Here is a 54881-nt window from a genome sequence, read left to right on the forward strand (position 1 = left end):
TTCGAGCCGACGGTGATGACCGGGGTGACGCAAGCCATGAAGGTGACGAAGGAGGAGACGTTTGCGCCGCTGGCGCCGATCATCAGCTTTGCCGACGAGGCGGAGGTGATCGCGATGGCGAACGACTCGGAGTTCGGGCTGGCGTCGTATTTCTACGCGAAGGACATGGCCCGGGTGTGGCGGGTGGCGGAGGCGCTGGAGAGCGGGATGGTCGGGGTGAACACGCCGGCGCTCGCCAACGAGATGGCGCCGTTCGGGGGGGTGAAGCAGTCGGGTCTCGGCCGCGAGGGCTCGAAATACGGCATCGAGGGCTTCCTCGAAATCAAGTACATCAACCTCGCTGGATTGTGAGACATCAAAAAAGGCCCGGTCGCATGCAGCGCCGGGCCTTTTTTATTTCGCGTTACAACGCCGGCCGCTTCTATCTTCTTAGCGTCATCGCCACCGGCTGGTGATCGGACGCGGTGGTTTCCACGTCGACCGTGACATCATCGATCCCACTGGCGAGATCGCCGGAGATAAAGATGTAGTCGCGGCAATGCGGCCCCTGGGGCCATTGCCGGCGATCCGCGACACCGGTGGTCGGCGAGTGCAGGATCGTCCCGTGCCGCGCGGTCCAGGCATCCACGAATGCCGGAACATCCGATGAGAAGGGTTGCTGCATGTCCGCATGAAGCGGATCGTGCGGCTCGAAATTGAAATCGCCGCAGACGATGGAGCCGATGGGCGCCGGAAGCGTACGGTAAGGTCCGTCCGAGGGATCACGGAACGCGAGCCGTGCGCGCTTCGCAGCATCCTCGTACAAATCCCGCAGTCGTTTGACCTGAGCCTGCCGGTGCTCGTGCGAGTGATATTCGAGATGGCAGGTGGTAACGCGGATCGGTCCCGCGTCCGTCGCGACGGTCACTTCCAGCGCCTGACGCTGCATGCTCCGCGCCTCGGTGGCGGGCCAGGGCAGCATGTGGCTCGTGACCTGCAGCACGGGCAGGCGCGACAGGATGATGTTGCCGAAGACCTGCGGCCTGCCATCGCCGCTCCTCATCTCGACGGCCGGGCGGAAGACCGCCGCATGGCCGGGCAGGAGCGACGCCAGCCGCGCCGGCTGATCCTCATGGCCGTCATGCGCGGCAAAGCCGTGGGAGATCTCCTGGAAGCAGAACACGTCCGCGTCGCAGAACGAACGCGCCACGTCGACGATGCGCGCGAGATCGACCCTTCCGTCGCAGCCGAGGCCCCACTGAATGTTCCAGGTGACGAGTTTCATCGCGACTGGCCTTATCCGCGTCGTGCGTCCAGCAGAAGGCGGGCGAGTTCGGCGAAGCCGTCGCCCGAATGGCCCCTCGTGATATAGGCGGGCTTGCTGGTCAGGCGATGCGCGAAGGCCTCGATATTGGCGACGCCGACGCTCAAGGGAAAGGCCGCGAACATCGGCTCGTCGTTGGGCGAGTCGCCCGCATAGACCACGGCCTTCTTCGTCTCGTCCCAATCCATGCCGAACACGTCTGCCAAAAGGGTCTTGGCCATGCTCAGCTTGTTGTAGTCGCCGAACCAGCCGTTCACATGAATGGAGCTGACCTTGGCCTGCGCGCCCGCGCGCTCGAAAATGGACACGATCCTGTCCACCTCCGATTCCGGCAGAGCGGGAACATCCTCGCAGAAGTCGATCGCGAGATCCGCCACGCGATAGGCCTGGTCGCTGGCGAGCGCCGAACCGGGAACGCTTGCGAGCACTTCCACCTCAATGGCATCGAGCTTTGCGCGATTGCGCTTCAGCTCCTCCGGGCTCGCCCAGAACCGCTGCTGCATCGTCTTGCGCTCGCGGTCGTAGCGGAAAAAGAAGGCGCCGTTTTCTCCCACCACCGCATCTACCGGCCACATGCGCGCGATGTGATCGCACCATCCAGCCGGCCGGCCCGTCACCGGGATGACGAGGAAGCCTGCGCGATGCAGTTCTTCCAGCGCGCCATAGGCCGAGGCCGTCAGCATGCCTTCCGACGTGATGGTGTCGTCGATATCGGTCAGCACCACACGAACGGAGCGGGCTGTTTCCAGCGGCATCTGTGAGAGGGGCGTCATGGTCATCCTTGAAGTCTTGGAAATCGTGAGGCGGCTAATGGCTGGTCTTTAAGCATGATCCCATGGCGAGGTCCAAGGGGTTTGATCAAGGTCAGAGGCCGCCTGTGCGCAATCTGCCGCTTCAGGCTTCACGCGCGGGATTTCCGGCGTAAAGTGGCGCCATGCCAAACGATGCCGAAATTCTCAAAGCTCTGTTCGATGCCGCCCTGAAGGCTGCGCTCCCGGACGGCCAGTTCGACGGCTGCCTGCCGCCCAGGCCGAGAGGGCGAACGATCGTGCTCGGAGCCGGAAAGGCCTCGGCCCGCATGGCGGCCGCCTTCGAGGAGGCCTGGACCCGCGCGGGAGGAACCTGCGAGGGGCTCGTGGTCACGCGGTACGGGCATGCGGTGCCGACGCGAAGCATCGAGATCGTCGAGGCTGCGCATCCCGTCCCTGACGAGGCCGGACTGAAGGCCGCAGGACGCATCCTGGCCCTGGCTCGGGAGGCCGGTCCCGACGATCTCGTCGTGTGCCTCATGTCCGGCGGAGCCTCGGCGCTCCTGTCGCTTCCGGCCGACGGGGTGGCGCTCGCCGACAAGCAGGATCTGAACCGGGCGCTGCTGAAATCGGGCGCTCCCATTGGGGAGATGAACCTGGTGCGCAAGTCGCTTTCGGCCATCAAGGGCGGCAGGCTTGCGGCGGCCGTCGGCAAGGCGCAGCTCGTCACCTATCTGATCTCGGACGTTCCCGGTGACGATCCCGGCAGCATCGGCTCGGGCCCGACGATCCCGGAGCGCGTCGATCCGGATGTGGCTCTCGGGATCCTGCGCAAATACGGCATCGACGTGCCTGACCATGTCCTCCAGACCATTCGCTCCAATGCCGTCACCGACCCGGTGGCCGGCGGCGCGGTGCATATGTTGGCGACGCCCAAGATGGCGCTCGATGCGGCTGCGGCCAAAGCCCGTGAACTGGGGCTGACGCCGCTCATCCTGGGCGATGCGCTCGAAGGCGAGGCGCGGGAGGTCGGGCGCGTCATGGCCGGCATCGCACGTTCCGCCCTGCTGCACGGGGAGCCGGTGAAAGCGCCGTGCGTCCTGCTCTCCGGCGGTGAGACGACGGTGACGGTGCGCGGGCAGGGGCGGGGCGGACGCAACGCCGAGTTCCTGTTGTCCCTGGCCCTGTCCTTGAAGGATGAAGACAGGATCTCGGCCATCGCCTGCGATACGGACGGCATCGACGGCTCCGAGGACAATGCGGGCGCCTGGTTCGATGGGAGCCTGTTCGAGAGCGCCCGCGCGAAAGGCATCGACCTGGCAGCGCATCTGGACGGGAACGATGCCTATACGGCCTTCGCGCAGCTCGACAGGCTTGTCGTGACCGGCCCGACCCGGACGAACGTGAACGACTTCCGGTGCATCCTCATCCGCCCGTGAGCACAGTGGAGTAGCGGCTCATATGGAATAGCTGAGGCCGGTCGTATTCGTTTCCGGCACGATCATCGTGATCTTGGTCCCATGCCCTTCATGGCTCTCGATTTCCAAATCTCCGCCATGAAGCTTGAGGATGTACCAGGCGAGGCTCAGGCCAAGGCCCGTTCCGGGGAGTTTCCTCACGTTTTGAGCCCGGAAGAAGGGTTGCGTAATGAAAGGCAGATCCCGCTCTGGGATGCCGATCCCGTGGTCCTTGACGACGACGCGGATCAGGCTGCCTCTCTTGCGGGCCGAAACCTCGATCGGCTGATCGGGCCGGGAATACTTCATGGCATTTGAAATGACGATGACGAGGCCCTGTTCCAGCAGGATCGGGTCGCCGATCATGATCTCCGGCAATCCACGAATTCGAAGCTGGAACTGCCGGCTCGGCTCTAGTCCGCCCTGCTCGCGGCACACCCGGCGGATGAGTTCCTCCAGGTTGAATTCCCTGGGGTTAAGCACAATCCCACCGGCGGTCGCCCGGGTATAGGATAGAATCGTGTCGATCAGCTCGTCGAGGCGCAGGCTCGCGCGCCAGATCCTCTCGGCTTTCGCCCGGATGTCATTGGTGCTCAGCCGGTCGGCCCGCCGGATCAAGCCTTGCGCCAAGGCATTGATGGCAGAAAGCGGCGTTCTCAGTTGGTGGGCCAGCAGAGCGACCCGATCAATGGAATGAGCCGAGTGTCTCGATGCAGTGCGGTTATGCCCGTTTCGGGACACCTTGGGCGTCGGCCGCTGAGAACGTCGTTGGGCTGCGGACACGGACAGTTCCTAAACTTTATAACGTTTTGATCCGGATCCGAATTAGTGCTCGCGATTCGATTGTCCAGCCCATGAACGGCGAGAAGAAACGGTGCGTACGATCATGTGAGCGAGGATATGATCTTATAGGTCTGACTATTAATGATAGTATCTTGAATAAGTCCTATTATATTGACTTCGAGATATGAAATTGACGGCAGGTATAGGGCTAAAGAAGGCGCAATATTTCGATTGTGTGAGAGCTATTTGAACCATTCGAGATCGGCATTGTCGCAGGCCGCCTTTCATTGAAACCAACCGTACGAACCGGCGTTGCCTCAACTGAAGTCCAGTTTCAGGAGAAGCATCATGGATAACGATCGCGCTGAAGGCAGCATGAAGAACGTGAAGGGTCGCATCAAGGAAGGTCTGGGCAAGGCCCTGGGCGACACGAAGATGGAAGCCGAAGGCAAGATGGATAAGGCCGAAGGCAAGATCCAGAACACCGTCGGCGGCATCAAGGATTCGCTGCGCAAGGATCGGTGATTGGAGACGATCGAATGGGCCCGGCACATGCCGGGCCTTTTCATTTGGATTGATCGCCCTTGCGGATCAGGAAGCTGATCCGGGAGGCTTCCTGCTTTTGCTCTTCCAGAACATCGCCGGTTTCCCGGATCAGGTTGGGCACGTCGATCCCCGCGAGCGGATCGGTGCAGACGACGTGCAATCTCTCGCCGGGCGCCATGGAGAGAAGGGCCTTTCGTGTGCGCAGGACGGGTAGCGGGCACTTCAGGCCGGATAGATCGAGCTCGGTCATCTTGTGCCGCCTTGATGTGCCAACAATCCTGCCTCGGCCAGATCATCCGGCGTGTTGATGTTGAAGAATGGGTCGGTCGGCTCGATGGGCCATGCGGCTTGCGCATATCCATGGAGCTCCACCCAGGCTCTGATGCTGCGGATGCCCTTTTCCAGAAACGTCCGACGCAGATCATGCCGAAGGGAAATGGGCCATAGGCCGACGGCGAAATGAATCTGAGCGCCTGAGGAGGCGCAGGCGAGGGGCTGTCCTGCGTGAAGCCGCGCGTCATGCAGGCGCCGCACTAGGTCCGTCGGGATGAAAGGCGTATCGCCCGGAACGCTCACAACCCACTTGATATCAGGACGATGGGCGGCGCTCCATTCGAGGGCCGTCAGGATGCCGACGAGCGGCCCCAGATGACCCTCGATCGAATCCGGCACGACCGGATGGGGCAGAGCCCCGAAGCGGGAGATGTCGCCGTTCGCGTTGACGATCATGCCGTCGCATTGCGGCGCGAGGCGCTGCGCCACATGGTCGAAAAGCGTGCGCCCGGCGAGCGTGAGAAGGACCTTGTCGCCGCCGCCCATGCGTCGCGAAAGGCCTCCCGCCAGCACGACCCCGAGGGTGGGAGGCGCAATCATGCCGGAGCCGGTCACTCGATCACGATGCGCGGTGCGGGCCGCGCGGCTGCGCCGCCCGTAAGCGACGTCCAGACCTTCTGCGCCATGTCCTTGTAGATCTTCGCATGCGGCCCATCGGGATCGGCGACGACGACCGGTCGGCCCGCATCGGACAGCTCGCGAATCGTCATGTTGAGCGGAACCTCGCCCAGGAAGGGAACGCTCAGGCGCTGGGCCTCGTCACGTGCGCCGCCATGCCCGAAGATGTGGGACGTCTGGCCGCAATGGGGGCACACGAAGGTCGCCATGTTCTCGACGATGCCGAGGATCGGGATCTCGACGCGCTTGAACATGGAGACGCCGCGCCGCGCATCGATCAGCGCGAGGTCCTGCGGCGTGGAGACGATCACCGCGCCTGCCAGGGGTGTCGCCTGCGCCATGGTGAGCTGCGCATCGCCCGTGCCGGGCGGCATGTCGACGACGAGCACATCGAGATCGCCCCAGGCCACTTCCCGCAGCATCTGGGTGATGGCCGACATCACCATGGGCCCGCGCCAGATCATGGCGGCCTCTTCCTCGACGAGGAAGCCGATGGACATGACCTTGAGGCCGTAAGCCTCCATAGGCTCGAGAACGCGGTTCTCGAGCAGGCGCGGCTTGCCGTGAATGCCGAGGAGCTTCGGCATGGAGGGGCCGTAGATGTCCGCGTCGAGCAGGCCCACCCTCAATCCGAGAGCCTTCAGCCCGAGCGCCAAGTTGGCGGCAGTGGTCGACTTGCCGACGCCGCCCTTGCCGGATGCGACGGCGATCACATGCTGCACGCCGGGAATACGCTGGTTCCTGGGCTGAGCCGCCGCCCTTGCGTGCTGTGGCGCGGCCGGGGAGGAGGCGGCTGCGCCGGAGCCGGCCGGCCGGTCGGCGGTGAGGCTGGCGAAGACGCCTTTGACCGCCGGCAGGCCCTGCACGGCCGTGACGGCGGCCTGACGTACCTGCTCCATGGCGGCCGCCTCGGACGGCTCGATGGTGATCGAGAACATGACCCGGCCCGCATCGTCCACTACCACGTCGGACAGGCGGCCCGACGCGACGAGGTTGGTTCCACCTGCATCGACCGGAACGGTCGACAGAGCCTGCAGCACATGCTCACGGGTAATTGCCACGATGATGTCTCCTGAATGGCTCCGAGGTTCCAAGACCCTCATGTATAGACCAAGAGCGCATACGTTAAGACGCTCCCGGCCGCCCGAGTGCAATATCCCGAACCAAACTGCACCCTGTCCGTTGTTCACCGGACCCCTCGGGAGCCGGTTCGACCGGCCGCGACGCTGCTCTTGCTGATCGTTCCCGAGAACCTGTCATACACAATCGAGGAGACGAGGATGCACCAGCACGGCCATAACGATCCGAATGCCGGAAAGCTCTATGAGCTGATCAAGGACGTGAAGATCGCCATGATGACCACCGTCGATACGGACGGGACGCTTCACAGCCGGCCCATGCACAATCAGGACGCGGACGAGCACGGCGACCTCTGGTTCTTCACCCAGATCCAGTCGCCCAAGACGACGGAGCTCTCCCGCGACAACGAGGTCAACCTCGCCTATTCTGATCCGAGCAGCCAGACCTACGTGTCGGTGACCGGCAAGGCCGAGATCGTGCGCGACAAGGCGACGATCGAGAAGAAATGGTCGGAACCCCTGCGCGCCTGGTTCCCAAAGGGCGTGGACGATCCGCAGATCGCCCTGATCCGCGTTCATCCGGCGAAGGGCGAATACTGGGACAGCCCGTCCTCGACCCTGGTGCATCTCTACGGCTATGCGAAGGCCGCCATCACCGGCGAACAGCCCAAGCCCGGCGATCAGGCCAAGGTCAACCTGAGCTGATTTTTGCCGCGATGCGAAATATTCGGGGCCGCATGCGGCCCCTTTTCTTTGCTCTTATTCGCTCCTTCCGCTGTGGAAGTGGCTTGAATATGATCTATGTTAAGAATTGGCTGGGGAGCGCATTCGAAAACGGAACGACAACGACAAAATCATAAGGGGCAGTCCCTCGGAGGAATCGATGAAGTTCATCTGGCTTGCTGCTGTCTCAACAGTTGTTCTTGCGTCCTCGGCTTTTGCGCAGCCTGCTGTCCAGGGAGGCGGCGCGAATACACCATCGGCGACGCAATCGCCGACCGGCAACCTGGAGCGCCTGGGCGGCTTCCGCGCCACCGATACGCCGCCGCCCAAACCAGTTCCGCAGGAGGGCCGCAGGGCCGATGCCCTCAGGCGCAATCTCGAGAAGATCAAACTGCCGGACGGCTTCAAGATCGACCTATACGCCGTCGTTCCCGATGCCCGCCATATGGCCGTTGGCCCCAATGCCGGCGTCGTTTTCGTCGGAACCCGCAAGAACAACGTCTACACGGTGACGGATCGCGACAAGGATCGCGTGGCCGACGAGGTCGTCCCGTTCGGGACGGCCGTCACCTTCAAGATCCCCAACGGCGTTTGCTTCTCGCCGGATGGAATCCTCTACATCGTCGAGCAGAACCGGGTGATCCAGTTCCCGGCCGCCGAGTTCTTCTACGAGGGCGGCGCCGACGTTGCCATCTTCCAGGTCGTGAAGCAGGGCGATCTCATTCCGCCCGCCGAGGAAAGCTTCAACCATACCGCCCGCGTCTGCCGGATCGGACCGGACAACAAGCTCTACATCGCCCTCGGCCAGCCCTTCAACGTGCCGCCGAAAGACAAGCTCGATCTCTACAAGAAGTTCGGCATCGGCGGCATCATCCGCATGGACCAGGACGGCAAGAACCGCGAGGTCTATGCGACCGGCATCCGCAACTCGGTCGGCATGGACTTCAATCCGGCCGACAAGTCTCTCTGGTTCACCGACAACCAGGTCGACGGCATGGGCGACGACCAGCCTCCCGGAGAACTAAACCGCATCGCCAGCATGGGACAGAACTTCGGCTTCCCCTATTACGGCGGCGGCACCGTCCGCACGGTCGAGTACAAGGACGATCCGGTTCCGGCCGGCGTGATCGGCCCGCAGGCCTTGATGGATCCGCACGCGGCCGATCTCGGCATGATGTTCTACACGGGCAAGATGTTCCCGCAGACCTACCAGGGCGGCATCTTCTCGGCCCAGCACGGCTCCTGGAACCGCACCAAGCCGATCGGCGCGCGGATCATGTTCACGCCGATCAAGCCGGACGGCACGGCGGACAAGCCGCAGGTCTTCGCGGAAGGATGGCTGACGGAGAACGGCGAATATCTCGGGCGGCCGGTCGACGTCGCCATGCTGCCGGACGGCTCTCTCCTGGTCTCGGACGATACAGCCGGGGCCATCTATCGCATCTCCTACGAAGGACGCTGAGCAGGTCTCGACGGGCGCCTCACGCGGGGCGCCCGCTTCTTCTTGGAACATCCGTCATGAAACCGATCCATGCGCTCGCCCTGGCGGGCCTCCTCCTGGGCGGCCTTGCCGCCGGTCCAGCCTCTGCCGGAGATGCCCGGGCAGGGCGCCAGAAGCTCACCACCTGTCAGGGCTGCCACGGCCTCGACGGCCTGTCGAAAAACCCCGAAGCCCCCAATCTGGCCGGTCAGGTCGAAAGCTATCTCACCAGAAGCCTCGAGGCCTATCGGTCGGGTGATCGCAAGAACGAATCCATGAACATAGTAGCAAAGGAGCTGTCGGACCAGGACATCGCCGATGTGGCGGCCTATTACGCGTCGATCCAGGTCGATGTGCTGCCGCCCTGACAGGGCTGCATGGAAGTCTTGTAGCCGGCACCCTTTCATCCCGGACGCCCCTTCGCTATTGTCTCGCCTCCTTTGAGTGGCAAGGAGCAGGCGATGGTGGACATCGCGACCCGGGTCTACAACCATACCTGGAAGATCGACCCGATCGTCCGGTCCGTCCTGGATACGGATTTCTACAAGCTTCTGATGGCGCAGACGATCTTTCGCCGCCACCGGGATGTGCAGGTCACGTTCGGCATTCATAACCGCACCACCCGCATCCGCTTGGGCGACATCATCGACATCGGCGAGCTGCGCGAACAGCTCGACCATGTGCGCAGTCTCTCGCTGACGCGCGGCGAATCCACGTGGCTGCGCGGCAATACGTTTTATGGCAAGCGGCAGATGTTCTCGCCGGAATTCATGGATTGGCTCGAGACCTTCCGCTTTCCGGAATACCTGCTCGAAAAGGAGGACGGCCAGTACGTGCTGACCTTCCACGGCCGCTGGATCGAGACCACCATGTGGGAGATCCCGGCGCTCGCCATCCTCAACGAACTGCGCTCGCGCGGCGTTCTGAAAGGCATGGCGAAGTTCGAGCTGCAGGTGCTCTATGCCCGCGCCATGACGCGGGTCTGGGAGAAGATCCAGCGGCTCAAGCATATCTCCGACCTGTCGATTTCCGATTTTGGCACGCGCCGCCGCCACGGCTTCCTGTGGCAGGATTGGTGCGTGCAGGCGATGATCGAGGGACTTGGTTCATCCTTCCTCGGCACGTCCAACTGCCTCATCGCCATGCGCCGCGAGGTCGAGGCCGTGGGCACGAACGCCCACGAGCTGCCGATGGTCTATGCGGCCCTGACCGACAGCGACGAGGAACTCGCCGAATCTCCCTACCGGGTGCTGGCGGACTGGCAGCAGGATTACGAGGGCAATCTGCGCGTGATCCTGCCCGATACCTACGGCACCACGAACTTCCTGCAGAACGCGCCCGAATGGGTGGCGTCATGGACGGGCATCCGGGTGGATTCCAAGGACCCGATCGAGGGCGGCGAGGAGGCCATCGAATGGTGGCGCCAGCGTGGGCAGAACCCGAAGGATAAACTCGCGATCTTCTCCGACGGGCTCGATGTGGATGTGATCGAGCGGATCCACCGGCATTTCCGCGGGCGCATGCGCATGGGTTACGGCTGGGGCACGCTTCTCACCAACGATTTTCGCGGCCTTGCTCCCGACGGTGCGCTCGACCCGATCTCCATCGTCTGCAAGGTCATCTCGGCCGATGGCCGGCCGACGGTGAAACTCTCCGACAATCCGACGAAGGCCATGGGGCCGAAGGCGGAAATCGAGCGCTACAAGCGCATCTTCCATGTGGGCCAGCAGACGGCCAAACCTGTTCTGGTGTGACGGACATGATCATCGATCTCAATTGCGACATGGGTGAGGGCTTCGGCCCCTGGCCGATGGGGGACGACGCGGCGATGCTCGACATCGTCTCCTCGGCCAACATCGCCTGCGGCTATCATGCGGGCGATCCGTCGATCATGTTCCGCACGGCCGAGATGGCGAAGCAGAAGGGCGTCGCCATCGGGGCGCATCCGGGCTTCAACGATCTGCACGGCTTCGGCCGCCGCGTGATCCGCGGCGACAGCCCGGCGGAGATCGAGCGCATGGTGGCCTACCAGATCGGCGCCATGCAGGCCCTCGCGGCGCTTGCCGGGCACAGGGTCACCTATGTGAAGGCGCATGGCTCGCTCAACAACATGGCGAACGAGGACATGGATCTTGCGCTCGCCATCGCCCGCGCCGTCAAGGGCATCGATGCAAGCCTCATCAATGTGTGCATGCCCGGATTGCTGATGGAAAAGGCGTCCGAGCAGATCGGCGTGACGGTCGCGCGCGAGATCTTCGCCGACCGCACCTACGAGGACGACGGCACGCTCACCAGCCGGAAGAAGCCCGGCTCCGTGCTGCACGACGCGGAATTCGCCGCCGAGCGCATTCTCCGGGCCGTTCAGGACAGGGCGATCACGACGGTGTCCGGAAAGCGTATCCCGGTCAAAATCGACACGATCTGCGTGCACGGCGACGAGCCGAGCGCAGTCGCAATGGCGCGTACGGTTCGCGCGAAGCTGGAAGCGAACGGCATCACAATCGCGCCGTTCGCGAAGGCTGCTCTCTAGGCTCTTTCCTTCTCCCGGATGGGAGAGGGGCAGGGTGACCGAGCGAGACCTCCCACGTCATCACCGGCCTTGTGCCGGTGATCCCGATCCGAAAGACGCGGCGCTTCACATTATCGGGATGGCCGGGACAAGCCCGGCCATGACGTTGAGAGGATGGCATCCGAGTGCTCATCCCCCCTCCCACACGGGAGAGGGAGGAGTGCCGTTAGTCCCTGAAAGCTCTCGCCAGGAACGACTCCAGAGCCGCCCGCGTCTCCTCCGGTGCTTCCTCGGCGAGGTAATGGCCGCAATCGATGCCGTGGCCTTCCACGCTGTCGGCCCAGTCGCGCCACACGGCGAGGACGTCGTACCAGCGCTCCAACCCGTTCTTCAGGCCCCAGAGGGCCTGCACCGGACAGGCGATGCGGCGCCCGGCCTTCTGGTCCTCTTCGTCTAGACGCATGTCGATAGTCGCGCCGGCCCGGTAATCCTCGCACATGGCGTGGATCGTCTCAGGCATGGTGTAGCAGCGGCGGTATTCGGCCAGCGCCGCTTCATCGAAGAGCGAACGTCCCCGGCGAAGATAGAACACGTCCGGGTCCGCTGCGATCAGGCGCTCGGGGATGGGATGGGGCTGAGCGAGGAAGAACCAGTGCCAGTAACCCATGGCGAAGGCCATGTCCGTGCGCTGGAAGTGCTCCGCCGTCGGGATGATGTCGAGGACAGACAGCGCGACGATTCGGTCTGGGTGATCGAGCGCCATGCGATAGGCGCAGCGCCCGCCGCGGTCGTGGCCGACGACGGCGAAGCGTTCGAAGCCGAGAGCCTGCATCGCCTCGACCTGATCGCGCGCCATGGCGCGCTTGGAATAGGGCTCATGATCCGCCGTCGTCGCAGGCTTCCCGCTGTCGCCGTAGCCGCGCAGATCGGCGCAGACGACCGTGTATTTCTCAGCGAGCTTCGGAGCCACCTTGTGCCACATGGCATGGGTCTGCGGATGTCCGTGCAGCAGAAGGACCGGCGGCCCGCTTCCGCCATGGCGGAGATTGATGGTCGCGCCGGAGGTTTCGATTTGGCGATGCGTAAAATTCTCGAACATGCTGCTGTTGTACCGAAGACCGGATGGAGCGTCACCAGGAACGGCGCTCCCCATTGTCGATATGGATGATGCCGTTTCGATAGATCTTGAGGCCGCCGACCTGAGGGAGGCCCCGCAGATAGGCCATGACGCCCCGCGCGCGGGCATGCACGCGAAAATCCACGGCGCGGCAGGCGAGATGCAGGGAATGGCGCGCGCCGCCGGCGCGCCAGTTGCGGCCACGGCTGCGATGGGTCGACTCGACGCTGACGGGGCCGAATTTCTCGGCCACGGAGGCGACCACTTCGCGCAGGTAGCCCGGAATGCAATTGGTCGGAGCGGTGTCGCGCAAGGTGATCGTTCCATGAGCCACGAGCGAGGCGAAGCCTGAGAGCGTCTTGGCGCTCGGCAGGCTTCCTGTGGTGTCGGGATGATCGAGCCGGTCATTGGAGGGAAGGCTGGCATATTGCGCGGGCGGGATGATCCCGCCGTCTCCATCGTTGGCCTTGAGCGCAGCCGGGGAGAGCCCCAGCAGAAACGCGCCCGTCATGATGGCAGCCCTGGACACGTGACGAACGCGGGCATCGGTGCTCATCAGGTTCTCCCTTTCCGAGCCCCCACACAATTGCTGCCGCCGAAACAGTTCTTCCGACGGCATGCGCTGCTTGTTGGTCGTTGCCCGACAGATCGAGCCGCAGCGTTAGGCACGGCTACCTAAAGTGAGCTTGGCCTTAGGCAAGAACGCCTATTCGGGTTTGACTGCGCGCGGGCCGCCCATGACCGGCAAAGCTTTGCTCTGCAAGGAATCCTATGAGAGGAAATTATGGGTGAGTTATGGGATAACGGATCCTGAATCTTGCAGAAGAAGGCTGGAATGCACACATCAATGCCCGTTGTGCCGGTCACGGGACCGGCCACTCGGAGATGGGAATGACCACTGCTCGCAGCGCTGTTTTCGACGCGATCAAGACTGCCGGCCCGACGCGGGCCGATGCGATCGCGCGCGTCACGCTCGTTGCCAGACTGCTCGACGACGCCGTGCTGATCCCTGGCCTGAACCGGCGTGTCGGCTTCGATGCCCTGATCGGCCTCGTGCCGGGCATCGGCGATGCGATCTCGGCGGTGCTCGCCAGCTACATCATCTGGGAGGCCCGTCGGCTCGGGCTGCCGCGCTGGAAGATCGCGCGCATGATCGGCAACGTCGCGTTCGACACGGCCATCGGGGCGATCCCGATCGCGGGCGACATGTTCGACGTGTTCTTCAAGGCCAACCGACGCAACCTGCGGATCATCCACGAGCACCTAGGCATGCCCAAGCGCGGACCGGTCGAGATCGACGGCACGGCCGTTCGGGTGGACGAGCGGTGATGAGGCAGCTGCGATGGAGCCTCGCCTAGCACGTCATCACCGGCCTTGTGCCGGTGATCCCGATCATATGAAACGCTGAGCCTCACCGTATCGGGATGGCCGGCATAAAGCCGGCCATGACAGACGAGGGAATCATGAGCGTCGGCGCATCACCGATGGCTCGAGATGAATTGCTTGAAGCGCTCGGATTTCGGCGCTCCGAACACCTCGGTCGGCGCGCCTTCCTCCTCCACCACGCCCTTGTGCAGGAACACGACGCGGTTCGACACGTCGCGGGCGAAGCCCATCTCGTGCGTCACCACCAGCATGGTGCGGCCTTCCTCGGCGAGCGAGCGCATGACGCGCAGGACTTCGCCGACGAGTTCCGGATCGAGCGCCGAAGTCGGCTCGTCGAACAGCATCACCTTCGGGTGCATGGCGAGCGCCCGCGCGATGGCGGCGCGCTGCTGCTGGCCGCCGGAGAGGTGCGAGGGATATTGATTGCGCTTGTCGACGATGCCGACCTTCTTCAGCAGTTCCTCGGCTTCCGCGATGCACTCCGCCTTCGGACGCTTCTGCACGTGGACCGGCGCCTCGATCACGTTCTCCAGGATCGTCATGTGGGACCAGAGATTGAAGCTCTGGAACACCATGGCGACGCGCGAGCGGATGCGGTCCACCTGACGCTGGTCGGCGGGCTCCATGCCCTTGCGGCCCTTCTTGAGCCCGATGGTCTCGCCGCCGATGCGGATCTCGCCGGAATCGGGCACTTCCAGCATGTTGATGCAGCGGAGCATGGTCGATTTGCCGGAGCCCGAGGCGCCGAGGATCGAGATGACGTCGCCTTCCTTCGCGCTCAGCGACACACCCTTGAGCACTTCGAGGTTTCCGAAGCTCTTGCGGAGATTGTTGACGGAGACGGCAGAGGCGGCCTCGGAGGCCACGGGTTGGGTCGACAAGGATGCAACTCCGTTAGACATGGGCGGCCTCCAGACGCGGCTCGATGGCCGGGGGGCGGCGCAGATGCGGCGAGAGCCACCATTCGATGGCCATGATGATGCGCGTGATGATGAAGTTGAGGATGAGGTAGATCAGGCCCGCCACGATGAAGACCTCGACCGCGCGGAAGGTCTGCGAGATGAGCTTCGCGGCAAGGCCCGTCACTTCCATCATGGTGATGATGGACGCCAGCGACGTGGCCTTCACCATGAGGATGATCTCGCTGCCGTAGGCGGGAAGCGCCTGACGGACCGCGATGGGGAACACGATGCGGCGGAAGAGCAGGAAACCCGACATGCCGCAGGCCCGGGCCGCCTCGACCTGGTTGTGCGGCACTGATTGCAGGCCGCCGCGGATGATCTCGCTGGCGTAGGCGGCGGTGTTGAGGGTGAGCGCCAGCACCGCGCACCAATAGGGCTCGCGGAAGAACGTCCACAATCCCCATTCCTGCAGCGTCGGGCGGAACTGCCCGAGGCCGTAATAGATCAGGAAGATCTGCACGAGGAGCGGCGTTCCCCGGAACACGAACACATAGGCTTGAGCCGGCCAGTCGAGCACCCTGACCCGCGACATGCGCATGAGCGCGAGCAGCATCGCCACCACGGCCCCGAGGGCGACAGACATGAAGGCCAGGTTGAGCGTCAGCGGCACCCCGCCCATCAGGGTCAGGAAGGTGTCGCGCATGAAGGCGAAATCCATCAGGAAGCCCTCCGCATGCCACGCATCGAGTGAGCCTCCGCGCGCTGGAACAGGTAGGTCGAAACCCAGGTGATGAGCAGGTAGAGGATCGCCGCCGTGACGTAGAAGTCGAACGGACGGCGGGTGGATCCGGCCGCGATATGCGACTGGCGCAGCAGCTCGACGAGGCCGGTCACGGAGATCAGGGCCGATTCCTTGAGCACCAGCTGCCACGTGTTGCCGAGGCCGGGAATCGCGTAGCGCAGGACCTGCGGGGCGATGATGCGGCGGAACATCAGCCAGCGATGCATGCCCACGGAACGGGCCGCCTCGATCTCGCCGCGGCTCACCACCTGATAGGCGCCGCGGAAGACCTCCGCCTGATAGGCGCCCGACACGATGCCGATGGCGAGCGCGCCGGTGACGAAGGCCGGCACGCCGATGAAACCTTCGGCCCCGAACAGGCTGCCGATGGCACCGAGCGCCGCAGAGCCGCCGAAATAGAAGAGGTAGATCACGAGAAGATCGGGAATGCCGCGAAGGACGGTGGTGTAGCCGTCCGCCAGGCTTCGGGTCACGAGGTTGCCGCCGATCTTCCCCCAGGCCACCAGGGTTCCGACCAGGGAGCCCGCAAGGAAGCCGCATATGGCGACGGCAATGGTCATCCCCGCCGCGGTAAGAAGAGCCCATCCCCAACCGTTGGGGCCGAACCCGACGAGCTCGAAATAGCTCAGCTGCTGCACGCTTCAACTTTCCTGAATATGTCTCCCCTCACTGAGGGAGTGAGAGGAGACAGGATCCGTCAAATCCGGCCCTCTGCCGGATCATGTCCCGGGTCCGTGTAGCAGGATCCGGGGCTTTTTCGCCAGTGGGCCGATGCCTGATGTCAGGCCTGCGGGGTCGCGTCGATCTTGAACCACTTCTCGGACAGCTTCTTGATCGTGCCGTCCTTGATCGCTGCCTGGATCGCCTCGTCGAAGGACTTCTTCAGCTCCGTGTCCTCCTTGCGCATGCCGACGGCGACGCCGCGGCCCAGCACGCCGCCGCGCATGCCCGTGCCTGCAATGATCATGTCCTTGAACTCGGGCTTCTCCTGCGTGGCTTTCAGGGCTCCCTGGCCGGCGAAGATCGCGTCCAGGCGACCGGCGGACAGGTCGAGATCGTGCTGCTCCGTGGTCTTGTACTCGCGGATCGTGACCGTGTCCTTGAGGTATTGCTCCACGAACTGCGCGTTCACGGTCGAAGTCTGCACGCCGACGGTCTTGCCCTTCAGCAGCGGCTTCCAGGCCTCGATCGCCTTCTTGGCGCCTTCCGGATCCTTGTCGAGGTTCACCGTCGTGCCGGTCCCGGCCAGCTTGGCGAGGGGAGAATCCTTCATCACGCCGAATCCGTGCGGAGTGGCCGCATAGGCAATCGAGAAGTTGATCGTCTCGAGGCGCTTATCGGTGATGTTCATGCCGGCCATGATGGCATCGTACTTCTTGGCCTGGAGAGCCGGGATGATGCCGTCCCAATCCTGGGCCACGATCTCGCACTTCACCTTAATGCGGGCGCACAGGTCGTTGGCGAGGTCGATCTCGAAGCCTTCGAGCTTGCCGCCGGGTCCTGTGAAGTTCCACGGCGCGTAGGCGCCTTCCGTGGCGATCTTCACGGTCTTTTCCTGGGCAGCGACCCCGCCGACGGCGAGGGCGGAGGCCAGCAGGCCGAGACCCAATGTCTTGAAGAATGTCATCGTCTTCCCTCTGGTCAGCTTCGACTGATCCTATTGTCGGATGAAGGTCGTAGCCCTCATCGCGCGTCCAAAAGCTAACATTCAAAAGCCAAGCCGGCGCAAGTGCTAAAGATGCTGAATAATGCGCCCAAGCTGGCGAATTCGGTCGCAGTCGAGGCATCTCGATACAAAAAAGGCGCGGCTCATGCCGCGCCCTCTCATGAATCGAAGCGAAGATCAGCCCTTGGGTGAAATGTCCACCTTGAACCACTTCATGGACAGGGTCTTAACCGTGCCGTCCTGGATCGCCGCCTTGATCGCCTCGTTGAAGTTCTTCTTCAACTCGTCGTCGCCTTTGCGCAGGCCAACGCCGACGCCCGCGCCGAGCAGGCCGCCGGTGATCGACGGACCGACCATCACGTAATCCTTGAATTCCGGCTTGTCGAGCGTACCCATAATGGCCGTGGAATCCGCCAGGACGGCGTCAATGCGGCCGGCCGCGAGGTCGAGGTCGTGCTGTTCCGTGGTCTTGTACTCGCGAATTTCAGCCGTGCCCTTCAGGTACTTGTCCGCGAAGTTCGCGTGGATCGTCGAGCCCTGAACGCCAACAGTCTTGCCTTTAAGGACCTCCTTCGAGGCTTCGATGGCCTTCTCGGCGGCAGCCTGCTGGCTGCCGAGGTTATAGGCTTGGCCCGTGCCTGCCATCTTGGCGAGGGGCGACGACTTGGCGACCATGTAGCCGTTGGGGCCGTTCACGTAAGGACCTGCGAAGTCGATGGTCTTCTTGCGCTCGTCGGTGATGCTCATGCCGGCCATGATGGCGTCGTACTTCTTGGCGGTGAGAGCCGGGATGATGCCGTCCCAATCCTGAGCGACGATCTCGCACTTCACCTTCATGCGGGCGCAGAGGTCGTTGGCGAGGTCGATCTCGAAGCCCTCGAGCTTGCCGCCCGCGCCGGTGAAGTTCCATGGCGCGTACGCGCCTTCCGTGGCGATCTTGACGGTCTTTTCCTGAGCGGAGGCGGCGCCGATCGCAAGAGCGGAACCGAGAAGAGCCAAGCCGACGGTCTTAACGAATTTCATAGTCGTTCCCTTGTTCGTGGGCCCCGGTGCGAACCGGGGCCTGATGCAACGGCGGCCGTTTTTTCCCGGCCGCGCCGTGACGCAGTAACAGCCAAACTTGCCAAAAAGGCAAGGGGTGGCCGGGCGGACCTCACACGACCCGCAGCTTGATCTCGCCGAGGCCCTCGACGGCACCCACCATGGTCTGTCCCTTCGTCACCGCACCGACGCCGTCGGGCGTTCCGGAGAAGATCACGTCGCCGGGCGCGAGTTCGAAATAGGAGGAGAGATAGGCGATCTGTTCGGCGACGGACCAGATCATGTCGGACAGGTCCGCCTTCTGCTTCGTCGTTCCGTCCACGGACAGGGAGATGGTCCCGCCGGCCGGGTGTCCAACCTGCGAGACCGGGTGGATCGGCCCAACCGGGCCAGAATGATCGGCCGCCTTGCCGAGCTCCCAGGGACGGCGAAGCTGCTTGGCCTCGTCCTGGAGGTCGCGGCGGGTCATGTCGAGGCCGATTGCATAGCCGAAGACATGGTCGAGGGCTTGCTCGACGGGGATGTCGCGCCCGCCCTTGGCCAGGGCCACCACCATCTCGATTTCGAAATGATAATTCCCGGTCTTCGGCGGATAGGCATGGTCCGTCGTTTCGCCGTCCTTGAGGGGCTGGAGCGCATCGGCCGGTTTCATGAAGAAGAACGGCGGCTCGCGGGTCGGGTCGCCGCCCATCTCGCGCGCGTGTGCCGCATAGTTTCTGCCGACGCAGTAGACGCGGCGGACCGGGAACAGGTCGCCGCTGCCGGCAACGGGAAGGGCGGGTGTCGAAGGCGCGGGAATGACGTAGGCCATGGAAGCTCGCGATAGGTCGGAGGGAGATCGGACAAGGCCCGCAGATTGCGGCCTGCTGCTCTCTTCCTACACCTTCGAAGGGGTACCGCAACCCATCGCGGACAGGTTGCGGATAGCGCTTTCGGCGAACATGGAAACGGCGGGTCTGTTGGACCCGCCGCGAAGGTAATGAAGCTGGAGGCGTTTAACGGCGACGGGCCGTGCCGCCCGGGAGACGCTGAGCGTCGGCCGCGTGGTGCTCGAGATGCGGAACCACCGAGGCGGCGAACTGGCGCAGCGCCGGATCGTTGCCGGCCTGGGCGTAGCCCGTATGGAGAGCCAGGGCTTCCTGGTGAGCCATGCGTTGGGCCTGGCCGTAGAGGCGGTCGAACTGCGGGCCCGAGGTCGAGGCGAGCTGGTTCAGCATGGCCATCTTGTCCGGCGGAAGCGGAACGCCGAGGCGCACGGGGCTCACGGAGCCGGTCGCCTGCACGTCGGCCGCTGTTCCGGCCGCGGCACCCGTGGTCGCTCCGACACCGGCCCCGACGGCCGCGCCGACCGGGCCTCCCACCAGGGCTCCGACGCCCGCACCGGCCAGAGCGCCGGTCGCCGTGCCGCCGGCCGTCCCGGGAGCGCCGCTCGAGGCCGCGCCGGCCGTGGCGCCCGCCGTCGCGCCGACGCCGGCCCCGACAGCAGCGCCGACCGGGCCGCCGACGAGGGCTCCGATGCCCGCGCCTGCGAGCGTGCCGCCCACGGTCCCGCCGAGGAACTCACCGGACGCGGAATAGACCGGACGACCGCCGTTCAGGGCCTGGCTGGTCATGCCGTGATCCCTGATCATGGTCTCGGCATAGCGACGCACGACGGGGTTGCGCGAGCGCTCGAGGGCGAGCTGGCTCGAGGCGATCTCGAAGGCATCCGCCTGGGCCGCCATCGTGCGGTAGGTCTGGCTGTCCATGATCTGGGCGGAGGCCGGAACGGCCGAGACGGATGCAAGCAAGGCTGCGAGAGGAAGATACTTCTTCATCGGGTGAACTCCTGTTTCCGGGATTGCAGAACACCGTGCGAAGCCGGGCAGGCTTGCAAAGCTCATGGGTGGCTGCTGCAATCCGTTCAACGGAATGCGATCGGAGCGGTTCCAGAAGAGCTAAGGATATATTGCCAGTTGACGCAATAATGCGCGCGACATCCGGAATGAAAGCCAGGAAGAAAGCAGTACAGTCCAGGTTTGCCCTGGCCAGCACTCTTCAACGGCTGCGTGATAAGCTAGGAATTTGCCTAAGCTTGGCGGAAGCTGCGGATCAAAGCTTGTCCGGCGGCTGGCCAATGCGTGCGAGCGAGAGCATGCCCATGCCGCCGACGGATCCGTCGGGCCTCAACCCCCGAAGCTCGGCCGTGAGGAGAAAGCCCGTCTCGTCCTGCCCGATGGTGAAGAGATGGTAGCCGGCCTTGTGGGTCAGGGTCCCGCCACGGGCTGACGCCGAGGGGGCGCCGATCACCGGGATCGGGCCGCGTGGGCCGTCGAGATGGGCAAGCGAGCCCACGTGATTGTGCCCGTGCAGCACGAGTTCCGCGCCGACCCGGCACAGCATCTTCTCGAAGCGTCGCGCATCGGTGAGGTTCCGCCCTGCTTCCGCGCCGCCCACATGGGGCGGGTGGTGGATGAGCACGATCCGGAAGCAGCCCGGATCTCGGCCCAGCTCTCCGAGAATGCCCTCGACGGCCTTCATCTGCCTCGACCCGACCCGGCCGCTCGCCACGAAGGGCAAGGTGGGAATAGCCGAGGACAGGCCGATGATGGCGATAGGCCCATAGCGGCGCAGGTAGGGGAACGTCCCTTCGCGGCCGTCGTCGCCCCGGGTCCAGGGTGCGATCTCCCGCATCAGGCCTTCGAGCGAGCCACGGACATAGGCGTCGTGATTGCCCGGCACGAAGGTGACGCGGGACGGATCGCCCAGGCCTTCGAGGAAGACGCGGGAGGTCTTCCACTCGTCGGGCAGCCCGATATTGCAGGTATCGCCCGTGCAGGTGATGTGGTCGGGCTTTTGGGCATGGATGTCGGCGACGAGCTCCGCCAGGAGTTCCATGTCGTGCAGGTCGTGCCGGCTGCGATGCCAGTTGTACCAGCCGGTCAGGCGCTTGCTGAGGAGCTGCTTGAGGCGCGGCCGGGGCAGCGGTCCCACATGGGGGTCGGTCAGGTGAGCGATGCGGAACATGGCGGCCGGGTTGCTGCGAACGGAAGCGAGAGTTCGCGCGCCCAGCCCCATGCGTCAAGCGCTGCCGATGAAGATACCGGCGAGAAGCACCAGAACGCCGCCGAAAACGACCTGCATGGTGGCGCTCCAGAACGGCGTCTCCATGTAGCGCGTCCTGATCCACGAGATCGCCACGAGCTCGATCGCCACGACCAACGCCGCGATGCTGGTGGCGAGCAGGAAGGCGTTCGGCCAGGAATCCGGCACGAGATAGGGCAGGGTGTGGCCGAGACCGCCGGCCGCCGTCATGACGCCGCAGACCAGACCGCGCAGCCAGGGCGAGCCGCGGCCCGTGATCTCGCCGTCGTCGGAGAGCGCTTCCGTCAACCCCATGCTGATGCCCGCGCCGACCGAGGCTGCAAGTCCGACGAGGAAGGTCTCCCAGTTGTTCTGGGTGGCGAAGGCGGCGGCGAACAGGGGGGCTAGCGTCGAGACCGAGCCGTCGATGAGACCAGCCAGTCCCGGCTGCACATATTGCAGCACGAAGAGCCTGCGGCGGGCATGTTCCTCGGCGGCTTCCGCATTCTCGGTCAGGTGGGCGGCGTGCAGCTCGCTGGCCTTGCGCTCGTGACCGCGCTCGACCTCGGCGAGCTTGGTGAACAATTCGCGCACGGAGACGTCGAGGGTCTGCTGCGCGGCCTTTTCATAGAAGGCCGCTGCCTGCAGCTCCATGACCTCCGCCTCGCGGCGCATGCGGTCGAGGTCGAGATGGGCGCTCCACCAGACGGCGCGGCGCTTCAGGAAGCCGCGCACGTCCTCCCGGCGGATGGGCGGGAGGTGCTCGCCGAAGCGGGCGCGATAGAAATCGTACAGGGAATTGCGATGGGCCCGCTCTTCCTCGGCCATGTCGTTGAAGATGTCGGACGAGGCGGGGAAATCGCCGCGAAGGCGGTCCGCGAAATCCTGATAGATCCGCGAATCTTCCTCTTCGTTGGCGATGGCAAGCGCGATAACCTCGCGCTCGGAGAGTTCGGACAGAGACTTCATACCCACTCCTGTTTAGAAATATTCTAAACAGGAGTTCGGGCTTTCGCCAAGCCCTTCTGCAGAGGCAGGAGGGCGGACTTCACTCTCAGTACTGGGCGCCCGGGATCAGGGTCGAGTAGATCGAGCGGTCCTCGAGGTTGAGGGCCGGGGACCAGGAGAAGCGGGCGGAACGGTTGAGACGGGACAGGATCAGCGCGAGAAACATTGGAACACCTTTGGTTGGCGTTGTCTTAGACCTTCGTATAATGCGGGTCACGTGCCGATTTGCGGGAACAGCTATGCAATTGAGGAATGAGTACATTCATCCTTCCGTAATCTTGTTATGATGGCTTGGTTCGATGTCTGACTCTCATCCGCCCCGCAGGGGCGCGCGCTTCGTCTCCTGGGGCCTTCATACCTACTGGCGCTTTTCCCGCGGCTTGACGCTGGGGGTGCGCGGCGTGGTTCTCGACGACCGGAACCGGGTCTTCCTCATTCGGCACACCTATGTGCCCGGCTGGCACCTGCCGGGAGGAGGGGTCGAGACCGGGGAGACGGCCCTCAATGCGCTCGACCGTGAGCTTCGCGAGGAGGCCTGCATCACGATCGACGGAACGCCCGACCTGTTCGGCGTCTTCTTCAACCGCAGGATTTCCCGGCGCGACCACGTGCTGGTCTATGTGATCCGGCGTTTCACGGTCGTGGAGGTCAAGCAGCCGGACCGGGAGATCGCCGAGGCGGGCTTCTTCCCCCTCGATCGGCTGCCCGAAGGAACGACCGTCGCCACGCGCAACCGCCTGGCCGAGATCCTCAACGGCCAGCCCGCTTCCGCCACTTGGTGAGAGAGGGTTTGCGCCGCGTTCCCGACGCTGCTATGGCCTGACGGCCTGAGGAAACGCCGAGCTCATGACCATCACCCGGATTCTGCGACGACGACACGGCTGACATTCATTCAGTCGCCATTCCCGTTTTCTCGTCCCGAGTCCGTCATGACCGAGCTCTCGCTCCTTATCCGTACCGAACAACCCATCGATTCCGAAGCCATCGAGCGCCTGCACGAGCGCGCCTTCGGCCCAGGGCGCTTCGCCCGCACCGCCTCGCGCCTGAGGGAAGGGGCGTCCCACCGCCTCGATCTGTCCTTCACCGCCATGGTCGGCACCCTGCTCGTCGGCTCCGTGCGCATGACGCCGGTGAGGGCCGGCGAGGTCCCGGCCCTGATGCTCGGGCCGCTCACGGTCGAACCGGCCTTCGAGAGTCGCGGCATCGGCGCGGCCCTGATGCGCCGCTCCCTCGATGCCGCCAAGGCCAAGGGCCATACCTTGGTGCTGCTCGTGGGCGACGAGCCCTATTACAGCCGCTTCGGCTTCAAGCGCATCCCGCCCCAGCAATTGCAGCTTCCCGGCCCGGTCAATCCGGCGCGCTTCCTGGCGCTGGAGCTGGTCGAAGGGGCGATGGCAGGCGCGAAGGGGCTGGTGAGCCCGCTGTCTGATTCAAACGAATAGCCCGAGGGCTCCCGTTATCCTCCACGTTATGGCCGGCCTTGTGCCTGCCATCCCGATTGGAAGGGCGCAGCGTCCTACAGAAGCGAGATCACCGGCACGAGGCCGGTGATGACGTGGTAGCGGGTTGCAACTTCGCTTACCCCCTCCGGCGCCCTTCGATCAGCCAGGCGGCGAGGGTGGAGCCGATCAGGAGCACCAGGCCGACGAAGCCGAGCGCCATCGGGAAGACGGATACGCCGCGGACGATGGCGCTGTCGCTGGGCCGGATCCCGATCCAGTCGCCGCCGGACAGGCGGGTGCCCGAATGCACCGCCAGGATGCGGGGCACCGTGATGCCCTGATCGCCCGCCATGGCGACGCGCCGCACCGATCCGCCCGTCGCTTCCGCGATCGGGGCCAAGGCGTCCGTGTTGCTGAACACGTCCATCAGCTCGCGCGGATTGGTCGGGCCGATGCTCACGAAGGCGACGAGGTCGCCCGAGCGGAGCGTGTGCAGCCCGAGCTCGCGGCTTTCCATCTGGGCGGTGAAGAGGCCGGGGCGGCTCTCGGTGAGCGGGATGCTGCTCTCCTGGCCGCTCGGCGCCGTGAGGGTCACGGGATCGGCGGTCTCGGCCATGGTCTGGCGCTCGACGCGGATGGTGCGTCCCTGGGCGCTGGCGCGCAGCGCCTCTTCTTCGAGGGCCGGCTCCTTCATGAGCCAATGGGCGAGGCGGCGCAGGAGGTCGAGATGCGGCCCGCCCTCCTGATAACCCCGCGCCCAGAGCCAGGCATGGTCGGAGAGGAGCAGCGCCACGCGGCCCTTCTCCTCCCGGCGCAGCACGAGGAGGGGCAGGTCTTCGGCTCCCGACATGAGGGTGTCGCCGGACTGTACCTGCGAGCCGATGATGCGCAGCCACTCGCCCCAGGCAGGCGGCGATTGCTCGGAACCCGGAAGGTCGCGGGTGACCGGGTGGCGGTCGCCCGTCTCGGTGATGTGCGCCTTGTAGGGCTGCTCGACGATGGTGCCGTTGGGCTGGCCGGGAATGATCGGGGCGAGCCGCGTCTGCGCGAGGCTGCCGTAGCTGGCGAATTCAGGCCCCGCCGCCACCAGGATCGCGCCGCCCTCGCGCACGTAGCGCACGATGTTCTCGAAATAGCTGGAGGGCAGGATGCTCTGGTTCGCGTAGCGGTCGAAGATGATCAGGTCGAATTCCTTGATCTTCTGCTGGAACAGCTCGCGGGTCGGGAAGGCGATCAGCGAGAGTTCGTTGATCGGCGTGCCGTCCTGCTTCTCCGGTGGACGCAGGATGGTGAAGTGGACGAGGTCCACATTGGCGTCGGATTTCAGGAGGTTTCGCCAGGTCCGCTCGCCCGCATGGGGCTCGCCGGAAACCAGCAGCACGCGCAGCTTCTCGCGGATGCCCTCGATGGGAACGACGGCCCGGTTGTTGGCCTGGGTCAGCTCGTCGGGCAGGCCTTCCACTTCGAGCTCGACCACGTTGGTGCCGCCATGCTCGATGCGTACGTCGAGGGAGAAGGGCGTGCCGGCCGGCACCTGCTGGCGGGTGAGGACCTGCCCGTCGCGCCGCACGGTCACGAGGGCCGAGCCCGTGCCACCGCGCTCCATGATCTGCGCCCGGATGGTCTGGTCCTTGCCGACGATACCGAAACGCGGGGCCTCCAGAAGCTTGATCTGCCGGTCGCGCTCGTCCGGGCGGCCGGTGATGAGGGCGTGGAGCGGCGCCTTGAAGCCGAGGCCCTCCACGGAGGACGGAATGTCGTGCACCACGCCGTCGGTGACGAAGATGACGCCGGCGAGCCGGTCGGGTGGCACGTCGGCCAATCCGTTGGACAGGGCAGTGAACAGGCGTGTGCCGTCGTCGCCGTTGCCGTCATCCGCCTCGATGAAGCGGGGCTCCACGTCGGCGAGCGACCCGAAGCGGCGCTCCAGCTCGGCTCTCACCTGATCGGTCATGGCCGGCCGGTCGCCGAGGGTCTGCGAGGTCGAGCGGTCCATGACCACCGCCACGATGTCCTTCACCTTCTCCCGGTCTTCCTGAACGAGCGCCGGATTGGCGAGGGCGAGGAGGACGAGCCCGAGGGCCACGGCCCGCAGGATCGCCACGGGACCGCGGGATACCAGCGCAAGGATCGCCATGAGCACGACGACGGCGCCGAGGACCCAGAGGGCGTAGGCCGGAACGAGGGGGGAGAAGCCGATCGAGAGCAAAAGATTGTCCCCTTACTGCCCGAGGCGTTCGAGCAGGGCCGGCACGTGCACCTGGTCGGCCTTGTAGTTGCCGGTCAGCGCATACATGACGATGTTGACGCCGCTGCGATACGAAAATTCCCGCTGGCGCTGGTCGCTGCCGACCACCGGAAAGAGCCACTCGCCCCGCTGGCCCACCGCCCAGGCGGCGGCGAGATCGTTGGACGTGATGATGATCGGCGAGACGCCGTCGCCCGAGCGGGCGGGACGGCTGGCCTCGCCCTCGGGGGCGGGCGGCAGGGCTTCGACCCAGGTCTGCCCCGTGGCGTAGCGGCCGGGGAAGCTGTCGAGGATGTAGAAGGTCTTGGTCAGCACATGGTCCGACGGCACGGGTTCGAGCTCGGGAATGTCGAGGCTCGCCAGCATCCGGCGCAGGTATTGCCCTTCCGCCGTGGGGGCGCCGTCCGGGCGGTTGCCGAAGGCGTCGCGGGTGTCGAAGATCACGGTGCCGCCACCCTTCATGAAGGCGTCGAGCCGCCGGATCGCGGCCTCCGACGGCGCGGGGCGCGACGCGACGATGGGCCAGTAGATCAGCGGGTAGAAGGCCACCTCGTCCCGCGAAAGATCGATGCCGATGGGCTCGCCGGGCGTCAGGGCCGTGCGCTGGCTCAGCACCTGCGTCAGTCCCGTCAGGCCCGCCTTGCTCGTGTCGTCGACCTGCGGGTCGCCCGTGATGACATAGGCGAGGCGGGTCACGAGGGCCGGATTGGTGCTCTCCATCGTCATGGGCGAGCGGCGATCCTGCGCGCTGGCGTCGGAGGCCGGATCGAGGAGCAGGAACGCCCCCAGGACGATGGCTGCCGTCGCGCCGGCCCGGCGCAGGCGACCGGCGAGATTCGACAGATGTCCGCCGAGCCACAGGGAGGCGAGCGTATCGATCAGCAGGAGCGCGAGGGAGAGCATGAAGAGCGGCATGCGCAGATCGATGGTCTGTGCGCCGGCGAGCGGCGCGACCCGCGCATTGAGCGGCGCGTAGTTGATGGGCGCGAGGCGGTCGCCGGGCAGGAGCGCATTCACCGCGAGGCTCGAATCCACCGGCCCGTAGAAGCCCGGGGGATGCTCCCCGTTGGCGCGCTCGGCGTAGGTGCGCGCAATGGCGCGGGCGGTTGCCGGGGGCGAGGTATAGATGCCGTATCCGTCGAGAGTCAGGCGTGGGGCCACTGTCTCGTTCTCCGCATTGCGGGCTTCCGCATTCACGTCGCCGGGCGCGCCCGCGAGGGCCGTGGTTCGGCGCAGCATGTCGACGAAGAGGCCCGACAGGGGCAGGTTCGACCAGGTGGTGTCGGCGGTGACGTGGAAGAGCACGATCAGGCCGTCGCCGCGCCTGTCGGCCGTGACGATGGGCGTGCCGTCGGCGAGCGACGCCCAGGTCTTCGCCGGCAGGTCGCCGTCCGGCTCCGCGAGGATCTGGCGGCGGATGCCGATCTCCTCCGGTACGGGAAGGCCGAAATAGGGGCTTTCGCGGGTGAACGGCGCGAAGGTCTTGGGCGTGTCCCAGGAGAGCGTGCCGCCGAGGCTGCGGCCGCCCCGGCGCAGGCGCACCGGCACGAGTTCGTCGTTGCCGGCGGCGAGCCTGGAGCCCGCGAAACGCAGCAGCATGCCGCCCCGCTCGACGAAGGCCGTGACCTTGCCGAGGGTCTCCTCGTCGAGGCCGCCCACATCGGCGAGCACGAGAACGGAGACCTGCTCGTCGATGAGCTGGTTCACCGCGTCGGCCACCGCGCCGCGGCCGTTGCGGATCTCGGAATAGGGCGCCAATGCGCGCTCGATGTAATAGAGCGGTGAGAGAAGCGGCTGGGCCTGATCGGAGGTTCCGCCGAAAACGAGGCCGACGCGACGGCGCTTGCCGCGCTCGTCGAGGAGATGCACGGCGCCTGCGGATCCTTCGCCGAGGATCTCTATGCGCGCGATGGCATTGCGGATCTCGGTCGGAAGGTCGAACGCGACACTCGTCTCCGTGGCGTTCGGATCGAAGGAGTAGCGCATGTCGGCGAGCGGCAGGCTCTTGATGTCGAGGGCGCGCACCGTCCCGGCATCGCGTCCGTTCGGCTCGGGCCGCACGAGCCTGACATTGAGCTGCCCGCCGGCATTCTCGACACCGGCAACGGCCAGGGCAGGAGCGCGCTCCGCTTTCAGAACGGTGATCCGCTGCCCGTTCGCCATCTGCGCCAAACCGTCGATGAAGCCCTGACCGTCAACGCCCGCGACCCCGTCGCTGATCCAGACAAGGTTGGGCTCGGGCGTGGATTCCAGGAACCGTTTGATCGAGTCGAGATGGGCCTGCCGGTCCTGCAGATGCGGCTGGGGCTTGAGGGAGCGCAGCCGTTCCAGAGCCGTGGCCGGGCTCGTGGGCTCGATGGCGGCGGGCGCTTCGGCGGTTGCCACGAGCGCGACGGTGCGTCCGTCGCGTCCCGCCGCCTCGATGCGCTCGGACGCGAGATTCATGCGATCGCGCCAGTCGTGCGCGGCGGCAAAGCCGTTGTCGAGCATGATGAGAAGCGGCGAGCGGTTGTTGTCTTCCGCGAGCGGGTTCCAGATCGGGCCGGAGGCCGCGAGGATGAGGAGGGCTGCGAGCAGGAGCCGCAGCAGCAGGAGCCACCAGGGTGTGCGCGCGGGCAGTTCCTGCTCGGGCCGCAGGTCGGCGAGGATCTTGAGCGGCGGAAAGTCGACGCGCCTCGGCTGCGGCGGCGTGATGCGCAGCAGCAGCCAGATGGCCGGCAGGGCCGCGAGGGCGGTCAGGACCAGCGGGACGGTGAAGGTGAGGGGAAGGCCGAACATCGATCAACGCCCTCCCGGGCCGGCGCCGCGCGACGTGGACACCAGGGTCATGATCCGGAGCGCCGCTTCGCTGGCGGGACGGTCGGTGCGGTGGATCGTCAGGGTCCAGCCCCGGCGGCGGGCGAGAGCCTGCAGTTCCTCCCGATGCTGCTCGATCCGCAGGCGATAGGCCCGGCCCCAGGAAACCGCGTCGCCGATGCGCAGGGAAAGGCCGTCTTCGAGATCGTGCAGGACCGCCTGTCCCTGGAACGGGAACGTCTCCTCGACGGGATCGACGATCATTACGAGATGGCCCCGTGCGCCCCGCGACGAGATGCCCTCGACCATGGCGGTGATGTCGCGCAGGGGCGACAGGAAATCGCTGATCAGCACCGCCTCGTGCTGCGGCGCGACGGGGGCCTGCGGCGGCAGATCCTCCTCCAGGGCGGAGCGGTCGGCCACCAGGGTCTGGGCCATGGCCTCCGCGATGCGCCGGGTGGCGCGCGGCGGCATGAGGCCCAGCACGCCGACTCGCTCGCCGGCTTCGACGAAGCAATCGGCGAGCGCCAGTCCGAGTACGATGGCGCGTTCGATCTTGGGCGCCTGGGCCAGGTCCGAGACGTAGCCCATGGAGGCGGAACGGTCGATCCAGAACCAGACGGTCTGGGCCGTTTCCCATTCCCGCTCGCGCACATAGAGCCGGTCGTCGCGGGCGGAGCGGCGCCAGTCGATGCGCTGCGCCGCCTCTCCGGTCACGAAGGGGCGGAACTGCCAGAAGGTTTCGCCGGTTCCGGCGCGGCGGCGGCCGTGGATGCCGTGCGCGAGGTTCGCGGCCACGCGCCGGGCTTCGAGCACGAGATGCGGCATCCGGCTGGCGAGGGCGAGCGCGCTCTCCGTTTCGCTGCGCCCCGGAGAGCGGGCGCTTTCGGGAAGGACCCGGACACGGGCCATGACGATGATCCTAGCCTGCCAGCCGCGCGGTGAGCCGGCCGACGACGCTCTTGATCGATTCCCCATCGGCCCGGGCGGAGAAGGTCAGCGCCATGCGGTGCTTGAGCACGGGTTCGGCAAGCGCCACCACGTCGGCGATGGAGGGCGCCACGCGGCCCTCGATCAGCGCGCGGGCGCGCACCGCCAGCATCAGGGCCTGGCTGGCGCGGGGGCCGGGGCCCCACAGGATCTTGTCGGTCACGCCGTCGACGCCGCCGCCTTCGGGGCGGGCCGAGCGGACGAGGTCGAGGATCGCGTCGACCACGCTCTCGCCGACCGGCAGGCGGCGGACGAGGCGCTGGGCGTTCATGAGCGCATCGGCATTCATGACGGCTTGGGGCTTGTGCTCATCGGCGCCCGTGGTCTCGATCAGGATGCGCCGTTCGGCGTCGCGGGTCGGGTAGCCCACGTCGATCTCGAGCAGGAAACGGTCGAGCTGGGCTTCTGGCAGGGGGTAGGTGCCTTCCTGCTCGATGGGGTTCTGGGTCGCGAGCACATGGAACGGCTGGGGCAAATCGTGCCGCTCGCCGCCCACGGAAACGTGATGCTCCTGCATGGCCTGGAGCAGGGCCGACTGGGTGCGCGGGCTCGCGCGGTTGATCTCGTCGGCCATCAGGAGCTGGGCGAAGACCGGACCCTTCACGAAGCGGAAGGAGCGGCGGCGGTCGGCGCCTTCGTCGAGAATCTCGGAGCCGAGGATGTCGGAGGGCATCAGGTCGGGGGTGAACTGGATGCGGCGGGCGTCGAGGCCGAGCACGATGCCGAGCGTCTCCACGAGCTTCGTCTTGGCGAGGCCCGGGACGCCCACGAGAAGGCCGTGGCCGCCCGCGAGAAGGGTGATCAGGGTCAGGTCGACCACATCCTCCTGGCCGAAGATGACCGTGTGAATGGCCTCCCGGGCGCGGCCGACAGTCTCAAGGGTCGCCTCCGCGTTGCGGATGATCGCGTCGTCCAATGCGGTAGGCGCTTGAGCAATGCTGGCCGTCATGAGGTCACTCTCCTCGTTCGCAATTGCCCCCGGTAGCTAGTCTGCCTTTGTTCCGTGTCGAGATGCAAGGGTCGTTGCGCCGCATCATCTGAGGGAACGGAGTGGACGGGACAGCCGGGGCCTCTATGCTCTAAAGCATCGGATCCGATCCCAAAAGTGGACCCACTTTTGGGATCGGATCCGATGCTTCTTCCATTAATGTGTGCATCGTCGATGCGGAAAACCGGGTCCACTTTTCCGCACGATGCACTAGCAAGTAACAATCGATCTCCGTTCGTCGATCCGTAACTTCAAGATTCCTGTTCACGCTTGCGTCATGACCGAACATTCATCCCCCATTCCCGGCAATGCCCTGGCCCGCCTCGCCGAGGCGCTCGGCTCTGAGCCCAAGCGCAAAGGCCCGCCGCCGGTCGAGCGCTGGAACCCGGCCTATTGCGGCGAGATCGACATGCGCATCGCGTCCGACGGGACGTGGCATTACATGGGCACGCCGATCAGCCGCCCGGCTCTCGTGAAGCTGTTCTCGACGGTCCTGCGCAAGGACCCGGAGCGCTACGTGCTCGTCACCCCGGTCGAGCGGGTTGGGATCACGGTCGAGGATGCGCCGTTCCTCGCGGTCGAGATGGCCGTGGAGGGCGACGGCGAGAGCCGGCAGATCGCCTTCCGCACCAATGTGGACGATCTCGTGCAGGTCGGGCCGGAGCATCCCCTGCGCTTCGACCGGGACGCCCATGGCGGCGTGAAGCCTTACGTTAAGGTACGGGGTGAGCTCTGGGCTCTGGTGACCCGATCCCTGGCGCTGGATCTCGTCGCGATGGGCGAGGAGCGGCGCGTGGACGGCGTTGGCAGCTTCGGTGTCATGGCCAATGGCATCTTCTTCCACATGGCTTCCAGCGACGAATGGGATGCGCTGTGATGCGCCTTGCACCTCACGACGCGCCCGATTTCCTGACCCGGGCGGCCGAGCGGCTGCGGCCCGAACCGCCGCATCAGGACGAGGCCCTCGCCAATCCCCGCGGCGACCACACCCTGGACAACGTGCCCTTGGCCCATCCCCTGACGCCCAAGCCGGCCGCGGTGCTGGTTCCCGTGGTCATGCGCGAGGAGCCGATGCTGCTTCTGACCGAGCGCTCCACCCATCTGCGCCAGCATTCGGGGCAGATCGCCTTTCCGGGCGGGCGGGTCGATCCCGAGGATGCCTCCGTCCTGGCGGCGGCCTGCCGCGAGGCCATGGAGGAAATCGGCCTCGACAGCCGCTTCATCAGCCCGCTCGGTTATCTCGACGCCTATCTGTCCACGACGAATTATCTCGTCATGCCCGTGGTGGCGCGGGTGTCCCCCTCCTACACCCTCGACCTCAATCACGACGAGGTGGCCGACACTTTCGAGGTGCCGCTCGGCTTCCTCATGGATCCCGCGCGCCATGAGCTGCATTCCCGCGAATGGAAGGGCCGGGTGCGCCGCTACTATGCAATGCCCTACGAGGGACGCTACATCTGGGGCGTGACGGCGGGCATCATCCGCAATTTGTACGAAAGGCTCTACGGTTCATGACGCGGGCAGTTGTTCAGGGTTTAGTGCTGTTTCTCCTGCCCTTCGTTGTTTTTGCAGCCTATCTCGTCATCCGCCGCCGCGACCCCCTGCTGTGGTCGCATTGGAGCAGCCAGTCGCTCTGGCTCACCATAGCTGGCCTGAGCTTCGTGGTCCTGTCGCTGATCGTCACGGGCCTCGTGGACGAGCGCCGGACGGGCGCCTATGTGCCGACGCATGTTGAGAATGGGCGCGTGATACCGGGACATTTCGAGTGATGGACAAACTCGATCGACAGGCCCTGGCAAGCCTTCTGGAGCGCCCCGCGTTGCGCCGCCTCCTGAAGGTCTTCAACAACGACGCGCAGGAGACCCGCATCGTGGGCGGCGCCGTGCGCAACGCCCTTCTCGGCAGGCCGGTGACCGAGGTGGATTGCACCACGACGCTGCTGCCGGATGCCATCGTCGCACGCGCGGAGGCGGCCGGCTTCAAGGCTGTGCCGACCGGGATCGAACATGGCACGATCACGGTGATCGTCGAAGGCGAGCCCTACGAGATCACGACCCTGCGCGAGGATGTGGAGACCGACGGGCGGCACGCGGTCGTGCATTTCGGTCGCGATTTCGTGCTCGATGCGAGGCGGCGCGATTTCACCATCAATGCCCTGTCGCTCGGCCTGGATGGACGGCTCCACGATTACACCGGCGGCGTGACGGATCTGGCGGCCCGGCGCGTTCGCTTCATCGGCGACGCCCATGCCCGCATCCGCGAAGATTATCTGCGCATCATGCGGTTCTTCCGCTTCCATGCGGAATACGCGCAGGGCGATCCGGACCCGGAGGGGCTCGCCGCGTCGGGCGCCGAGCGGCAGGGGCTGGCGATCCTCTCGAAGGAGCGGATCCGCCATGAGCTCATGAAGCTCATCGTCGCCCGTCGGGCGGAGGACACGATCCGCCTCCTGGCCGATCACGGCTTCCTCACATGGCTTCTGGACGGCGCGGCCGAGTTCGGGCGGTTCAGCCGGGTCGCTGCCTCCGACCGGGACGGTCCCGTGCCGATCTGGCGATTGGCCGCGCTCGCCGTCATGATCGAGGAGGATGCGGAGCGGTTGCGGGAACGCCTGCGGCTCTCCAACGACGAGCACAAGAAGCTCGCCGCCTATGGCGGGCTGCTGTGCCGGCTCAAGACCTGGGCCTTGCCCCTGGACGCCGCCGCTATCCGACGTCTCGCGGCCGATCACGATCTCGACATCCTCCGGACCGTCCTCACGGCCACGGCAGGAGAGCCCCGCCCGGTTGCCCATCCCGATGCACGCGAAGCGCTCGACCGGTTTCGCGCCGGCATCGAGCCGGTTCCGGTCTTTCCCTTGCGCGGAGCCGACCTGATCGAGGGCGGCATTCCGAAAGGCCCGAGGATCGGCCAGCTGCTCGCCCAAGCCCGCCAGGCTTGGCTGGTGGAGGGCTGCCGGACGGACGAGGCCTATGCGAAGGATCTGCTCGGGCGGGTGTTGGAGAAGGCTTAAGGCCACCTCACCGTCGGCGGCATGGAGGACAGGATCGACGCGATGTTGCCGCCGGTCTTCAGGCCGAAGATCGTGCCCCGGTCGTAGAGCAGGTTGAACTCCACGTAGCGTCCGCGCCGCACCTGCTGCTCGATGCGGTCCTCCTCCGTCCATGGTTTTGTGACGTTGCGCCGGACGATCTCGGGATAGACCTTGAGGAAGGCTTCGCCCACCTGCCGGGTGAAGGCCAGGTCCTCGTCCGGGTTCCCGGTCCAGTGGTAATCGTAGAAGATGCCACCGATGCCGCGCAGCTCCTTGCGGTGCTTGAGAAAGAAATACTCGTCGCACCACACCTTGTACTTCTCGTAGGAGCCTTCCGGCGCGTGGGTTCGGCAGGCTTCTTCCATGGCCTGGTGAAAGGCGATGGTGTCCGGATCGTCCTGGGTCCGTCGCCGGTCGAGCACCGGCGTGAGATCCGCCCCGCCGCCGAACCACGTCTTCGTGGTGACCACGAAGCGGGTGTTCATGTGAACCGTCGGAACGTTGGGGTTCCACGGGTGGGCGATGAGCGAGATGCCGCCGGCCCAGAAGCGCGGATCCTGGTCCGAGCCCGGGATCTGGCCGCGGAATTCCGGCGCGAATTCCCCGTGCACCGTCGAGACGTGCACGCCCACCTTTTCGAACACGCGGCCGCGCATCATGGACATGACGCCTCCGCCGCCGGGGGCTCCGCTGTGGTCCTTGCGCTCCCAGGGCGTGCGCTCGAACCGGCCGGGCTCGGAGGCCTCCGGGGGGAGGGGAGCCGTCACCTCGTCCTCCAGGGCTTCGAACGCGGCGCAGATCCGGTCGCGCAGGGTGGCGAACCAGCGGGGGGCCTCCGTCTGCAGGCGTTCGATGTCGGCTTTGTCGGTCATGATGTCGCTTTAGGTTTCTGGAAGAGCGGGATGAGGAAAGGCGTTCGTCTGCCGCAGGGCCTCGCCGAGGATCATGGCGGCGGTCACGGCGACGTTGAGGGAGCGCAGGCCGGGCTGCATGGGAATGACCACGCGAGCATCTGCCGCCTGATGGACCTCCTCCGGCACCCCGGCGGATTCCCGGCCGACCAGGATGATGTCGTCGGGCCGGTATGCGAAATCGGTGTAGGCGACGGCGCCCTTGGTCGTGGTCAGGATCAGCCGGCCCTCGGCCTCCTGCCGCCAGGCCTCGAAGGCGCGCCAGGAGATGTGCCGCGTGATCGCCACGCGGTTGAGATAATCCATCCCGGAGCGGCGCAGGTTCCGGTCCGAGACGTCGAAGGCCGCGGGTTCGATGATCTCCACCGGCACGCCGAGGCAGGCGGCGAGGCGCAGCATGGTGCCGGTATTCTGCGGAATGTCCGGCTGGTAGATGGCGAGACGGGGCATGGGCCCGTCATCGGGGCATCGGGCGCTGCCGTCAAGGGAGCTCTTGAGGGCGCGGCATCGGCGGCATTTTGCGCCACAGGCTGGAACAACTCCAATCCGGCTATGGACAGGCGGGCTTGGCCGTGCCAAAGAGCCACCGCGCGGCGACTCCCAGTCGCATTGCGCGCGCGTCGCCGCGCATGCTTGTTCCATTGTGGACCTCGTGTGCCAAATGCCTTGGCTCCCAAGGCGTTGCCGATGCGCGGTTCTCGTTTTTTGACCAATGCTGGAGAGCCAAGTGGCCGAGACCACCACTCATGTCGCTGAGCCGACACGGCGCGATTTCCTCTACATCGCCACGGGCGCAGCTGCCGTTGTCGGCGGAGCCACCCTGGTATGGCCCTTCGTGCAGTCCCTGGCGCCCGACGCGGCGACGGTGGCTGCCGGCGCCCCCGTCGAGGTGGACCTGACCCCCATCGCCGAAGGGCAGATCGTCAAGGTTTTCTGGCGCGGCAAGCTGATCTTCATCCGTCACCGCACGGCCGAGGAAATCAAGGCCGCCGAGGACGTGAACGTCGCCTCCCTGCGCGATCCGCAGCCCGACTCGGCCCGCGTCAAGGAAGGCAAGGCCCAGTGGCTGATCGTTTACGGCAACTGCACCCATCTGGGCTGCGTGCCGCTCGGCCAGCAGGGTGAGTATCATGGCTGGTTCTGCCCATGCCACGGCTCGATCTTCGACACCTCCGGCCGCGTCCGCGGCGGCCCGGCGCCGATCAACCTGCCGATTCCGCCCTATACCTTCGCGTCGGACACGAAGATCGTGATCGGCCAAGAAGCCACGGCGTAACTGAAAGCGACGATCAGGCGATATCCATGAGCGCACATCCCACAACTTACGTTCCCAAGAGCGCCTTCGGTAAGTGGTTCGAGAGCCGTTTGCCCATCGCAGGCCTCGTTCACTCGTCCTTCATTGCGTTCCCGGTTCCGCGGAACCTGACCTATTTCTGGACCTTCGGCGCCATCCTGGCCTTCATGCTCGTCGCGCAGATCGTGACCGGCGTGTTCCTGGCGATGTACTACACGCCGAATGCCGCTCTGGCGTTCCAGTCCGTTGAACACATCATGCGTGACGTGAACTACGGCTGGCTGATCCGCTATCTGCACGCCAACGGCGCGTCGATGTTCTTCGTGGCCGTCTACGTCCACATCTTCCGGAACTTCTACTACGGCTCCTACAAGGCGCCCCGCGAGGTTCTCTACATCCTCGGCGTGATCATCTTCCTGCTGATGATGGCGACCGCCTTCATGGGCTACGTGCTTCCGTGGGGCCAGATGAGCTTCTGGGGCGCCACCGTGATCACCAACCTCTTCTCGGCGATCCCGGTCGTCGGCGAGACCATCGTGAGCTACCTCTGGGGCGGCTACTCGGTGGGCAACCCGACCCTGAACCGCTTCTTCTCCCTGCACTACCTGCTGCCCTTCATGATCGCGGGCGTCGTGATCCTGCACATCTGGGCGCTGCACGTGCCGGGTCAGAACAACCCGACCGGCATTCCGATCAAGTCGGGCAAGGACGCGGTTCCCTTCACCCCCTACGCGACGATCAAGGACGTTTTCGCCGTCGCCGTGTTCATGGTCTTCTTCGCCTATTGGGTGTTCTACATGCCGAACTATCTCGGACATGCGGACAACTACATCCCGGCGAACCCGGCGGTGACGCCGTCCCACATCGTTCCCGAATGGTACTTCCTGCCGTTCTACGCGATCCTGCGCGCCATCCCGGACAAGCTCGGCGGCGTCATCGCCATGGGCTCTGCCATCGTGATCTGGTGCTTCATGCCCTGGCTCGACACCTCCAAGGTCCGCTCCACGGCCTACCGTCCGCTCTACAAGCAGTTCTTCTGGATCTTCGTGATCGTGTGCTTCCTGCTCGGCTGGCTTGGTTCCCGCCCGGCTGAGGGCTGGTATGTGATCGCCTCCCAGATCTGCACGGTCTACTACTTCGCCCACTTCCTGATCATCCTGCCGGTGCTTGGCTTCGTCGAGCGTCCGCTGCCGCTGCCGAATTCGATCCTCGAATCCGTCATGGGCGTTCAGAAGGGCGGAGCGGGCATTCCGGCCGGCGCCAATCCCGAACCGCACTCCAAGGGCTGACGCGAGAGTCGAGGAAACAGAAACTATGATGAAGCGTACTCTTCTCATCGCAGCCGCCGTCCTCGGCCTGGCCGCTCCGGCCTTCGCCGCTGGCGAGACCCCGGTGCCGCCAGCCCAGAAGTGGAGCTTCCAGGGGCCGTTCGGCACCTTCGACCGGGCCCAGCTCCAGCGCGGCTTCAAGGTCTACCGGGAGGTCTGCGCCTCCTGCCATTCCTTGAACTACGTTAACTTCCGCAATCTGCACCAGCCCGGTGGTCCGGAGTTCTCCGAAGCCCAGGTCCGTGCCCTCGCGGCGGAATACAAGGTCCAGGACGGTCCGAACGAAGCCGGCGACATGTTCGAGCGTCCCGGCCGTCCGGCCGACCACTTCCCGGCGCCGTTCCCGAACGAGAACGCCGCCGCTTCGGCCAACGGTGGCAAGGCTCCGCCGGACCTGTCCCTGATGCCCAAGGCCCGCACCTATGAGCGCGGCTTCCCCTGGTTCATCACGGACGTTTTCCGCCAATACTCGGAAAACGGTGCCGACTATGTGACGGCGCTGCTCAACGGCTACGAAGAGGCTCCGCAGGGCTTCACCGTGCCCCAGGGTGGTCACTACAACCACTACTATCCGGGCCACGTGATAGCGATGCCGAAGCCGCTCAGCGACGGCCAGGTCGAGTATCCGAAGAACGAGGCCGGTCAGCCTCAGGTGCCCGAAACCGTGGAGCAGTACGCCCGCGACGTGACGGCCTTCCTGATGTGGACGGCGGAACCGCATCTCGAAGCCCGCAAGCGCCTCGGCTTCCAGGTCATCCTGTTTCTGATCGTCCTGTCCGGCCTGCTCTACTTCACCAAGAAGAAGGTCTGGGCCCGGGTGGGCGGCGAGGTCGACGGCCACGCCACGCCTCCGATGACGCACAATCCCTAAAGACCAGGATCAAGGCCCCGCTTCGGGGCCTTTTTCTTTTTGCTGGTGACAGGATGCCGAGCCGGCTCTATCCCGGTCCCCATGTTGCAGACGATCGCCGACGACATCTGGGGCCTGCCCTGTCTCGCCTATCATGTCCAACCCAGCCTCGAGCCTGAGACCCGGGATGCTTTCGCGGAGGTTCAGCGGGCTTTCGCAGAGCTCTGGACCGAGCCCCTGCATGTGGGGCCGAAGCCTGCGCTGCACGTCACCATCTATCCGCTGGTGATGGTGAAGGGCGACTTCGACAAGGACCCATATTGGCGGAGCATCGCTGGACGGGCCCGAGACCTCCTGGAGGAGCTCTGCACAGGCCATCGGACCCTGGAGCTTCGCTTCTCCCGTCTCAAGGTCACCGACACGGCGATCATCGCGACGGCGACCGACGAGACCGGTCTGATCGACGCCATCCGCGAGAGAATCGTCAACGAGATTCCACCACCGCCGGGCCAGAGGCCGATCATCTACGACCTGATCCACTCGACCCTGGCACGCTACCGGATGAGTGCCGCAATTCCGGACGAGGTGGTCGGGCGCATCGAAAGCCTGCCCGTCTCCATCACGGCGCCCGTGAGGCAGATCAGGCTCGTGCGCGAGACGCTCTTTCCCTGCCTCGCGACGGACGAGATTGCCGCAATCCCTTTGGTCGAGCAGTGAGGCTTCGAAACAGTGAGGCTTGGGGCAAGCCTTGCGCTCGGCTATGAAGAGCCCTGATCCTAAGCAGGCGAGGACTCAAGATGACAAAGGCGGTTCTAGGCATCATCGGCGGATCCGGCGTCTACGATCTTCCCGGGCTCGAGGATATGCGCGAAGTGCGCGTCGACTCGCCCTGGGGCGAGCCGTCGGACGTGCTGCGCGTCGGTCGCATCGGCGGGACGGAGATCGTGTTCCTGCCGCGCCACGGGCGGGGCCACCCCCTGTCGCCCTCCGACATCAACTACCGGGCCAATATCGACGTAATGAAGCGCGCCGGCGTCACCGACCTGATCTCGGTCTCCGCCTGCGGCTCGTTCAAGGACGAGTATTATCCCGGCTTCTTCGTCCTGGTGGACCAATACGTGGACCGCACCCACCGGCGCGAAAATTCGTTCTTCGGTCGGGGCTGCGTCGCCCATGTGCCCATGGCGCATCCGGTCGGGCCGCTGCTGCGCCAGCGCATCGCCGACGCGGCGGTCGCCGAGAACATCGAGTTTACCCTGGGCGGAACGCTCGTGTGCATCGAGGGCCCGCAATTCTCCACCTATGCCGAGTCGGTGACCTACAAGAACCTCGGCTACGACGTGATCGGCATGACCGCGATGCCCGAGGCCAAGCTCGCCCGCGAGGCCGAGATCACCTATGCGACTATCGCCATGGTGACTGATTACGATTGCTGGCACGAGGAGCACGACGATGTGGACGTGGCTTCCGTCGTCGCCGTCGCGCACCAGAACGCCCAGAAGGTGGCAGGCCTGATCGCCCGGATCGCCCGGGATTTTCCGGCCGAGCACGAGCCGTGCCCCGTGGGTTCGGACCATGCGCTCGACGGCGCCATCATGACGGCTCCCTCGGCCCGCGATCCGGAGCTTCTGAGGAAGCTCGATGCGGTGGCAGGGCGGGTGCTAAATCCTTCGAGAACGTGAGCCCGGCCCTTGTGCCGACCACGCTTGCAGAACCATCTTCATTCGACACCCAGACAGGCTTAACCCCCATGGACCAGCGTCTCATCACCGACCTGAAAGCCGCGATCCGGTCGATCCCGGATTATCCGAAGCCCGGCATCGTCTTCCGGGACATCACGACCCTGCTGGGCGATGCGCGCGCCTTCCGGCGCTCCGTAGACGAACTCGTCCATCCCTTCGCGGGTGGGCGTATCGACAAGGTGGCGGGGATCGAGGCCCGCGGCTTCATCCTCGGCGGCGCGATCGCGCACCAGCTCTCCTCCGGCTTCGTGCCGATCCGCAAGAAGGGCAAGCTGCCCCACGAGACGGTGCGCATCGCCTATTCGCTCGAATACGGCGTCGACGAGATGGAGATCCACACGGATGCCATCGGCCAGGGCGAGCGCGTGATCCTCGTAGACGACCTCATCGCCACCGGCGGCACGGCGGTCGCGGCGACCCAGCTCCTGCGCCAGATGGGGGCCAACATCGTCGCCGCCTGCTTCATCATCGACCTGCCCGATCTCGGCGGCGCATCGAAGCTGCGCGACCTCGGCGTCGAGGTACGCAGCCTCGTGAGCTTCGAGGGGCATTAAACAGTATCTATCATCATACAGTCCTCATCCTGAGGAGCCGGCAGCGGCGTCTCGAAGGAGGTTCCAGAGAGCGCTGGAGCCGCCTCGTCCTTCGAGACGCTTCGCTCCTCAGGATGAGGCTTGGGACAATTGAGTGAGGGGCACCAGGGAGCCACGCAGATGGCAAGTGACCGCATCCTCGGAGCGCTGGAATTTCTGCGGGAAGCGGAGAGGCTCAAGAGCACCCTGCGCAGCGGCTACACGTCGACGGGGCGTCCCGAGAGCACGGCCGAGCATACGTGGCGCCTGTGCCTGATGGCGCTGGTGCTCTCGGACGAGTTCGAGCGCATCGATCTCCTGCGCCTCATCAAGCTCTGCATCGTCCACGATCTCGGCGAAGCCCTGAGCGGCGACATTCCCGCCGTTCTGCAGACGGAAGGTTCGGGCAAATCCGCTCAGGAGCGGGCCGACCTGGAGATCCTCACCAAGTCCCTTCATCCGGACAAGCGGGCCGAGATTCTGGCCCTGTGGGAGGAATACGAGGCGGCCTCGTCGCCCGAGGCCATCCTCGCCAAGGGGCTCGACAAGCTGGAGACGATCCTCCAGCACAATCAGGGTCGGAATCCTGCGGATTTCGACTACGCGTTCAACCTCGGCTACGGGCAGAAGCAGACATCGGCGCATCCCGTGCTCGCCAGGATTCGGACCATCCTCGATGAGGAGACCCGGGCGCGGGCCGAGGCGTCGAATGTGGATTAGAGAATCGCATCTTTCCACGCAAAACCGGTCTCCACTTTTGCGCTCGATGCTTTAAGCCCGCCTCTCCCAGAACACCATGCCGTCGAAGGCGAACACCTCTTCTCCGCGCTGGTTCGTACCGGCGTTGTGGTGGAACACGAGGCCCCATCCAGGCCGTGAGGCCGAGGCGCGCTTGGCGGAAACGGTCGACCGGTAGGTGATCGTATCGCCCGCATAGACGGGCTTGAGCCATTTCAGGTTGGAGAAGCCGGGGGAGGGGCCGAGCCGCGCGGCCCGCCCCCCATGGGTGAGCGCATAGGCGCGGATGCGGTCGCGGTAGCCGACCATGTGCTTCATCCAGACGCTCGCCGTATGCCAGCCCGAGGCGCAGAGGCCGCCGAACAGGCTGTCCTTCGCGGCCTCCGCGTCCACATGGAAGCGCTGCGGGTCGAACTGCCGGGCGAAGCGGATGATGTCATCTGGCTTGAAGGTGTAGGAACCGAGCTCCTCCGTCTCGCCGATTACGAGATCCTCGAAATAGGGATTGGAGGAGACATGCGGCAGCTCCCGCTCCGGCGTGCGGTCCGGCATGGCCGCGGCGGCCGCGGTGAGAACGGCGGAGCCCGATCCCCTGACGGGTTCCGCATCGCGGCGGCCGAACATGATCCAGTTCTTCTGCGAGAAGACGGCCTCGTCCTGCTGGTTCAGCATCTCGAACTGGAAGCGCACCAGCCCGAGGGAGGGACGACTCGCCGAAGGGCGGCTCTCCAGGATCGTCATGCGCGAGCGCAGGGCATCGCCCGGCCTGACGGGCTTCAGCCACTTCACTTCCTCGATGCCCGGCGAGCCCAGGGACGTGGAATCGAGAATCACCTCGTCGGCCAGGAGGCGCATGTTGATGCTGCAGGTGTGCCAGCCCGAGGCGATGAGCGTGCCGATGAAGCTGTCCTTGGCCGCGACCTCGTCCACGTGGAAGGGCTGCGCGTCGTATTCCTGCGCGAAGGCGAGCAGCGCTTCCTTGGTCACGATGGTGGGGCCGAGCATCCGGGTGGAGCCGGGCGTGAAATCTTCGAAAGCGTAACGGGGCATGGTCTCGATCGATGCGGTTTGAGCGTATCGCCTCAGGGTCAGGCCGGAAGGGGGCTGAATTGCCCGGCTGCGTTGTGCGCCAGGCGGATCGGTTCGGGCAAGCGATACTTTGGAGAACAGCGCAGGACGAGCTCCGCCGCGGTGGGAATATCGGCCAAGTGCCCGGGCGAGATGAACATCGGGTTCTTGGCCGTGCGGGTGCGCAGGGCCACGCCAATGGTCTCCTTGCGATCGACCAGGGGGGCGGCGGAGCCCTTCTCTTCGCCCAGATCCTTGTAGCGCCCGCACAGGAGTGTCTTGCCGCAGCCGATGGTGGGCCGCTGCAGCCACAGGCCCATATGGCTGGCGATGCCGATGCGCCGGGGATGGGCGATGCCCATCCCGTCGAAGAGGAACACGTCCGGCTCGGATTTCAGTTTCTCGAAAGCCTCTTCGAGAACCGGCCCCTCGCGGAAGCTCAGGAGGCCCGGAACATAGGGAAAAGGGGTCGGGCGCTGCGCCAGCACGGTCTCGACCGGCAGGAAGCCCGGATAGGTGACCACCACGATGGCCGCCTGCGACTGCTCGTTCTTCACGCTCACGTCGACGCCGGCCACGAGCTTTACCGCATCGAGATCGATGGGCCGGTCGGATACGACCTCCGTTCTCAGCTGCTGCTGAAGGGCGATGGCCTCGGAGGGGGTAAGATTCCAGTCGTGTCTATGGTGAAGCTGCATGACGTCGCATTGAAGATGACAAGGCGTCAACGCTCAAGGTTTAGGAACGATCCTCATCATCCCTCCGGGGCCCTTCAAGCCGGGCCGCGGCTCAATGGCCAAGCCTATGACGGCACTACGGAAAATTCCTTAGGGGGATGATCTGAATATCTCTGCTTCCGGGATGAGGCTATTCCTCGGCCATCCAAGAACGATTTCCCATAACGAGGATGTCATGCGTATCGTATCTGCCGCCGACGGCCCCGCACCGCGCGAGCCAAGGACAAGAAGCCCATTCTCCCTGAAGCGCATTGCGGCCGGCTCTGCCGCCGTTGGCATCGGCGCTCTCTGGAGCCTGCCGGCGCAGGCTCATGTGAAATGGTTCGCGCCCTACATCGTCAATGCCGCTCCGCAGCCGATCAGCGCCACTCTGGCCAACCAATGGTTCTGGACCGGCATCGGCCTGGTGCTCGCCTTCTTCCTGGCCACTCTTGCCGTCGAGCGCATGGCATTGGGCCGCGCCATCCAGGCAGGACTCGATCGGATCAGCGCTCCGCTCTGGAGCCGCTCGGACGATTTCATGCGTTCGTCGACCGCAGCGTTCTTCGTCGCCATCTTTGCGGTCGGCGGCATCTATCTCACCCCCGACCTCAAGACCGATTCCGAGTTGATCTCCTGGGCGCAGCTGCTGATCGCGGCCTGCGTGTTCTCGCGCCGGACGATGCCGATCGCTGCGGCCGGCATCATCACCCTGTGGGTGGTGGCGCTGCGCGAATACGACCTCTTCCACCTGCTCGATTACCTGGCGCTTGGCGTCGGCGTTGCGGCCTATCTGGTGATGGCCTCCTCGAACGACGAGAAGTGGCGTGCCCGCCGGTTCCTGGCTCTGCGCTGGGGCATCGCGAACGCGCTGATGTGGTCAAGCCTGGAAAAGTTCGCCTATCCCAACTGGTTCTATCCGCTCGTCGAGGAAAAGCCCTTTCTGACCTTCGGCATGCCGCGTGACGTGTTCATCCCGATGGCCGGCGTTGCGGAATTCATCCTCGGCTTCGGCCTGCTCTGGACCCCGCTGGTGCGCCGTCTTTCGGCCGTGTCCCTGCTGCTGATCTTCTTCACCGCGGTCTATCCGTTCGGCCGCATCGACCTCGTCGGCCATGCCCTGATCATGGCGGCTCTCTTCCTGGTCGCGGCCGACCCCTGCCGCGAGGCCAAGGCGATTGCCGTCAAGATGCCGAACACCCTGCCGCGCTTCGGTACCCTGGCTTCGGTCCCGGCGGGCCTGGCCGTCGCCCTGGTGGTGCTGGTGAGCGGCTATTGGGGGCTCCATGGGGTCTTCTACGGAGCCGAGGGCGGTGCCGGTCAGCAGATCGAACTGACGACACATTCCCACAGCAAGGAATATCCCCATGGACCGCAGGCGAAGCTCCAAGCCGAGCACAGCCACCATTGACGACTTGATCTGACGCAAAGATTCCTTGAACGGGATGGGAGCATCATGCTCCTGTCCCTTTCGGCTCAAGAGGAGAAGGCACATTGGCCCATTCAGCCGCCACAGGCCGCAGCATCCCGATCATCAGCCCGGCCGAGGGCGTCTCTGAGGAGCTGATCCGTGAGCTTGTGGAGACCTTCTACGACCGGGTGATCCGCGATCCGGAACTCGGCCCGATCTTCCAAAAGGCCCTGTCAGGCCGCTGGAGCCGGCATCTGGCCCTGATGGTGGATTTCTGGTCCTCGATTGCGCTCAGGACCGGCCGCTACCAGGGCAAGCCCCAGGCGGCGCATTTCGGCCTTCAGCTCACGCCGGAGCTGTTCGGCCGCTGGCTGTCGCTGTTCGAGGCGACGGCCCGGGAAATCTGCGAGCCGGACGTGGCGGCTTTCTTCGTGGACCGGGCGGGGCGCATTGCGGAAAGCCTGCAGATCGGCCTCGGGATCGGACCGAAGGCCCTGCGTCTGCCCTGAGGAGAATTATCTCTCCCACCATTCGAGCTTGTCGGCGCCTCGCTTGGGGAGCAGGGCCGAAATGCCGATCATGAGAAAGCCGCAGGCCATGAGCACGCCGATGAAGAATTCGGCCTGGCCGAGCCCGGGAGAGACGAAGGTATCGAACAAAGTCTGCATGGATCACATCCTTGATGCAGGCTTTGTCGCATGGCGGCCCTGAACGGACGAAAAAGCGCGCGTTCAGGAAATTGACAGATTGGCGAAGCGGGCTGTCCTCGCCAGCATCGTGCCGGTCATCGGCCTCCCTCACCCTCCGACCTCATCCTGAGGAGCAGCCGTCAGGCTGCGTCTCGAAGGATCCTCCAGCGCCCTCTGGAAGATCCTTCGAGACGGTCGCATGTGCGACCTCCTCAGGATGAGGTTGGAGTGTCGTCCATCGAGACACAAATGGCCGGCACAAGGCCGGCCATGACGGTGAGAGTTCGAAGGGGCTCAGGTATTGAACCGGAAGTGCATCACGTCGCCGTCCTGCACGGTGTATTCCTTGCCTTCCAGCCGCAGCTTGCCGGCATCGCGCGCGCCCGCTTCGCCCTTGAGCGTGGTGTAGTCCGCATAGGCGATGGTCTCGGCGCGGATGAAGCCCTTCTCGAAATCCGTATGGATCACGCCGGCCGCGGCGGGAGCCTTGGTGCCCTTGGTGATCGTCCAGGCGCGGGCCTCCTTGGGGCCGACGGTGAAGTAGGTGATGAGGCCCAGCAGTTCGTAGCCGGCGCGGATCACGCGGTTGAGGCCGGGCTCCTCGAGACCCACGGCTTCGAGATAATCCGTCTGCTCGTCGGGCGGCAGGACGGCGATCTCGCTCTCGATCTTGGCCGAGACGACCACGGCCTTGGCGCCTTCTTCCTTGGCCCGCTCGAACACGCGCGCAGAGAATTCGTTGCCCTTGTCGGCCGAGGCCTCCTCGACGTTGCAGACGTACAGAACGGGCTTGGAGGACAGGAGGCCGAGCATCTGGAACAGGCGCTCCTCCTCGACCTTCCGCTCCACCAGGCGGGCGGGCTTGCCGTCGCGCAGAAGAGGCAGGGTACGGTTGACGAGGTCGAGGGTTTCCTTGGCTTCCTTGTCGTTGCCCTTGGCCTTCTTTTCGAGCGCGGTGACGCGCTTCTCGAGACTGTCGAGATCGGCCAGCATCAGCTCGGTCTCGATGGTCTCGATATCGGCGATGGGATCGATCTTGCCCTCGACATGGGTGATGTCCGTGTCCTCGAAGCAACGCACCACATGGGCGATGGCATCGACCTCACGGATATTGGCGAGGAACTGGTTGCCGAGGCCTTCGCCGCGGGACGCACCGCGCACGAGGCCAGCGATATCCACGAAGGTGAGGCGAGTCGGGATGATCTGCGCCGAGCTGGCGATGGAAGCGAGCTGGTCCAGCCGCTCGTCCGGCACGGCCACGTCGCCCACATTGGGCTCGATGGTGCAGAACGGATAATTGGCAGCCTGCGCGGCGGCGGTCTGCGTCAGCGCGTTGAAGAGGGTGGACTTGCCTACATTCGGCAGGCCGACGATGCCCATCTTGAAGCCCATGGCCTCACTCCTTGTCATAGCCGGCGTCTGCCAGCGTGAATTTCTAGAACATCGGACGTGAATTCGAACTCACGTCCGATGCTCTAATGGTTTGTTTTTTCGCATCTTTTCACGCAAAACCGGTTCCCACTTTTGCGTTCGATGCTCTATTTCTCGACGGCCTTTTCGCCGGGCCGCTTCACGTCCGTCCAGCCTCTCGCCTCCATGGCGAGGTGGACCTTGTTCTGAAAACTTCCGTCCTCGCCTTTGGCAAGGAGAGCCGCGCTGTCCGCGATGATCCGGCACAGGTCGTCGACCCAGGCCTCTTCGCTCTTGCCGAAATCGCCCAGCACATGGTTCTGCACCAGCGCCTTGTGGCCCGGATGGCCGATGCCGAGGCGCACGCGACGATAATCGTTGCCGCAATGGGCCGAGATCGAGCGCAGGCCGTTATGGCCGGCATTGCCGCCACCGATCTTCACGCGCAGCTTGGCCGGGGGAAGGTCGAGTTCGTCGTAGAAGACCGTCACGTCACGCAGCGGGATCTTGAAGAAGTTCTGCGCTTCTCCCACCGCCTGACCGGACAGGTTCATGTAGGTCTGCGGCTTGATCAGCAGAACCTTCTCTCCGCCGATCAACGCGTCTGCCGTCTCGGCTTGGAAACGCTTGCGCCACGGGCCCGCGTTGTGCACGCGCGCAATCTCGTCCACGGCCATGAAACCGATATTGTGGCGGTTTCTGGCGTAGCGCGATCCGGGATTGCCGAGGCCGACGAAGAGGCGCATCGCTCAAGTCCTGCTCATAAGAAACGCTCCGGCCTTGCGGTCGGAGCGTCGAAGCCGATCGATGGGCTTAAAACGCCCGATCATCGAGCCGATTAGGCGGCAGCCGTACCTTCGGCGGCGGCAGCCGGAGCCGCATCCGTTTCCGTCAGGCCGGTCGGGGCCACGACGGTGACGAGGGTCACGTTCTCGGTGGAGGTGGCCTTGGCGCCCTTCGGCAGGACGATGTCGTTCAGGTGAACGGAGGAGCCGATGTCGAGACCATCGACCGAAGCCTCGATATAGTCCGGGATCGCGTCGGACGGAACGAGGAGTTCCACCGAGTGCTCGACGATCTGGAGAGCGCCGCCGCGCTTGAGGCCCGGGCTTTTCTCCTGGCCGACCACGTGCACCGGCACCACGACCTTGATCGCCTGACCCTGCGCAAGTCGCAGGAAGTCGACGTGGATGGGGAAGTCGCGCACGGGATCGAGCTGGTAGTCGCGCGGAATGGCGCGGACCGTCTTGCCGTCGACATCGATCTCGAAGATCGTGGTCAGGAAGTGACCGGCGAAGATCAGCTGCTTGGTCTGGTTGAAGTCGAGGGTAATCGCCTGGGCCGGCTGGCCGGCTCCGTAGATGACGGCAGGAACTTGGCCTTGGCGACGAACGGCCCGGGCGGCCCCCTTGCCGGCCCGGTCGCGCGCCACGGCCTTGATTTGCTTAATTTCGCTCATGGTCGTGGTCCTTAAAATGGGAGTTAAAAACCGATGGCCGCCCGGGTTCTCTGAAGAACCAGCCGGCGGCCATGAGGTCCGCGCCCGTGCCTCCAAGGGTGTCGAGCGGGCGCGAGGCGGCTTATAGGGGAAAGCGTCCTGGAATGCAAGAAAGCCGCGTCGTCGGGGGATGGCGCGGAGAGGGGAGGCCCACCCACGTCATGGCCGGCCTTATGCCGGCCATCCCGCTTCGGTGAGGCGCTGCGCTTCAATCAATCGAGATCACCGGCTCAAGGCCAGTGATGACATCAGAGATTCCGCACTGTTCCGGTCGCGGAAAACCTGAAGATAGGCTCTCGCCTAATCGAACAGGCTCGACACCGAGCTTTCCGTGGCCGTGCGGCCGATGGCTTCGCCCATGAGGGACGCGATGGAGATCACGCGGATGTTGTGAGCCACCTTCACGGCTTCCGTGGGCATGATCGAATCGGTGATCACGAGTTCCTTCAGGCGGGAGCCTGCGATGCGGGCGACCGCGCCGCCGGAGAGGACGCCGTGGGTGATGTAGGCGTAGACTTCCTTGGCGCCGTTGGCCAGGAGGGCGTCGGCGGCGTTCACCAGGGTGCCGCCGGAATCGACGATGTCGTCGACGAGGATGCAGGAGCGGCCGGACACGTCGCCGATGATGTTCATCACCTCGGATTCACCGGGGCGTTCGCGGCGCTTGTCCACGATGGCGAGCTGGGCGTCGATGCGCTTGGCGAGCGCGCGGGCGCGCACCACGCCGCCGACGTCCGGCGAAACCACCATGCGGTTGCCGCCCTCGAGGTGATCCTTGATGTCGCGCGCGAGTGCCGGGGCCGAGAACAGGTTGTCGGTCGGGATGTCGAAGAAGCCCTGGATCTGACCGGCATGGAGATCCAGCGTCAGCACCCGGTCGACGCCCGCATGGGCGATGAGGTTGGCGACGAGCTTGGCCGAGATCGGTGTGCGTCCCGACATGCGCCGGTCCTGCCGGGCGTAGCCGAAATAGGGGATCACTGCCGTGATGCGCCTTGCCGAAGAGCGGCGCAGCGCATCCGTGATGATCAGAAGCTCCATCAGGTGGTCGTTCGTGGGGAACGAGGTCGACTGGATGATGAACACATCCTCGCCGCGCACATTCTCCTGAATCTCGACGAAGACTTCCATGTCCGCGAAGCGCTTAACCTGGGCCTTGGCCAACGGGACATTGAGATAGGCGGAGATGGCCTCCGCCAGCGGACGATTGGAATTTCCCGCAACGAGCTTCATGCAAGCAACTTTGGCTTCGAGTGACCGATAACACCCGCTGCGCAATGCCATAATCCCTGCACGGCTGGGCGCAAGGCTCTTAGCAGCGATACGAAGCCGTCACAATACATGGAAGGCTTCCAATCCGCTGCAAGTTTGGCGCGTTGCCATGCGCTCACTGCATTGCAACAGTGGAATCGTCGCCCGAGACCTCCGCCGTCTGAATGGGTTCTTCGGGCGTGGCCGGAGTTTCGGAGGCGGTTTCCGATTTCGCGGCCGTCAGGAACTCGGCGATCTCGTCCATGCTGGCCTGTGCCAGCTTCGCGAGCGTCGCCTTGTCCAGAGCCGAGATGGAGGAGGTGGGAACAGGGCTCGATCCGGCCAGCCGCTTGGCCCGGCGCTTCTGGGAATCGAAGACGTCCCAAACATAGGCCACCTTGGTTTCCCCATCCTCGGTCGACGTCGACAAGTAGCCGCGGACCCGGTAGCGCGCCTGGGCGCTGGCGCCCACGAGATCGACCTTGCGGTCGGTGGCGGCACTGGTCAGTTCGTCGACGAGGGCCGTGCGGATCGGCGCCGGGGCACCGTCGATGCTCTCCAAGGCAACCGGAACGCCTTCCGGCGATCCGCTGAACGAACCCTGGCAGGCTCCCAAAGCCGCCGTCAGGATCAGGGCGACAAGCCGCCCTGCACGCTTCGTCCCCGCCATGAGAGTCCCCGTTCTTGTTCTTCGTAACGAAGTATTAAGCTTAACGGGGCCTGCCGTCCAGATCAGCCGCGCCTGCGCAGGGCGAAGGCGGTGAAATCGAGCGCGAGCGTCACGAGACCGGCCACGAGCCCCCAGAAGGCCGAGCCGATGCCGAACAGGGTGAGGCCGGAGGCCGTGACCACGAGGGTGACGATGGCCGGAAACCGCCTGGAATCCTCGGAGAGGGCGGAGGTGAGCGCGCCCATGAAGGCCCCCATCAGGGCGAGACCCGCGACGGTCTTGATCAGTTCGGGCGGCAGCGCGGCGATCAGGCCGATGAGGGCGGCGCTGAAGGCGGCGAAGACGAGATAGGTCAGGGCATAGAACGGGCCGACCATCCAGCGCTTCTTAGGGTCCGGATGCGTGTCGGGCCCGGTGCAGATCGCGGCCGAAATCGCCGCGAGATTGCTCGTATGGGCGCCGAAGAAGGCCGTCACGATCGAAGCGAGCCCGGTCACGGCCAGGATGGGGCTGGACGGCGGCTCGTAACCAGAGGCCTTGAGCACCGCGAAGCCCGGGAGGTTCTGGGAGGCCATCGTCACCAGGAACAGGGGGAGACCGAGGCCGATCAGCGCCGTGAGGTCCCAGGCGGGGGCGATGAAGGTGAGGGTGGACAGGGTAAGGTCGGACGTGAGGGGCCGGGCCAGACCTCCGCCGAAGGCGATGCCGAGGCCGACGAAAAGCACTGCCAGCACGGCGAGCGCCGGATTGAACAGGCGCACCACCAGAAAGATCCCGACCAGTGGCAGGACGAGGCCGGGCGTGCCTTGAGCACTCTGGAACACCCCGACGACGAACTGCAGCAGGACGCCCGCCAGCATCGCGGCGGCGATGGAGGTGGGAATGCGTTCGATCATCCGCCCGAACGGCCTGATGAAGCCCGCCAGCATAATCAGGCCGCCCGCCAGGAGAAAGGCCCCGACCGCCGCATGGATGGAAATGCCCGTCGAGGCCGCGATGAGAGCCGCGCCGGGCGTCGACCAGGCGGTCACGACGGGCATGCGGTAGCGGACGCTTAAGTAACCGGCGGTCGCCGCCATGGACAGGCACAGGGCCGCGACCCACGACGAAGTCTGCGCCGCATCGGCCCCGACGGCTTGAGCGGCCGCGATGATGATGGCGATCGTGCTGCCGAAACCCACCAGGGCCGCGACGAGGGCGGACGTGACGATCGACAGGCGCATGGTTCGGCTCCGCTGACTTCCCGGGAGCTTAGCCGTTTAGACCGGATGCGGCGGGCGGTCTATGCGAACCGTCTGCGCGGAGGGAGCGACATGATCTGAATGGACTTCCTTCGATATTTTATATTATAAAGTTTCATATTTGTCGGGAGCTGAAACACATGCCTTTGAGTCCAAGCGGCGGCCAGTGGTCGGATGGTTATGAGACAACCGACATTTTCGGAACGGTGCTCACGAATGGGAATTTCCTTTCCCTCAAGGTACAGACGAGCGCCGCAGGGGTGAGCGACTTGGTCGGACAAGTCTATACACCGGGTGGAGGTGCTGTCGGGTCGGGCTTCGTGCTCAAGTCCGTCACGCCCGTATCGTTCGAAGAGTTCGCCGTCACCCCTTTGGAGAATGGCCGTTTTGCCGCCGCATGGGTCTATCATATCATCGGTGGGGATAAGCTTGAGACCGCGATCTTCAATGCGGACGGTTCGGTGTTCAAGGCACCTGTCCAGCTCGAATTCGGGAACCCAACCTCGCCCAGACTGACGACACTGGCCGATGGTAGCTACGCCGTAAATTATCATGACATCATTGATAACTCTCAAAGCGGTCTCAAAAGCGTTATTTTGGATGCGAACGGTGTTCTTGGAGAAAAAACTTCGATCCAAGGGCTGCCGCTCGATAATACCGCCGGCCTTCGCGGTGGTGGTTATGCCACGGTCGTGGCAAAGGAAATTATCTCCACATCTGGATCCGGAGCAAGAGCGGACATCAAGTCTTATATACGCTCTCCAGACGGAAGGCTGACGGAAACACTCGTCAAAAGCTTTCCTTTCACCGCGGCAATTGATCAGCCGACCGTCATCCAGACCGAGGTCATCGGTCTCGCAAACGGCAACTTCGTCGTTGCCTGGAGCGTGGCCGGGTCCGAGATCATCAACGCACAGATCGTCAGTTCGTCGGGCGTGCTGATCGGTGGGGAGCTGACGCTCTATCAGAAGGCGGGTGCCGATCTCTTTTCGATGCAACTCGAGCCATTGCTCGATGGAGGCTTCGCGCTTGCCTTCGTCGAAGAAGTTTCACAGGGTATTTATCTCGGCACCTACTCGGAGGCGGGCACGGCGGTGGCAGCCCCCTTGCTCGTAAGCCAGCCAACTTATCGAGTGAGATCTCCGTCTCTCGACGTCCTCAAGGATGGGCGCATTCTCGTGGGCTGGAAGAGCCTGGAGGAAAATGCGACCCATTACACGACCCATTTCCAAGCCTTCAGCACGGGCTACACGGTGCCAGCCGGAACCGATCCCTTCACCTCGTTCGGTTTCATGAAGAATGGCACCAAGGGCAAGGATCAATTCGTCGGCGGCTGGGGTGACGACAAGTTCTATGGCGGCTACGGGAACGACAAGCTCACGGGTGGCGCAGGCGCGGACGTGTTCGTGTTCAACGCAAAGCTCGGCACGGCCAAGACGGACCGCAAGGTGAATTTCGACACGATCACCGACTTCAAGCCCGGTGAGGACAAGATCTGGCTCGACAACGCCATCTTCAAGAAGCTCGGAAAAGCCGGAACGGAAACCACGCCTGCGGCGCTGAACAAGAAGTTCTTCAAGCTCGGCAAGCAGGCCGGGGACAAGAACGATTATGTGGTCTACGACAAGAAGACCGGCATCCTCTCCTACGATGCGGATGGCTCCGGCGCCAAGGAGGCCATCGAGATTGCCAAGCTCGCCAAGAACCTGAAGCTGAGCCATCTCGACTTCGGGATCGTCTGACGCTCCGAAAGCGATTCTCGAGGGGGCGGGCTCCCATTCGGAATGGAACGGCGTGCATGGGGTTCCCGCAACAGGACTTTCCTGAACGCCTGGGAATCCCTAAATCTCCCCCATGAGTCGCACCACCACCAACGACGTTCCACCCGATATTCTGGATAATGAGGACGACGACGAGTCCGTCGCCGTCGAAAGCGGCTCGGATGTCGAGTTCGACCTGGAGGCCAATCCGGGCTCGGTCCAGCGCGGCACCGAGGTCATCCGGCATTTCTGGAGCACCCTTCCCAATGCGCCCGGCGTCTACCGCATGCTCGATGCCAAGGGCGACGTGCTCTATGTGGGCAAGGCCAAGAGCCTGAAGAACCGCGTCGGCTCCTATGCGCGGGGTCAGGCGCATTCGAACCGCATCGCCCGCATGATCGGCGAAACCGCCTCGATGGAATTCGTCACCACGGCGACGGAGACCGAGGCGCTGCTGCTCGAAGCCAACCTCATCAAGCAGCTCAAGCCTCGCTACAACGTGCTTCTGCGGGACGACAAGTCGCTGCCCTACATCCTGCTCACCGCCGACCACGAGGCGCCACAGCTGGTGAAGCACCGCGGCGCGAGGAAGCGCAAAGGGGATTATTACGGCCCCTTCGCCAGCGTCTGGGCGGTGAACCGCACCATCAACGCCCTGCAGCGAGCCTTCCTGCTGCGCTCCTGCAACGACAGCTATTACGAGAACCGCACGCGGCCCTGCCTGCTCTATCAAATCAAGCGCTGCTCCGGGCCGTGCACGAACGAAATCTCGCGGGAGGATTATGCCGAGCTGGTTTCCGAGGCCAAGGCCTTCCTGTCGGGCAAGTCGAACGCCGTGAAGCAGCGCATCACGGACGAGATGCAGACTGCAGCCGAGGAGCTGGAATTCGAGCGCGCCGCGCGCTGCCGTGACCGCTTGGCCGCCCTGTCGGCCATCCAGGGCGTGCAGGGTATCAACACGCAATCGGTGGAGGAGGCGGACGTCTTCGCCCTCGACGAGCAGGCGGGGCAGTTCTGCGTGGAAGTGTTCTTCTTCCGCAACTGGCAAAACTGGGGCAACCGGGCCTATTTCCCGAAGGCCGACAAGTCCATGAGCCGCGAGGAGGTCCTCGGCTCGTTCATGGCGCAGTTCTACGACGACAAGCCCGCTCCCCGGCTGATCCTGCTCTCGCACGAGATCGAGGATGCCGAGCTCATGGCGGCAGCCCTGTCGACTCGGACGGACAACAGGGTCGAGATCCATGCGCCCCAACGCGGCGAGCGGCGCCAGCTCATCGAGTACGTGCTGCGCAATGCCCGCGAGGCGCTGGGCCGACGCCTTGCGGACACGTCCTCGCAGCAGAAGCTCCTCGTGTCCCTGGGACAAGCCTTCGGTTTGTCGAAGGCGCCCAAGCGCGTGGAGGTCTACGACAACTCCCACATCATGGGCACCAACGCGGTGGGCGCCATGGTGGTGGCGGGCGTCAACGGCTTCATGAAGCAGCATTACCGCACCTTCAACATGAAGTCCGAGGACCTGAAGCCGGGCGACGATTACGGCATGATGCGCGAGATGCTGCAGCGCCGTTTCGCCCGCCTGGTGAAGGAGGAACCGCGCGGCGCCGAGACGGATGGGCATCCGACCGACGATTCCTTTCCCGCCTGGCCGGACCTGGTCCTGATCGACGGC

Annotated in this window: 58 protein-coding genes (1 of these 58 running past the window's edge); 26 read left to right on the forward strand and 32 right to left on the reverse strand. The window is 64.8% G+C overall.

Annotated features, from left to right (window positions below):
* On the forward strand, positions 1 to 351 hold a 351-nt coding region (locus AB4097_RS14935), incomplete at its 5' end, for an aldehyde dehydrogenase family protein (protein WP_442040876.1).
* 70 nt (positions 352 to 421) lie between these two features.
* Here AB4097_RS14935 and AB4097_RS14940 read toward each other — a convergent pair.
* The gene (locus AB4097_RS14940; RefSeq protein WP_442040878.1) at positions 422 to 1264 is read right to left on the reverse strand and encodes an endonuclease/exonuclease/phosphatase family protein; all 843 of its coding nucleotides are present in this window, start codon (positions 1262 to 1264) and stop codon (positions 422 to 424) included.
* An 11-nt stretch (positions 1265 to 1275) separates the two neighbouring features.
* The gene (locus tag AB4097_RS14945; protein WP_442040880.1) at positions 1276 to 2076 is read right to left on the reverse strand and encodes an HAD-IIB family hydrolase; all 801 of its coding nucleotides are present in this window, start codon (positions 2074 to 2076) and stop codon (positions 1276 to 1278) included.
* A gap of 161 nt (positions 2077 to 2237) precedes the next feature.
* Between AB4097_RS14945 and AB4097_RS14950 the strand changes: the two genes are divergently transcribed.
* Entirely contained in the window at positions 2238 to 3491 is a 1254-nt protein-coding gene (locus tag AB4097_RS14950; RefSeq protein ID WP_442040882.1) for a glycerate kinase type-2 family protein, read from the forward strand.
* A gap of 18 nt (positions 3492 to 3509) precedes the next feature.
* On the opposite strand, the gene AB4097_RS14955 is transcribed toward AB4097_RS14950, so the two are convergent.
* Entirely contained in the window at positions 3510 to 4292 is a 783-nt protein-coding gene (locus tag AB4097_RS14955; protein ID WP_442040884.1) for a sensor histidine kinase, read from the reverse strand.
* A gap of 348 nt (positions 4293 to 4640) precedes the next feature.
* Here AB4097_RS14955 and AB4097_RS14960 point away from each other — a divergent pair, with 348 nt between their 5' ends.
* Positions 4641 to 4817, forward strand: coding sequence for a CsbD family protein (locus AB4097_RS14960; protein WP_442040886.1), 177 nt, complete (start codon positions 4641 to 4643; stop codon positions 4815 to 4817).
* A gap of 40 nt (positions 4818 to 4857) precedes the next feature.
* On the opposite strand, the gene AB4097_RS14965 is transcribed toward AB4097_RS14960, so the two are convergent.
* Genes AB4097_RS14965 through AB4097_RS14975 form a run of 3 tightly spaced genes read right to left on the reverse strand, consistent with a single transcriptional unit; the run spans position 4858 to position 6850 of the window.
* Positions 4858 to 5088: a sulfurtransferase TusA family protein gene (locus tag AB4097_RS14965; RefSeq protein ID WP_442040888.1), complete on the reverse strand. Its 231-nt coding sequence runs from the start codon at positions 5086 to 5088 to the stop codon at positions 4858 to 4860.
* The gene (mobA, locus tag AB4097_RS14970; RefSeq protein WP_442040890.1) at positions 5085 to 5711 is read right to left on the reverse strand and encodes a molybdenum cofactor guanylyltransferase MobA; all 627 of its coding nucleotides are present in this window, start codon (positions 5709 to 5711) and stop codon (positions 5085 to 5087) included. The genes AB4097_RS14965 and mobA overlap by 4 nt, the downstream gene beginning before the upstream one ends.
* A gap of 11 nt (positions 5712 to 5722) precedes the next feature.
* Positions 5723 to 6850 (reverse strand): P-loop NTPase, encoded by a 1128-nt coding sequence (locus AB4097_RS14975; RefSeq protein ID WP_442040892.1) that lies wholly within the window; start codon positions 6848 to 6850, stop codon positions 5723 to 5725.
* A gap of 219 nt (positions 6851 to 7069) precedes the next feature.
* Here AB4097_RS14975 and AB4097_RS14980 point away from each other — a divergent pair, with 219 nt between their 5' ends.
* From AB4097_RS14980 to AB4097_RS15000, 5 genes are all read left to right on the forward strand, one after another.
* Positions 7070 to 7573 (forward strand): pyridoxamine 5'-phosphate oxidase family protein, encoded by a 504-nt coding sequence (locus AB4097_RS14980; protein ID WP_442040894.1) that lies wholly within the window; start codon positions 7070 to 7072, stop codon positions 7571 to 7573.
* A 178-nt stretch (positions 7574 to 7751) separates the two neighbouring features.
* Positions 7752 to 9053 (forward strand): PQQ-dependent sugar dehydrogenase, encoded by a 1302-nt coding sequence (locus AB4097_RS14985; protein WP_442040896.1) that lies wholly within the window; start codon positions 7752 to 7754, stop codon positions 9051 to 9053.
* Between the two features lie 56 nt (positions 9054 to 9109).
* Positions 9110 to 9439, forward strand: a complete 330-nt coding sequence (locus tag AB4097_RS14990; protein WP_442040898.1) for a c-type cytochrome — start codon at positions 9110 to 9112, stop codon at positions 9437 to 9439.
* Between the two features lie 93 nt (positions 9440 to 9532).
* Positions 9533 to 10825, forward strand: coding sequence for a nicotinate phosphoribosyltransferase (gene pncB, locus AB4097_RS14995; protein WP_442040900.1), 1293 nt, complete (start codon positions 9533 to 9535; stop codon positions 10823 to 10825).
* A gap of 5 nt (positions 10826 to 10830) precedes the next feature.
* Positions 10831 to 11601, forward strand: a complete 771-nt coding sequence (locus tag AB4097_RS15000; protein WP_442040902.1) for a LamB/YcsF family protein — start codon at positions 10831 to 10833, stop codon at positions 11599 to 11601.
* A gap of 205 nt (positions 11602 to 11806) precedes the next feature.
* Here the strand turns inward: AB4097_RS15000 and AB4097_RS15005 are convergent, their stop codons facing one another.
* Both AB4097_RS15005 and AB4097_RS15010 read right to left on the reverse strand, forming a co-directional pair.
* Positions 11807 to 12679 carry an alpha/beta fold hydrolase gene (locus AB4097_RS15005; protein ID WP_442040904.1) on the reverse strand — a complete coding sequence of 291 codons (873 nt, stop codon included), beginning with the start codon at positions 12677 to 12679 and terminating at the stop codon, positions 11807 to 11809.
* Positions 12680 to 12710: 31 nt separating this feature from the next.
* Positions 12711 to 13253, reverse strand: coding sequence for a D-Ala-D-Ala carboxypeptidase family metallohydrolase (locus AB4097_RS15010; RefSeq protein ID WP_442040906.1), 543 nt, complete (start codon positions 13251 to 13253; stop codon positions 12711 to 12713).
* A 335-nt stretch (positions 13254 to 13588) separates the two neighbouring features.
* On the opposite strand from AB4097_RS15010, the gene AB4097_RS15015 reads away from it, so the two are divergent.
* Positions 13589 to 14026 carry a DUF4112 domain-containing protein gene (locus tag AB4097_RS15015; RefSeq protein ID WP_442040908.1) on the forward strand — a complete coding sequence of 146 codons (438 nt, stop codon included), beginning with the start codon at positions 13589 to 13591 and terminating at the stop codon, positions 14024 to 14026.
* 149 nt (positions 14027 to 14175) lie between these two features.
* Here the strand turns inward: AB4097_RS15015 and AB4097_RS15020 are convergent, their stop codons facing one another.
* The 9 genes from AB4097_RS15020 to mbfA all read right to left on the reverse strand — a co-directional run bounded on the left by AB4097_RS15020 (position 14176) and on the right by mbfA (position 22526).
* Complete coding sequence (locus tag AB4097_RS15020; RefSeq protein ID WP_442040910.1) at positions 14176 to 14985, reverse strand: ABC transporter ATP-binding protein; 810 nt, start codon at positions 14983 to 14985, stop codon at positions 14176 to 14178.
* Entirely contained in the window at positions 14978 to 15703 is a 726-nt protein-coding gene (locus tag AB4097_RS15025; RefSeq protein WP_442040912.1) for an ABC transporter permease, read from the reverse strand. The genes AB4097_RS15020 and AB4097_RS15025 overlap by 8 nt, the downstream gene beginning before the upstream one ends.
* Positions 15703 to 16425 (reverse strand): ABC transporter permease, encoded by a 723-nt coding sequence (locus AB4097_RS15030; protein ID WP_442040914.1) that lies wholly within the window; start codon positions 16423 to 16425, stop codon positions 15703 to 15705. Before AB4097_RS15030 ends, AB4097_RS15025 begins: the two co-directional genes overlap by 1 nt.
* Before the next feature lie 143 nt (positions 16426 to 16568).
* Positions 16569 to 17414 (reverse strand): lysine/arginine/ornithine ABC transporter substrate-binding protein, encoded by an 846-nt coding sequence (locus AB4097_RS15035; RefSeq protein ID WP_442040916.1) that lies wholly within the window; start codon positions 17412 to 17414, stop codon positions 16569 to 16571.
* 216 nt (positions 17415 to 17630) lie between these two features.
* The gene (locus AB4097_RS15040; RefSeq protein ID WP_442040918.1) at positions 17631 to 18476 is read right to left on the reverse strand and encodes a lysine/arginine/ornithine ABC transporter substrate-binding protein; all 846 of its coding nucleotides are present in this window, start codon (positions 18474 to 18476) and stop codon (positions 17631 to 17633) included.
* A 130-nt stretch (positions 18477 to 18606) separates the two neighbouring features.
* Positions 18607 to 19305, reverse strand: coding sequence for a fumarylacetoacetate hydrolase family protein (locus AB4097_RS15045; protein WP_442040920.1), 699 nt, complete (start codon positions 19303 to 19305; stop codon positions 18607 to 18609).
* Positions 19306 to 19489: 184 nt separating this feature from the next.
* Complete coding sequence (locus AB4097_RS15050; protein ID WP_442040922.1) at positions 19490 to 20311, reverse strand: DUF4142 domain-containing protein; 822 nt, start codon at positions 20309 to 20311, stop codon at positions 19490 to 19492.
* A gap of 274 nt (positions 20312 to 20585) precedes the next feature.
* The gene (locus AB4097_RS15055) at positions 20586 to 21500 is read right to left on the reverse strand and encodes a metallophosphoesterase family protein (RefSeq protein ID WP_442040924.1); all 915 of its coding nucleotides are present in this window, start codon (positions 21498 to 21500) and stop codon (positions 20586 to 20588) included.
* Between the two features lie 54 nt (positions 21501 to 21554).
* On the reverse strand, positions 21555 to 22526 hold the full coding sequence (gene mbfA, locus AB4097_RS15060) for an iron exporter MbfA (protein ID WP_442040926.1): 972 nt from the start codon (positions 22524 to 22526) through the stop codon (positions 21555 to 21557).
* Positions 22527 to 22864: 338 nt separating this feature from the next.
* Between mbfA and AB4097_RS15065 the strand changes: the two genes are divergently transcribed.
* Both AB4097_RS15065 and AB4097_RS15070 read left to right on the forward strand, forming a co-directional pair.
* Complete coding sequence (locus AB4097_RS15065; protein WP_442040928.1) at positions 22865 to 23347, forward strand: NUDIX domain-containing protein; 483 nt, start codon at positions 22865 to 22867, stop codon at positions 23345 to 23347.
* 147 nt (positions 23348 to 23494) lie between these two features.
* Positions 23495 to 24007 carry a GNAT family N-acetyltransferase gene (locus AB4097_RS15070; RefSeq protein ID WP_442040930.1) on the forward strand — a complete coding sequence of 171 codons (513 nt, stop codon included), beginning with the start codon at positions 23495 to 23497 and terminating at the stop codon, positions 24005 to 24007.
* A 136-nt stretch (positions 24008 to 24143) separates the two neighbouring features.
* On the opposite strand, the gene AB4097_RS15075 is transcribed toward AB4097_RS15070, so the two are convergent.
* Genes AB4097_RS15075 through AB4097_RS15090 form a run of 4 tightly spaced genes read right to left on the reverse strand, consistent with a single transcriptional unit; the run spans position 24144 to position 30990 of the window.
* Positions 24144 to 26216, reverse strand: a complete 2073-nt coding sequence (locus tag AB4097_RS15075; RefSeq protein ID WP_442040932.1) for a hypothetical protein — start codon at positions 26214 to 26216, stop codon at positions 24144 to 24146.
* A gap of 12 nt (positions 26217 to 26228) precedes the next feature.
* Positions 26229 to 29033 carry a DUF4159 domain-containing protein gene (locus tag AB4097_RS15080; protein WP_442040934.1) on the reverse strand — a complete coding sequence of 935 codons (2805 nt, stop codon included), beginning with the start codon at positions 29031 to 29033 and terminating at the stop codon, positions 26229 to 26231.
* A 3-nt stretch (positions 29034 to 29036) separates the two neighbouring features.
* Positions 29037 to 29963, reverse strand: coding sequence for a DUF58 domain-containing protein (locus tag AB4097_RS15085; RefSeq protein WP_442040936.1), 927 nt, complete (start codon positions 29961 to 29963; stop codon positions 29037 to 29039).
* 10 nt (positions 29964 to 29973) lie between these two features.
* Positions 29974 to 30990, reverse strand: a complete 1017-nt coding sequence (locus AB4097_RS15090) for an AAA family ATPase (protein ID WP_442040938.1) — start codon at positions 30988 to 30990, stop codon at positions 29974 to 29976.
* Between the two features lie 316 nt (positions 30991 to 31306).
* Here AB4097_RS15090 and AB4097_RS15095 point away from each other — a divergent pair, with 316 nt between their 5' ends.
* The 4 genes from AB4097_RS15095 to AB4097_RS15110 are packed head-to-tail and all read left to right on the forward strand — an operon-like array spanning position 31307 to position 34042.
* Positions 31307 to 31906 (forward strand): DUF1285 domain-containing protein, encoded by a 600-nt coding sequence (locus tag AB4097_RS15095; RefSeq protein ID WP_442040940.1) that lies wholly within the window; start codon positions 31307 to 31309, stop codon positions 31904 to 31906.
* Positions 31906 to 32544: a CoA pyrophosphatase gene (locus AB4097_RS15100; RefSeq protein ID WP_442040942.1), complete on the forward strand. Its 639-nt coding sequence runs from the start codon at positions 31906 to 31908 to the stop codon at positions 32542 to 32544. Before AB4097_RS15095 ends, AB4097_RS15100 begins: the two co-directional genes overlap by 1 nt.
* The gene (locus tag AB4097_RS15105) at positions 32541 to 32798 is read left to right on the forward strand and encodes a DUF6111 family protein (protein ID WP_442040944.1); all 258 of its coding nucleotides are present in this window, start codon (positions 32541 to 32543) and stop codon (positions 32796 to 32798) included. The genes AB4097_RS15100 and AB4097_RS15105 overlap by 4 nt, the downstream gene beginning before the upstream one ends.
* Positions 32798 to 34042, forward strand: coding sequence for a CCA tRNA nucleotidyltransferase (locus AB4097_RS15110; protein WP_442040946.1), 1245 nt, complete (start codon positions 32798 to 32800; stop codon positions 34040 to 34042). The genes AB4097_RS15105 and AB4097_RS15110 overlap by 1 nt, the downstream gene beginning before the upstream one ends.
* Here AB4097_RS15110 and hemF read toward each other — a convergent pair.
* Both hemF and AB4097_RS15120 read right to left on the reverse strand, forming a co-directional pair.
* Positions 34039 to 34935 carry an oxygen-dependent coproporphyrinogen oxidase gene (gene hemF, locus AB4097_RS15115; RefSeq protein WP_442040948.1) on the reverse strand — a complete coding sequence of 299 codons (897 nt, stop codon included), beginning with the start codon at positions 34933 to 34935 and terminating at the stop codon, positions 34039 to 34041. The genes AB4097_RS15110 and hemF overlap by 4 nt on opposite strands.
* A gap of 9 nt (positions 34936 to 34944) precedes the next feature.
* The gene (locus AB4097_RS15120) at positions 34945 to 35424 is read right to left on the reverse strand and encodes a tRNA (cytidine(34)-2'-O)-methyltransferase (protein ID WP_442040950.1); all 480 of its coding nucleotides are present in this window, start codon (positions 35422 to 35424) and stop codon (positions 34945 to 34947) included.
* A 262-nt stretch (positions 35425 to 35686) separates the two neighbouring features.
* On the opposite strand from AB4097_RS15120, the gene petA reads away from it, so the two are divergent.
* From petA to AB4097_RS15155, 7 genes are all read left to right on the forward strand, one after another.
* Positions 35687 to 36250, forward strand: coding sequence for a ubiquinol-cytochrome c reductase iron-sulfur subunit (gene petA, locus AB4097_RS15125; RefSeq protein ID WP_114945762.1), 564 nt, complete (start codon positions 35687 to 35689; stop codon positions 36248 to 36250).
* A gap of 26 nt (positions 36251 to 36276) precedes the next feature.
* Positions 36277 to 37557, forward strand: coding sequence for a cytochrome b (locus AB4097_RS15130; protein ID WP_442040953.1), 1281 nt, complete (start codon positions 36277 to 36279; stop codon positions 37555 to 37557).
* 25 nt (positions 37558 to 37582) lie between these two features.
* On the forward strand, positions 37583 to 38467 hold the full coding sequence (locus tag AB4097_RS15135) for a cytochrome c1 (protein WP_442040955.1): 885 nt from the start codon (positions 37583 to 37585) through the stop codon (positions 38465 to 38467).
* An 81-nt stretch (positions 38468 to 38548) separates the two neighbouring features.
* Complete coding sequence (locus tag AB4097_RS15140) at positions 38549 to 39163, forward strand: hypothetical protein (RefSeq protein ID WP_442040957.1); 615 nt, start codon at positions 38549 to 38551, stop codon at positions 39161 to 39163.
* Between the two features lie 80 nt (positions 39164 to 39243).
* Complete coding sequence (locus AB4097_RS15145) at positions 39244 to 40128, forward strand: S-methyl-5'-thioadenosine phosphorylase (protein WP_442040959.1); 885 nt, start codon at positions 39244 to 39246, stop codon at positions 40126 to 40128.
* A 68-nt stretch (positions 40129 to 40196) separates the two neighbouring features.
* Positions 40197 to 40742: an adenine phosphoribosyltransferase gene (locus AB4097_RS15150; RefSeq protein WP_442040961.1), complete on the forward strand. Its 546-nt coding sequence runs from the start codon at positions 40197 to 40199 to the stop codon at positions 40740 to 40742.
* A gap of 159 nt (positions 40743 to 40901) precedes the next feature.
* Positions 40902 to 41480, forward strand: coding sequence for an HD domain-containing protein (locus AB4097_RS15155; protein WP_442040963.1), 579 nt, complete (start codon positions 40902 to 40904; stop codon positions 41478 to 41480).
* Between the two features lie 51 nt (positions 41481 to 41531).
* Here AB4097_RS15155 and AB4097_RS15160 read toward each other — a convergent pair whose 3' ends face one another.
* On the reverse strand, positions 41532 to 42548 hold the full coding sequence (locus AB4097_RS15160; protein WP_442040965.1) for a MaoC family dehydratase: 1017 nt from the start codon (positions 42546 to 42548) through the stop codon (positions 41532 to 41534).
* A gap of 38 nt (positions 42549 to 42586) precedes the next feature.
* Positions 42587 to 43264: a deoxyribonuclease V gene (gene nfi, locus AB4097_RS15165; RefSeq protein ID WP_442040967.1), complete on the reverse strand. Its 678-nt coding sequence runs from the start codon at positions 43262 to 43264 to the stop codon at positions 42587 to 42589.
* Positions 43265 to 43478: 214 nt separating this feature from the next.
* On the opposite strand from nfi, the gene AB4097_RS15170 reads away from it, so the two are divergent.
* Entirely contained in the window at positions 43479 to 44693 is a 1215-nt protein-coding gene (locus tag AB4097_RS15170) for a hypothetical protein (RefSeq protein WP_442040969.1), read from the forward strand.
* 83 nt (positions 44694 to 44776) lie between these two features.
* A complete protein-coding gene (locus tag AB4097_RS15175; protein ID WP_442040971.1) occupies positions 44777 to 45202 on the forward strand; it encodes a group III truncated hemoglobin in 426 nt (141 codons plus the stop codon).
* 6 nt (positions 45203 to 45208) lie between these two features.
* Here AB4097_RS15175 and AB4097_RS15180 read toward each other — a convergent pair whose 3' ends face one another.
* From AB4097_RS15180 to AB4097_RS15210, 7 genes are all read right to left on the reverse strand, one after another.
* The gene (locus AB4097_RS15180) at positions 45209 to 45361 is read right to left on the reverse strand and encodes a hypothetical protein (protein ID WP_442040973.1); all 153 of its coding nucleotides are present in this window, start codon (positions 45359 to 45361) and stop codon (positions 45209 to 45211) included.
* Between the two features lie 315 nt (positions 45362 to 45676).
* Positions 45677 to 46774 carry a redox-regulated ATPase YchF gene (gene ychF / locus AB4097_RS15185; RefSeq protein ID WP_442040975.1) on the reverse strand — a complete coding sequence of 366 codons (1098 nt, stop codon included), beginning with the start codon at positions 46772 to 46774 and terminating at the stop codon, positions 45677 to 45679.
* Between the two features lie 146 nt (positions 46775 to 46920).
* On the reverse strand, positions 46921 to 47538 hold the full coding sequence (pth, locus tag AB4097_RS15190) for an aminoacyl-tRNA hydrolase (protein ID WP_442040977.1): 618 nt from the start codon (positions 47536 to 47538) through the stop codon (positions 46921 to 46923).
* Between the two features lie 92 nt (positions 47539 to 47630).
* Entirely contained in the window at positions 47631 to 48251 is a 621-nt protein-coding gene (locus AB4097_RS15195; protein WP_442040979.1) for a 50S ribosomal protein L25/general stress protein Ctc, read from the reverse strand.
* Between the two features lie 339 nt (positions 48252 to 48590).
* Complete coding sequence (locus AB4097_RS15200; RefSeq protein WP_442040981.1) at positions 48591 to 49523, reverse strand: ribose-phosphate pyrophosphokinase; 933 nt, start codon at positions 49521 to 49523, stop codon at positions 48591 to 48593.
* Positions 49524 to 49677: 154 nt separating this feature from the next.
* Positions 49678 to 50211, reverse strand: a complete 534-nt coding sequence (locus AB4097_RS15205) for a hypothetical protein (protein WP_442040983.1) — start codon at positions 50209 to 50211, stop codon at positions 49678 to 49680.
* Positions 50212 to 50273: 62 nt separating this feature from the next.
* Complete coding sequence (locus AB4097_RS15210; RefSeq protein WP_442040985.1) at positions 50274 to 51434, reverse strand: benzoate/H(+) symporter BenE family transporter; 1161 nt, start codon at positions 51432 to 51434, stop codon at positions 50274 to 50276.
* 158 nt (positions 51435 to 51592) lie between these two features.
* On the opposite strand from AB4097_RS15210, the gene AB4097_RS15215 reads away from it, so the two are divergent.
* A complete protein-coding gene (locus AB4097_RS15215) occupies positions 51593 to 53194 on the forward strand; it encodes a M10 family metallopeptidase C-terminal domain-containing protein (RefSeq protein WP_442040987.1) in 1602 nt (533 codons plus the stop codon).
* Between the two features lie 112 nt (positions 53195 to 53306).
* Positions 53307 to 54881 carry the 5' portion of an excinuclease ABC subunit UvrC gene (uvrC, locus tag AB4097_RS15220; RefSeq protein ID WP_442040989.1) on the forward strand. 429 nt of this gene lie beyond the right edge of the window, so the window shows 1575 of its 2004 coding nt (coding positions 1-1575); the start codon lies at positions 53307 to 53309; its stop codon lies beyond the right edge, outside the window.

Origin of the sequence: Microvirga sp. 2MCAF35 (assembly GCF_052115545.1) — a bacterium.
Taxonomy (GTDB): domain Bacteria; phylum Pseudomonadota; class Alphaproteobacteria; order Rhizobiales; family Beijerinckiaceae; genus Microvirga.

Coding starts and splice junctions, on each gene's coding strand:
- AB4097_RS15205 (WP_442040983.1), bottom strand. CDS start 50,211: ATGGCGGGGACGAAGCGTGCAGGGCGGCTTGTCGCCCTGATCCTGACG.
- AB4097_RS14945 (WP_442040880.1), bottom strand. CDS start 2,076: ATGACGCCCCTCTCACAGATGCCGCTGGAAACAGCCCGCTCCGTTCGT.
- AB4097_RS15130 (WP_442040953.1), top strand. CDS start 36,277: ATGAGCGCACATCCCACAACTTACGTTCCCAAGAGCGCCTTCGGTAAG.
- AB4097_RS15200 (WP_442040981.1), bottom strand. CDS start 49,523: ATGAAGCTCGTTGCGGGAAATTCCAATCGTCCGCTGGCGGAGGCCATC.
- AB4097_RS15195 (WP_442040979.1), bottom strand. CDS start 48,251: ATGAGCGAAATTAAGCAAATCAAGGCCGTGGCGCGCGACCGGGCCGGC.
- AB4097_RS14985 (WP_442040896.1), top strand. CDS start 7,752: ATGAAGTTCATCTGGCTTGCTGCTGTCTCAACAGTTGTTCTTGCGTCC.
- AB4097_RS15055 (WP_442040924.1), bottom strand. CDS start 21,500: ATGTTCCGCATCGCTCACCTGACCGACCCCCATGTGGGACCGCTGCCC.
- AB4097_RS15005 (WP_442040904.1), bottom strand. CDS start 12,679: ATGTTCGAGAATTTTACGCATCGCCAAATCGAAACCTCCGGCGCGACC.
- AB4097_RS15025 (WP_442040912.1), bottom strand. CDS start 15,703: ATGGATTTCGCCTTCATGCGCGACACCTTCCTGACCCTGATGGGCGGG.
- pth (WP_442040977.1), bottom strand. CDS start 47,538: ATGCGCCTCTTCGTCGGCCTCGGCAATCCCGGATCGCGCTACGCCAGA.
- AB4097_RS15000 (WP_442040902.1), top strand. CDS start 10,831: ATGATCATCGATCTCAATTGCGACATGGGTGAGGGCTTCGGCCCCTGG.
- ychF (WP_442040975.1), bottom strand. CDS start 46,774: ATGGGCTTCAAGATGGGCATCGTCGGCCTGCCGAATGTAGGCAAGTCC.
- AB4097_RS15110 (WP_442040946.1), top strand. CDS start 32,798: ATGGACAAACTCGATCGACAGGCCCTGGCAAGCCTTCTGGAGCGCCCC.
- AB4097_RS15170 (WP_442040969.1), top strand. CDS start 43,479: ATGCGTATCGTATCTGCCGCCGACGGCCCCGCACCGCGCGAGCCAAGG.
- AB4097_RS14990 (WP_442040898.1), top strand. CDS start 9,110: ATGAAACCGATCCATGCGCTCGCCCTGGCGGGCCTCCTCCTGGGCGGC.
- AB4097_RS15215 (WP_442040987.1), top strand. CDS start 51,593: ATGCCTTTGAGTCCAAGCGGCGGCCAGTGGTCGGATGGTTATGAGACA.
- pncB (WP_442040900.1), top strand. CDS start 9,533: ATGGTGGACATCGCGACCCGGGTCTACAACCATACCTGGAAGATCGAC.
- AB4097_RS15050 (WP_442040922.1), bottom strand. CDS start 20,311: ATGAAGAAGTATCTTCCTCTCGCAGCCTTGCTTGCATCCGTCTCGGCC.
- AB4097_RS14940 (WP_442040878.1), bottom strand. CDS start 1,264: ATGAAACTCGTCACCTGGAACATTCAGTGGGGCCTCGGCTGCGACGGA.
- AB4097_RS15010 (WP_442040906.1), bottom strand. CDS start 13,253: ATGAGCACCGATGCCCGCGTTCGTCACGTGTCCAGGGCTGCCATCATG.
- AB4097_RS15080 (WP_442040934.1), bottom strand. CDS start 29,033: ATGTTCGGCCTTCCCCTCACCTTCACCGTCCCGCTGGTCCTGACCGCC.
- AB4097_RS15100 (WP_442040942.1), top strand. CDS start 31,906: ATGCGCCTTGCACCTCACGACGCGCCCGATTTCCTGACCCGGGCGGCC.
- AB4097_RS14980 (WP_442040894.1), top strand. CDS start 7,070: ATGCACCAGCACGGCCATAACGATCCGAATGCCGGAAAGCTCTATGAG.
- AB4097_RS15020 (WP_442040910.1), bottom strand. CDS start 14,985: ATGTCTAACGGAGTTGCATCCTTGTCGACCCAACCCGTGGCCTCCGAG.
- mbfA (WP_442040926.1), bottom strand. CDS start 22,526: ATGAAGTCTCTGTCCGAACTCTCCGAGCGCGAGGTTATCGCGCTTGCC.
- AB4097_RS15140 (WP_442040957.1), top strand. CDS start 38,549: ATGTTGCAGACGATCGCCGACGACATCTGGGGCCTGCCCTGTCTCGCC.
- AB4097_RS15120 (WP_442040950.1), bottom strand. CDS start 35,424: ATGCCCCGTCTCGCCATCTACCAGCCGGACATTCCGCAGAATACCGGC.
- AB4097_RS15090 (WP_442040938.1), bottom strand. CDS start 30,990: ATGACGGCCAGCATTGCTCAAGCGCCTACCGCATTGGACGACGCGATC.
- AB4097_RS15150 (WP_442040961.1), top strand. CDS start 40,197: ATGGACCAGCGTCTCATCACCGACCTGAAAGCCGCGATCCGGTCGATC.
- AB4097_RS15155 (WP_442040963.1), top strand. CDS start 40,902: ATGGCAAGTGACCGCATCCTCGGAGCGCTGGAATTTCTGCGGGAAGCG.
- AB4097_RS15085 (WP_442040936.1), bottom strand. CDS start 29,963: ATGGCCCGTGTCCGGGTCCTTCCCGAAAGCGCCCGCTCTCCGGGGCGC.
- AB4097_RS15210 (WP_442040985.1), bottom strand. CDS start 51,434: ATGCGCCTGTCGATCGTCACGTCCGCCCTCGTCGCGGCCCTGGTGGGT.
- AB4097_RS15145 (WP_442040959.1), top strand. CDS start 39,244: ATGACAAAGGCGGTTCTAGGCATCATCGGCGGATCCGGCGTCTACGAT.
- nfi (WP_442040967.1), bottom strand. CDS start 43,264: ATGCAGCTTCACCATAGACACGACTGGAATCTTACCCCCTCCGAGGCC.
- AB4097_RS15035 (WP_442040916.1), bottom strand. CDS start 17,414: ATGACATTCTTCAAGACATTGGGTCTCGGCCTGCTGGCCTCCGCCCTC.
- AB4097_RS15135 (WP_442040955.1), top strand. CDS start 37,583: ATGATGAAGCGTACTCTTCTCATCGCAGCCGCCGTCCTCGGCCTGGCC.
- AB4097_RS14960 (WP_442040886.1), top strand. CDS start 4,641: ATGGATAACGATCGCGCTGAAGGCAGCATGAAGAACGTGAAGGGTCGC.
- petA (WP_114945762.1), top strand. CDS start 35,687: ATGCTGGAGAGCCAAGTGGCCGAGACCACCACTCATGTCGCTGAGCCG.
- AB4097_RS15040 (WP_442040918.1), bottom strand. CDS start 18,476: ATGAAATTCGTTAAGACCGTCGGCTTGGCTCTTCTCGGTTCCGCTCTT.
- AB4097_RS14950 (WP_442040882.1), top strand. CDS start 2,238: ATGCCAAACGATGCCGAAATTCTCAAAGCTCTGTTCGATGCCGCCCTG.
- AB4097_RS15160 (WP_442040965.1), bottom strand. CDS start 42,548: ATGCCCCGTTACGCTTTCGAAGATTTCACGCCCGGCTCCACCCGGATG.
- AB4097_RS15180 (WP_442040973.1), bottom strand. CDS start 45,361: ATGCAGACTTTGTTCGATACCTTCGTCTCTCCCGGGCTCGGCCAGGCC.
- AB4097_RS15105 (WP_442040944.1), top strand. CDS start 32,541: ATGACGCGGGCAGTTGTTCAGGGTTTAGTGCTGTTTCTCCTGCCCTTC.
- AB4097_RS15070 (WP_442040930.1), top strand. CDS start 23,495: ATGACCGAGCTCTCGCTCCTTATCCGTACCGAACAACCCATCGATTCC.
- AB4097_RS15065 (WP_442040928.1), top strand. CDS start 22,865: ATGTCTGACTCTCATCCGCCCCGCAGGGGCGCGCGCTTCGTCTCCTGG.
- AB4097_RS15045 (WP_442040920.1), bottom strand. CDS start 19,305: ATGGCCTACGTCATTCCCGCGCCTTCGACACCCGCCCTTCCCGTTGCC.
- mobA (WP_442040890.1), bottom strand. CDS start 5,711: ATGATTGCGCCTCCCACCCTCGGGGTCGTGCTGGCGGGAGGCCTTTCG.
- AB4097_RS15095 (WP_442040940.1), top strand. CDS start 31,307: ATGACCGAACATTCATCCCCCATTCCCGGCAATGCCCTGGCCCGCCTC.
- AB4097_RS15015 (WP_442040908.1), top strand. CDS start 13,589: ATGACCACTGCTCGCAGCGCTGTTTTCGACGCGATCAAGACTGCCGGC.
- hemF (WP_442040948.1), bottom strand. CDS start 34,935: ATGACCGACAAAGCCGACATCGAACGCCTGCAGACGGAGGCCCCCCGC.
- AB4097_RS14965 (WP_442040888.1), bottom strand. CDS start 5,088: ATGACCGAGCTCGATCTATCCGGCCTGAAGTGCCCGCTACCCGTCCTG.